This is a genomic window from Pyxidicoccus sp. M6 (genome assembly GCF_055568925.1).
In genome coordinates, this window is record NZ_CM145714.1 from 8,795,172 (window position 1) to 8,851,028 (window position 55,857).

A 55,857-nucleotide genomic window follows, 5' to 3' on the forward strand; every position below is an offset into this window, starting at 1 on the left:
GGAACGGACCTCACGGACACCCGGGACAGTCACCTCCACATTCTGGAGGTTGCCCTGCCCCTGGGCGTTGTAGGCCGGGGAGGAAGAGGCCGAACAGCTTCTCCGCCACGTGCCGTCGCGGACAACACACTGCGCCAGGGAAGCGAGCCGGCGCTGGCCGGCCAGGACACGCACAGCGTCAAGAGCCGCGCGAGCAACCACGGCGACGATGAAGGTAGACTCGGATGGCGCACGCCCGCGAAGCGCGCGCTCGGGGCACGGGGGACGGGCATCAGGGTTTCTCCGGGGGGGCGTGACGTACGCCCTTCTGCCGTCGGAAAGCCCTGGTGGGCCTGGTGACTCGCGCCCTACCAGGTGGGTGGGTCAGCCGCGCCTCCATGTATCAGCATGGCACATGTATCACTGGCAGCAGAGATTTCCCCTCTGTCTGCACTGGCAGGCAAGTTCTTGAAATCCGATATGTCCGTTGACTCCGAAGCGTTCAGCCAGGGACGATTCAAGTCCACGGCATCCTTCAGGGGGGGCCGTTTCAAACGCAGGGACGTGAGGAACCGAATGACGCTGAGAAGGGCGTTGATCCCGGGGTGCGTAATCGCACTCTTCTCGTTGGAAACCCTGGCGCAGGAGGCAAGCCCGGCGCCGGCTCCCGAATCGCAGGCACCCGCGGCACAGGCACCGGCAACGCCGGCGCCCGACGCCGCAGGTCCGGCGGCACCGGCGGCGCAGCCAGCCGCGGCGGCTCCGGTAGCGGGGCGCACCATCAAGGGCCGTGTGGCGGACCGCTTGACGAACGAGGGCCTGCCCCTGGTGCGTGTCATCATCAAGGGCACCACCCAGGGCGTGGAGACGGAGCTGGACGGCACCTTCTCCCTGCCCAACGTGCCGCAGGGGCCGGTGACGCTGCTCTTCTCCAGCCAGGACTACGGCGAGCGCGAGGTGAAGGTCGGCGCCAACCAGCGCGAAGTCCTCAACGTCCTGCTCGACAACGTCTTCTCCGAGGAGATGGTCGTCGTGGGCCGAGCCTCCGAGGTGGCCCGTAAGAACCTGGCCAACTCGGTGGCCTCCGTGAATGCCGAGGAGCTCAACCGCTCTCCCTCGCAGACGGTGGACCAGGCCCTCCAGGGCAAGGTGGCCGGCGCCAACATCCAGAGCAACTCTGGCGCGCCGGGCGGCGGCATGCAGATGCGCCTGCGCGGCGTGTCCACCATCAACGGCTCCACGCAGCCGCTGTACGTCATCGACGGCGTGCTCGTCAGCGACGTGGCGATTGCGTCCGGTGTCTACACCGTGACGGACTCGGTGTCGGGCTCCAACCCGTCCCCCACGCAGGACAACCAGGTCAACCGCATCGCGGACATCAACCCCAACGACATCGAGAGCATCGAGGTCCTCAAGGGTGCGTCCGCGGCCGCCATCTACGGCTCCAAGGCGGCCAACGGCGTGGTCATCATCAACACCAAGCGCGGCCGCGAGGGTGCGCCGAAGATCGACATCACCCAGCGCCTCGGCTTCTACGCGCTGGCCAACAAGCTGGGCACCCGCCGCTTCGAGACGGTGGACGAGGTCATCGAGACCTTCGGCGAGGACGCGGCCCAGTACTACGTGCCCGGCCGCACCTATGACCAGGAGTCCCTGCTCGCGGGCCGCCGCAGCCTGTCCTCGGAGACGCTGGCCAGCATCAGCGGCGCGGCGGGCAGCACGAAGTACTTCGCCTCGGCGCTGGTGAAGAACGACGAAGGCATCATCGCCAACACCGGCTACGAGAAGGAGTCGTTCCGGCTCAACCTGGGTCAGAACATTGGCGAGGGCGTGGAGCTCAACGTCTCCACCAACCTGATCCACACGCTGGGACAGCGCGGCCTCACCAACAACGACAACCAGACCATCACGTATTACATGACGATGCCGTCGTCGCCGGAGTTCCTGAACCTCCAGGCCGATGGCAACGGCGTGTACCCGAAGAACCCCTTCCTGGGGAACGGGGCCAACCCGCTGCAGACGGCCGCGCTCGTGAAGAACGACGAGGACGTGTGGCGCTTCATCGGCGCGGGTGATGCCACCGTCCACCTGTGGAAGTCGGAGGAGAACCACCTGCGCTTCCTCGCCAACGCCGGCGTGGACCGCTTCCAGCAGGAGAACACCCTCGTCTTCCCGCCCGAGCTCAACTTCGAGCCGGTGGATGACACCTTCCCGGGCACGTCGCTGTTCGGCACCAGCCAGGTGCGCAACCTGAACGGCGGCCTCAACCTGGTGCACACGTACCGGCCCGCCTCGAAGGCCCTCGTCTCCACCACCTCCGGTGGTGCCCAGTTCGAGGAGCGCAGCGTCAACTCGGTGTACGTGGTCAGCGAGAACCTGAACGCCGGCCAGTCCAACGTGGACTCGGGCACGGTGGTGGGCGTGCGGCAGGACCGCCAGCTCATCCGCGACCGTGGCTACTACGTGCAGGAGGAGATGCTCATGCTCGACGAGCGCCTCACCCTGGTGGGCGCCGTCCGCGGTGAGCAGAGCAGCGCCAACGGCAACGAGAACAAGCTGTACTTCTATCCGAAGCTGTCCACCGCGTACCGGCTCCCCTCGTTCCACCCCGCGGTGAACGAGTTCAAGCTGCGCGCGGCCTACGGAGAGACGGGCAACCTGCCCCGCTACGGCATGAAGTTCAACAGCCTGCCCACCATCAACAACGTCCAGGGCACCCCGGGCCTCATCGGCTCCGGCATCGCCGGCGACCCGAACATCAAGCCCGAGCGGCAGCGTGAAATCGAGGCCGGTGTCGACGCGCTCTTCTTCGGCGGCGACCTGGTGGCGGAGCTGACGCTGTACCAGCGCACCATCAGCGACCTCATCCTGCAGCGCAACCTGCCTCCCTCCACGGGCTTCACCACGCAGATCTTCAACGGCGGCTCGCTGCGCAACCGCGGCGTGGAGGCCATGCTGCAGGTGACGCCGGTGCGCGGCGCCTTCGAGTGGACGAGCTCCGCCACCTTCGCGCTCAACCGCAGCAAGGTGACGGACCTGCCCGTGCCCGCCTTCCTCACCGGCGGCTTCGGCACCGGCCTGGGCGCCTTCCGCATCGAGCAGGGCTCCTCGGCGACGCAGATTGTCGGCAACGTGCGCGACGCGGACGGCAACCTGCAGGTGAAGAAGATTGGCGACACCGAGCCGGACTTCATCGTCGGCTTCGCCAACACCCTGAAGTACTCGGACTTCACCCTGTCGTTCATGTTCCACTGGCAGCAGGGCAGCGACATCATCAACCTGACCCGCTTCCTGTATGACGCCTCGGGCACGTCCGAGGACTTCGAGACGGGCGGCCGCCAGCGCCTGACGGACCGCCGCAACAACGCGGGCGTCTACGTGGAGGACGCCACCTTCGTGAAGCTGCGCGAGGTGACGCTCACCTACAACATCCCGAAGCAGTGGGTGTCGGCGATTCCGAAGGTGCAGTCGGCCCGGCTCAGCCTGAGCGGCCGCAACCTGCTCACCTTCACGAGCTACTCGGGTCTGGACCCGGAGGTGAGCAACTTCGGCAACCAGGCCATCGCTCGCAACATCGACGTCGCCCCGTTCCCCCCCAGCCGCAGCTTCTGGACGTCCCTCGACGTCGGGTTCTAAGGCCATGAAGACCATGTATTCGACGAAGAAGGCAGTGGTGATGCTGGCCGCGGTACTGGGCCTGGGCGGGTGCGGTGGCCTCGACGTCACCGACCTGGACAACGTCAGCCTGGACGACTTCCGCAACAACCCGACTCCGTCGCGCGTCAACAGCGCGGCGACGGGTCTGCTCATCGGGAACCGGATTGGCCTGGCGGCGCAGAACGGCTACGTCGCGGAGCTGGGCGTCATCGGCCGTGAGGCGTTGGTCTTCGACCCCGCGGAGCCTCGCACCGTCGAGGAGCTGCTGGGCCCCGACCTGGACCCGGGCGGTCCGGCCTTCGGCGGCAACTTCTGGACGAGCCCGTACGCCAACATCCGCAACGCCAGCACGCTGCTGGCGGCGGTGGACAAGGTGGCGGGCCCGACGGACGCCGAGAAGGAGGCCATCCGCGGCTTCACGAAGACCCTGATGGCGCTGGACTTCCTGGTGATCATCAACACCCACGACACCAACGGCGCGCCCATCGCCGTGGACCTGCCGCTGGGTGAGCTGGCCCCCATCGAGAGCAAGGAGCGGGTGTTCCAGCACATCTCCACGCTGCTCGACGAGGGCGCTGACCACCTGAAGGCCGCGGGCGAGGCGGACTTCCCGTTCGCGCTCACCACCGGCTTCAACATGAACGCCGGTGAGACGCAGGACGACTTCAACACGCCCGCGACGTTCCTGAAGTTCAACCGCGCGCTCAAGGCTCGCGTGGCCGTGTATCAGGGCAACTACCAGGACGCGCTGACGGCCATCAGCCAGTCGTTCATCGACACCAGCATCCCCGCGGATGACGGTGCGAAGGGCGCGGCCCTGGCTTCGCTCAACCGCGGCGTGTTCCAGACGTTCCGCGCGGCCTCGGGCGACCTGGACAACAACCTGCTCAGCCAGACCATCTACGCGCACCCGTCCATCGTCACGGACGCGGAGAACCAGGCGAACGGGCAGGTTGACGACCGCGTGTCGCGCAAGACGCGCAAGCTGGCCGAGCCCGTGAAGGCCGCGGACGGCAAGCTGTCCACGGACCTGAAGTTCACGCTGTACCCGAGCGCGGACTCGCCGGTGCCCCTCATCCGCAACGAGGAGCTCATCCTCCTGCGCGCGGAGGCCAACCTCGGCCTGGGCCAGATTGGTCCGGCGGCGGATGACATCAACTACATCCGCACCCGCTCCGGCCGCCTGCCGGCGAAGGCGGACATCACCGCGGAGAACGCCCTGGACGAGCTGCTGAAGCAGAAGCGGTACTCGCTCCTGTTCGAGGGCGGCCACCGCTGGATTGACCTGCGCCGCTACAACAAGCTGGACACGCTCCCCCGCGAGCTGGACCCCAGCTTCGCGCCGCACGAGCGCTTCCCCATCCCCACGCTGGAGACGGACGGCCGCAAGTAGGCCGCCCGGCTACTGAGTGGTGAGCTCCAGGCGCACGTTCTCCATGTGCGCCTGGAGCGCGCGGAAGGTGAGGCTCCTGTCATCCCCCAGGAGCAGCGCGGCCACACCTTCCCGCTGCCAGCGCTCCGCCTCGTCAGGCAGGCGGGGCGTGGCGCAGTAGGACACCCCGTTGCTGCGGCAGGCCTGCGCCACCTTGCGGATGGCCGCCTGCACCTCCGGGTGGTCCAGCTTCCCCGGCACGCCGTACGACTGCGACAGGGCCACGGCTCCCTCCAACACCAGGTCGACGCCCTCGACGGTGACGATGGAGTCCGCCGCCTCCACGCCCGCGCGGTCGTCGATGCTCAGCACCACCAGGGTTTGACGGTTGGCGCGCGTCGCGTACTCCGGCAGCGGCAGCCGGCCGTAGCCGGTGGGCCGTCCGTCGCTCAGGCTCCGGTCTCCCTTCGGGTGGAAGCGCGAGGCGCGCACCACGGCCTCCGCCTCTGCCCGGCTGCGCACGCGCGGCACCACGACGCCCAGCGCGCCCGCGTCCAGCGCGCGGGTGATGGCGTCCGGCGCGGACGAGGGCACGCGCACCAGCGGAGTGATGTTGGCGCACTCGGCGGCCCGGATGAGGTGCTCCAGCAGCTCCGGCCCGACGGGGGTGTGCTCCTGGTCGAGGATGATGAAGTCGTAGCCCGCGTACCCCACCAGCTCCACCAGCGCCGGCAGTGGCAGCGTGCTCACCAGTCCCAGCGCGAGCGCGCCCCCGTGGATGGACTTCCTGAGTCGGTTCTCCGTCAGCATCGCTCCCCTTGCCCGAGGCTCCAGCGGATGAACACCAGCAGGGGCCCGGATGCGCCGCAGGCCCCTCGTGTCCCAGCAGAACACGAGGGGCTCGCGTGAGCGCAATACGCCGGATGATGTCCCGCGCTCGGGGACGTCCTCGGGATTACAGAGGCGGGGCCGCGAGTACCCGGGTCAGCGCTTCTTCAGCCCGGCGCGCTCCGCCACCAGCATGCCGATGGCGGACCAGTCGAGGTCGCCATGACCCTGTGCGACGCCGCCGAGGTACGTATCTTTCAAGAGGCTGGCCAGGGGCATGGGCACCTCGGCGCCTCGGCCCGCGTCCAGCACGAGCCCCACGTCCTTGAGGCCCAGCTTCATGGTGAAGCCCGGGGGCGAGTACTTCTCCTCGGCGATGAGCTGCGCGTAGCGCTCGAAGATGGGGGCGCGCGCGAAGACGGACTGGAACACCTCGAAGAATTGCTTCGGCTCGATGCCGGACTTGCGCGTGAGGGCGAAGGCCTCGCTGAGCGCCTCCATCATGGACGCGATGAGGAAGTTGCCGGACAGCTTCACCACGTTGGCGGCGGAGGGCTTCTCACCCAGCACGGTGAGGCCGCGGCCCAGGGCCTCCAGCAGCGGCCGGACGCGCTCCACGTCCGCCTTCGGCCCGGAGGTGATGACCCAGAGCTGCTTTGCGTCCGCGGCCTCGGGACGGCCGAACACCGGCGCGGAGACGTAGCCCTGCCCGGCGCTCGCGTGGGCCTCCGTCAGCTTCTCGGAGAGGGCCACGGAGATGGTGCTGGAGGAGACGTGCACGGCGCCCTTCCCCAGCCCCGCGTGCACACCGTCCTTCCCGAGGACGGCGTCCTCCACGGCGCGGTCATCCGCGAGCATGCTGAAGACGACGTCCGCGCCGCGCGCGGCCTCCGCGGGGGTGTTGGCCACGCGCGCGCCCTTCTCGCGCAGCTGGCCGGCCTTGGCCTGCGTGCGGTTCCACACCGTCAGCTCGTGCCCCGCGGCGAGCAGGTTCTTCGCCATGGGCAGGCCCATGTTCCCCAGTCCGACGAATCCGACCTTCATGCGAGTGTCCTCCCGAGGCGCGCTGGGATAATCGGCGCGCGCGGCGGACGCATGATGAAAGCGCGCGAGCGTCCACGAGCGGACCGTGGCGGGCGCCTACTCCGGCCGCTCCTCGGACACGTCCAGACTCTCGAAGACCCGGCCCAGGGCCACCACGCCCAGGGCCACCTCCCCCACCAGCACGCCCGCCGCGCCGAGCGCCGCCAGCGGTGCGGTCCAGTTCTCCAACACCGGGTACAGCGGCAGGCCCATGAGCAGCGCCACCATCGCCGCCGGAATCAGTCCCGCGAGCATCACCACGAGCGTGCCCAGCATCGTGAGCAACCGCTGGCCCATGGCCTCCAGGCCGCGCACCCGGTTGCCCGCGTCCGCCGGCACCCACGCGGGGAACAGCACCACCGCCGCGTTCTGTACGAAGAGCCCCGCCAGCGACAGCGAGGGCAGCAGCACCGCGAGCGCCAGCCCGCCCGGCCACCACCACTCGCCCAGTTGGGACTCCTCCGTGCCGGGCCCCATCAGCAGCGCCACCGTCAGCAGCGTGAGCTGGAGGCCGGCCACCGACAGCGCGGACGCCGCCAGCTCCGCGCCCACCACCTGTCGCCCCGTCAGTGGCAACGCTCGCAGCAGGTCCAGCTTCGGCAAGTCCATCCGCAGGTCCATGCGGAAGGCGCTCGGGCCCACCACCGTCAGCATCACCGCCAGCGTCAACGCCAGCGGGCCCACCACGCGCCGCGTGTCCGTGAAGAGGCGCGCGTCCCCCATCAGCGCGGCGATGGCCCCGCCGAACACGACGAAGAGGGCGAACACGGCGAGGCCTCCCGCCATGCGCTTGCGGGCGATGAGGTTCTTCCAGATGAGCGCCACCTCCGGCCGCCCTCGCGCCGCCAGCCGGAAGGGCGGCTTGCGCAGCGTGTACGTCCCGGCCCGCTGCCCCGACGCGCGCAGCGCCCGCTCTCGCGCGCGGGACTCGGCGCGCACCACCGCCGTCTCCTCGAAGGGCACCTCCACCAGCACCACCCACGCGTAGTGCGCCGCCGCCAGGGCCAGCACCGGCGGCAGTGCGCGCAAGAAGCCGCTCACGCTGCCCGCGAGTGACGGCTCCACCAGGACGCGGCCCGGCCACAGCACCGCGCCCAGGCCCGGCGACTCCATCACCGCTTGCAGCCAGGCGCGCAGCTCGCGCGACGAGGACACCTCCTCGGGGAAGGGGTGCGCGCGGAGGGCGGAGAGCACCGCCGCCGACACCGCCACGAGCACCAGCGCCACACCGCCCCAGCGCAGCATATGGCCCCAGACACCTCGGGCCGCCAGGCGCGTGCGAGTGAAGGCCGCCGCCGTCGTGTGCAGATACAGCGTGCCCAGTGCGAGGCTCGCGCCCAGGAAGAAGAGCACCGGCGTGGCGCTCACCACCCGGCCGATGAACAGCGTGGCGAACAGCGCGCCCGCCGTCGCGCCCATGAGGCCACGCACCAGTTTGTAGTGCAGCAGCGCGCGCCGCGTGACGGGCGCGGGGAAGAGCTGCACCACCTCCGTCTCGGTGAAGGTGAGCGAGGGTTGGTCCCTGCCCAGCACCCACGCGGCGAACACCGTCCCCAGCACCGAGCCCACCAGAGACAGCTCCGCGAACACCCTCGGGCCTCCGCCCAGGCCGCCCAGCCCCCGCGAGCCCACCGTGCGGGTAATTGCCGAGTACAGGTACACGAGCGCTACGATCACGCCGACCAGGTAGCGCGGGTGCCGCAGTCGCGAGAGCTGCCGCCACACGCGGTTGCGCAGCGATGCGACCCAGAGGAAAAGCACCGCCCGAGGGAAGCTCATGCGGACGACGCTCCGCGCCTCGTCACCGCACGGTGGGGACGACTGGAGAGGTCCTCCATCGAAGTGCGTCCCGCGCGAGGGACGCTCACGGTGACGGCATCCCGGGCTCCGCCGCCGCGCTGGTGATGCGGATGAAGAGCTCCTCCAGCGACACGCCCTCCGACTCCGCACCGGTGAGCCGCGCACGAATCTCCGGCAACGTACCCAGCGCCACCGCGCGGCCTCCCGCAATCACCAGCAGCCGGTGGCACAGCTCCTCCACCAGCGGCAGCAGGTGCGAGGACAACACCAGCGCCGCGCCCTCCTCCGCCCGTCGCCGCAGCGAGGCCTTCATCCGCCGGATGCCAATGGGGTCCAGCCCCGTGAGCGGCTCGTCCAGGAGGATGAGCCTCGGTGAGTGCAGGAAGCCGCAGGCAATGGACAGCTTCTGCTTCATGCCGCGAGACAGCTCACCCGGCAGCGCCTTCTCCTTGCCGGACAGCTCCATCTCCTCCAGCAGCGCACGGCCCCTCGCCTCCCAGTCCTCCACGCCATAGAGGCGCGCGGTGAAGTTCAGGTGCTCCCACACCGTGAGGTAGTCGAAGAAGCGCGGCTCATCCGGAAGGAAGGCCAGCGCGCGCTTCGCCTCCACCGTCCGCTGCTTCAAGTCATTGCCCGCCACCGCGATGCGCCCCGCGCTGGGCGGAAGGATTCCCGCGAGACACCGCAGCGTGGACGTCTTCCCCGCGCCGTTGGGCCCGACGAGGCCCAGAATCTCCCCCGGCGCCACCGCGAAGGAGAGCCCTCGCACGGCCTTCACGTCACCGTAGACCTTCTCCAGCCCGTCGACTTCCAGGACAGCATCCATGCGTGGGGCGGCCCTCAGTCCAGCTTCAGCACGTCCCGAACGGTATCCATCACCACCTTCGCCTGCACGGGTTTCACGAGGTACGCGCTGGCGCCCAGCCTCATGGCGCGATCGCGGTCCGCCGCCGCGCTCTCCGTGGTGATGACGACGATGGGCACGTGCCGGTGGTCCGTTGCCTGACGGATGTGGCTGATGAGCTTGAGCCCGTCCATCAACGGCATGTTGATGTCCGTCAGCACCACGTCGAACCGGCCCTGCGTCAGCTTCTTCAGCCCGTCGGCCCCGTCCTGGGCCTCGGTGCAGACCATGCCGCTGATGCGCTGCAGGGCGTACATGATGCTGCGCCGCATCGCCTGCGAGTCATCCACCACCAGCGCTCGGATCTGCTGCGTCATAGCCTTCAAAGACTACCACCCGGGCCGTTCGGCCACTGAAGGGAAGCACCGGCCCCGCGGGGAGCCCTGTCCTCCGGACGCACCTTCCACGCGGTTCCGGACTTCCGGGTGACACTCCGGGCGTCAGGACTTCCGCCACTCCGTTGAAAAAGCAGCGACAGCCGCTACCGCTTGCGCCGGGCCAGGGTCGCCAGCGCGGGGCCCATCTCCCCCAGCCGCAACACCCGCTTCACCGCGCCGGTGGCAATGGCCTCGCCCGGCATGCCGAACACCACCGCCGTCTCCTCGGACTCGGCCCAGACCTCGCCGCCCACGCGGGCCACCTCGCGCGCGCCCTCCGCGCCGTCCGCGCCCATGCCCGTCAGCACCACCGCCAAAGCGCGCGGCCCCAGCACCTGTGCCACGCTGCAGAAGAGCCGGTCCACGCTGGGCGCGTACTTGTCCAGCGGCGTGGGCGGCGGCGTGTGCAACTCCAGCTTCGTGCCCCGCTCTGCCACCACCATGTGCCGTCCACCCGGAGCGATGTACACATGCCCCGGCTGCACCACGTCCCCGTCGCACGCCTCCGTCACCGTGAACGGGCCGATACGGTCCAGACGCTCGGCGAAGGCGCGTGTGAATTGCGAGGGCATGTGCTGGCTCACCAGCACGCAAGGCGTCGGCTCCGCGGCCAGGCCCTCCAACAACCGCTGCACCGCCGGAGGGCCACCCGTGGACGCGCCCACCGCCACCACCAGTGGCAATTCGCCCGCCACCGCCATGGCCCGTGCCCCCGGCGCCGCGTGACGTTGTCCGGGCCGCACGTGCCGGGCCGCGCGCACCTTGTCCAGCAGCTCGTTGCGCAGCTCGTCCAGCGCCTCGCGCGTGCCTCGCGGCGGCTTGGCGATGAAGTCGAACGCGCCCAACTCCAGCGCCTTGAACACGTCCGACTTGTGCGAGTAGCTGGAGATGACGATGACGGGCGTGGGCACCGTGCGCATCAGCAGCCGGAGGAAGGTGTAGCCCCCCAGCTTCGGCATCTCCAAGTCGAGCGTCACCACGTCCGGCTTCAGCTCGAGGACCTTCTTCAGGCCCTCCTCGCCGTCGGCCGCGCGCTCCACCACGCGCACGTCGGGCGCGGACTCCAGCAGCGTGGTGAGCGTGTGGCGGTTGTGCGCCGAGTCGTCGATGACGAGCACGTTGATGGCGTCCTGCGCGCTCATCGTCCCTCCCCGCCCGTCAGGCCCGGCAGCTCCGGCCGGCGATACACGAGGTCCCCTCGCAGGTGGACCAGCTCGAAGTCGGCGCCCAGGTTCAAGAGGTTCTCCGAGTGCCCCAGGAGGAGGTAGCCCCCGGGCACCAGCCTGTCGCGGACGATGCGCAGCACCCGGCGGCGCGCTGCGAGGTCGAAGTAGATCATCACGTTGCGGCAGAACACCACGTCCATGCGCGGCACCAGCTGGCTGCCCGTCTCGTCCAGCAGGTTGTGGTGACCGAAGGACACCCAGGACCGCACCTCGTCGCGCACGCGTACGCGGTTGTTGCCCGCCGGCTGGAAGTGGCGCTCCAGCAGGTCCGCCGACGTGGCGCGCAGCGCGGACGCCCCGTACTCCGCGCGCCGTGCCATCGCGAGCACGCGCCGGGAGATGTCCGTGCCGTACACCTCCACGTCCCAGTCGTCGAAGCGGCGGCTGTCCTTGAGGAGCATGGCCAGCGTGTAGGCCTCCTCTCCGGACGAGCACCCCGCCGACCACAGCCGCAGCCGCTTCGTGCGGCCGTTGCGCTTCTCCAGCAGCGGTAGCAATTCCTCGCAGAAGGCCTTGAGCTGCGAGGGCTCGCGGAAGAAGTACGTCTCGTGCGTGGTGAGCGACTCGACGGCCGCCTCCAGCTCCGCGTGTCTCTGCGCGTCGTAGCGCAGGTAGCGGTGGTAGGCGCCGAAGTCCGGCAGGCCGAGCGCCTCCAGCCGGGTCCACAGCCGGCGCTCCATGACGAACTTCATGTCCTCGTGCACGAGGATGCCGCAGTGCGAGTACACGTGGTCCCGGAGGAGGCGGAACTCCTCCGGCGTCATCTCCGGACGGCTGTCGTCGAAGCGGGCCACGCGGTCTCTCCTCAGCGCCGGGACAGGCGCTCCACCGCGTCGGAGAGGGTCTGCCGCGCCAGGGCGTCCGGTTCCGCCTCCAACGCCCGGCGCGCCGCGTCCAGTCGCTCCGGCCCGCCCGAATCTCCCAACACCCGTGCCGCCGCCGCGCGCACGTCCCAGCGCGGGTGCCCCAAGAGCGCCACCGCCAGCTCGACGCCCTCCGCGCTCAGGGCTCCTGCGGACAGCGCCGCCTTCACCACCTCCGCGTCGGGGTGCGCCGCCGCCTCCATCAGCACGCCAGGGCTCGCCATGCCCAGCCGCGCCAGCGCGCGCACCGCCGCGACGGCCAGCGCTCCATCCGGGTGGCGCACCAGGGCCTCCACGTCCGCGGCCCGGTCCGCCGCGCCGCACTCGCCCACCGCCTCCACCGCGGCCAGGCGCACGGACGGGTCTTCATCGTGCAGCGCGGGCCGCAGCAGCGCTCCCGCCTCAGGTCCACCCAGCCGGCCCATGGCGCGCACTCCGGCGGCGCGCACCTGCACCGCCTCGTCCGCCAGCGCGGCGCGCGCCAGCTCGCGGCCCACCGCGCCGTCCACCTCGCCCGCGGCCTCCACCGCCGCCGCGCGCCAGGTGGGCTCCGCGTCCCGAGCCAGTTGCCGCAACGCGGGCAGCGCGGGTGCACCGCCCACCCGGGCCAGCGCCGCCACCGCCGCCGACGTCGCCCGGCGCGAGACAGCCTGCTCCAGCGCGTCCAGCACCGCCGCCCGGTTGCTGTCCGCCAGCACGCCCAGGGCCCGCGTCGCCGCGCCCGCGAGGGACGGGTCCACCAGCAGGTCCACCAGCGGCGGCACCGCCTCCGGCGAGCGCGTGCGCCCCAGCGCCCGCACCACCACCGCGCGCAGGTCGTCCTCCGCCCACTCCAGCAGCGCGCACAGCGCCGTCACCGAGTCGGGGGCCACCAGGTCGGCCAGCGCCTCGGCCGCCGCTGCACGGGCCGGCGAGGACAGGTCCGCCATGTGCACGAGCAGCGCGCGCCCACCCTCCGGCCCCAGGCGGACCAGCGTATTCAGCACCTCGCGCAGCAGCCGATCCTCCCGCGCGGCCTCCGCCACCGGCAGCGCCAAAGACGCCTCGCCCAGCGCCGCCGCGGACACCAGCGCGCCCGCGCGCACCGTCACGTCCTCGGCCTCCAGCGCCTGAGTCAGCCGCTGCGCCGCGTCCGGCAACCGGCGCAGCGCCGCGCGCACCACCGACTCGATTTCGCCGCGCAGCACCGGCTCCACCAGCGCCACCTGCGTGCCCAGCGCGCCCAGCGCCGCCTCGCGCACCGAGCGCACCGGCGACGCCAGCCCCTGGCAGATGCGCTCCGTGGCCACCACCTCCGGCACCAGCCCCAGCACGCGGAAGGCGCTGCGCTGCAGGCGCGGGTCCTCCAGCATCACCAGCACCACGGACAGGGGGGGCGGCCGGCGCAGCAGCGCGAGCCCCTCCAACGCGGACAGCCGCAACAGCGGCTCCGCATCCTTCAGCAGGCCCTCCAGCGCGCGCGCCGAGTGCTCACCGCCCACGCGCCCCAGCGCCTCCGACACGGCCACCCGCACGTTGAGGTCCGGGTCCTCCAGCGCCTGCACCAGCGGCAGTTCCGCGGCGCGCTGCCCGAGCTGCCCGAGGATGTCCGCCGCGAACTTGCGCTGGTCCGGGTCCGGGTGTCCCAGCAGCGACACCAGCGGCCCCAGTGCCGCGCCGCCCAGGCCGGCCAGCGCCTCCGCCGCCGCGTTGCGTGCGCCCGTCTCGCCTCGCTCGCCCAGCACGCGGATGAGGCGCTCGGCCACCTCGCGCGAGGACGGCAGCCGCTTGAGGGCGTCCGCCGCCACGTGGCGCACGCGCCAGCTCGCGTCATGGAGGCCGGTGACGAGCACCTCCAGCGCTCCCGCCGCCCGAGGGTCCAGCTCCTGGAGCGCGCGGTAGCGGGCTTCCTCCGCGGGGAACTCGGGCAGCGGGTTCATTCGAAGACCTGGTCTGAGCCCGCCTGCGAGTAGAACCAGATGGTGTAGATGCCCAGGGCCGTCCCCAGCGGGATGTTGGCGATGCCGAGGATGCCCATCACCAGCGCCAGCACGCGGGACCAGGGCCGGCGCTTCAAGAGGCCGATGCCGGTGATGAGCCCCGGCAGCCCCAACAGGAAGAGGCAGCCGGTGGAGCCCAGGAGGACGGCCGTCATCATCGCCTTCTCATCGGCGCTCGAGTGCCGCATCCCCTCCAGCTGGCCCACCAGGACGGCCGAGAAGAAGCCGAACGCCACCGCAATCAGGAGCGTCAGCACGCTCAGCGCGATGAAGATGATGCCGAGGATGCGCCGATGCCCTTCGAGCGACTCCAAGTCCGCGCGCGCCATGTCCTGCATGCTCATTCGGGTCTCCGGGTCGACTCGCGCTCCAGCTCGGCGCGAAGCAATGCCTTCAAATCCAACAACAGCCGGAGCCGGTCCGGCGGCCCGCACACGCCCACCACGAAGGGCGAGCGCCCCGCCACCACCAACGCGGGCGCGGGCTTGATGTCTCCCCTGCGCACCCGCAACACCTCCGCCACCCGGTCCACGCGCACCGCCACCCGCCGCGTCCCCAGCTTGCACACCAGCAGCCGAGTCTTCGGCGTCTCCGATGTCGCCTGCCCCAACAGCCGGCGGCGCAGGTCCACCACCGGGAGGATGATTCCTCTCAAGTGCAGCACGCCGTCCACGAAAGAGGGCGCATGCGGAATGGGAGTGATTCGCTGGGGCGGGAGGATTTCCTCCACGCGCATGATGTCCAGCACGTACTCCTCGTTGCCCACGAAGAAGGCGCAGAGCTGCACGAGCGTGTCCGCCGCGTCGGCGGGAGCGTCCAGCACCGCGCGCGGCCGGCGCGCCAGGAGGTTGACCGGGTCCTTCATGAGGCGAGCGCCTGTTCCGGGTCGAGGAGGATGTAGAGCGTGGGCCCTCGCCGGCCAATGCCCACCACGCAGTCCCTTTCGCCCGTGCGCAGCCCCGGAGGCGCCGGTTCCAGCATGGAGGGCTTCAGCCGCACCACGCCGGTGACGCCGTCCACCCATACCCCGGCCGGCCCGGACTCCGTGCGCAGCACGAGGATGCGCGCGTCGCGAGGAGGCGGAGGGGCCTCGGGGCCCGCGACGACGGGGGCCTTCTCCGTCAGGCGCAGCCGCACCTTGATGTCGTAGGCGGGCAGCAGTTCGCCGCGCAGGTTCATGACGCCGAGCAACTGCGGCTCCGCGCGCGGAATCTCCGTCAACGGAGGCACCTTGGAGATTTCGCGCACGGCGCGGATGGGCACCGCGTAGCACTCACCCTCCAGGTGGAACGCGAGGTACTCCTCCGGCACCTCCTCCGGTGCGGAGGCCTGCGCTCCGTCGCTTCCCGCGGCGAAGTCCTGCAGTCCGGCGACGTCCTCGTCCGGGCGGTAGAAGAAGTCGTCGAGTAGCTCTGCGAACCTGGACACAGCCGCGAAGGATAGCAGCCGGCCGCCGCGCACGTCAGGCCCGGCGGCGCTCCATGGCCAGGCCCTCTTCCAGCAGCGCCGCCACGTCCAGCACCAGCACGGTGCGTCGATTGCCCAGGTCCGTGGCGCCGGAGATACCCCGGACGGACTGCAGCCGCCCGCCCAGGGGCTTGGTGACGATGTCCTGCTGGCCGTGAAGCTCGTCCACGGCGATTCCCAGCCGCTCCTGCGCCAGCCCCACCACCACCACGAAGTAGCGGCTCACCGGCCGCTCCGGCAGGGCGAACATCCGCGCCAGCCGCATGAAGGGCAGCGTCTGGCCACGCAGGTCCAGCACCTCGCGCCGCTCCACCGTGCGGATGTCCTTCGGCTGTACGGAGAGGATTTCGAGCACGCTGTTGAGCGGCACCGCGTAGGTGCGGCCGCTGACACCCACCACCAGCGCGCGGATGATGGCCAGCGTGACGGGCAGCGTCAGGTGGAAGGCGGTGCCCTTCCCGCGCTCGCTCCACACGTCGATGATGCCGGACAGGTTGCCCAGGTTGTTCTTCACCACGTCCAGGCCCACGCCGCGGCCGGACAGCTCGGACACGCTGCGCGCGGTGGAGAAGCCGGGCAGGAAGATGAGGTTGAGCAGCTCGCGGCGGCTCATCTCCTGCGCCTGCGAGAAGGTGATGAGGCCCCGGGTGAGGGCCACCTCGCGCACGCGCAGCTCGTCGATTCCGGCGCCGTCGTCAGACACCTCGATGACGACGTGGTTGCCCTTCTGCTCGGCGCGCAGCGCCACCACCGCGCGCCGGGGCTTGCCAGCGGCCAGGCGCGTCTCGGGAGACTCCACGCCGTGGTCGATGGCGTTGCGGATGAGGTGCATCAGCGGGTCGCTCAGCTCCTCGACGATGAGCTTGTCGAGCTCCACCTCGCCGCCGCCGATGACGAACTCGATTTCCTTCCCCGCCTCGCGGGTGATGCGGCGCACCAGCCGGGCCAGCTTGTCGAACACCTGGCCCACGGGGACCATGCGCGCCTCGAGCAGCCCCTCCTGCAGGGCCTCCAGCTTGCGCTCGAGGCCGCGCGTCTCGCGCGCCAGTTCCTGGCCGAAGAGCTTCGACAGCGCCACCGCGCCGTCCTGTCGCGCGGACTCCGCGAGGCGCTGGAGGTTGGCCTTGATGAGCAGCAGCTCGCCCACCATGTTGATGAGGCCGTCCAGCTTGCTGATGTCCACGCGCACCGTCTGCGTCAGCGAGCGCAGTGACGTGCCGTCGCCCTCCGGGCGCGCGGAGGAGGCCGTGCCCGCGCTGGACGTCTCCGTCACCACCGCGCGCTGCGCTGTGCTGGCCGCTCGCAGGTACGCCACCGAGGCCCCGGGGGCGCCTGGGGATGTCTGGAGCGCGGAGGGCGTCACCGGCACCAGAGCATTGCCTGTCCCCTGCGAATGTCCGGACGCCGCTGACGGCACCCGCGCGTCGCCCTCGGCCGAGGAGTCAGCGCCGCCGGTCCGCGACGGCTCCGCGACCCACGCGTCGCCAGGGCCCGCACCGTCAGCCCCCTCCACCTCGGATGCTGGCAGCAGGGGCTGCTGGGCCGCGGCTCCGGTGGACGCAGTGCCCGCCTTGGCGCCCTTCTTCTTCCCACCTCGCTTCGCCGGAGCAGCGGGCGCATCCACTCGGGACAGCGTCGCGCGTGACGACGGAGGCGGCTCCACGGCGCGAGCCAGGGCCTGCGCGGCGGCCTGCGTGGCCCCGGCCGCCGGGCGCACCGCCAGCGGGGACAGCTCCGCGGGCGTGCCCTTCAGCCCGGCCTCCAGCTCCTCGCCGGACGCCTGCGCGCCGAAGATGAGGTCGAAGGCGATGCCGTGCGTCCCGCCGGGGCGCGCGGAGGGCAGCGTGCTGATGACCTCGCCCAGCGGCTTGAGGCGCGCGTTGAGCTCCGCCAGCCCCTTGTCGAAGTCGGACAAATCAAAGGCGGCCCGCACGCGCCACAGCGACACGCCGCGCCGCACATTCTCGCGGAGCCGGTGCTCCTCGTACTCGGTGAAGACGGAGCGCACCTGCGGGTCCAGCTCCAGCCGGTCCAGCGGGTCCTCGTCCACCGACACGGGCGGCGAGCCCAGCCCCGCCAGCCGCTCCGTCATCGCCTCCACGCGCCGGGAGAGGGGCTCCGTCTCCGCGCCCCGTGCCGCCTCGGCCAGGAGCGCCTGGAACGCGTCCAGCGCCTCGATCAGCGCGTCCAGCGCCGTGTCGTCCAGCCGCAGCCGGCCCAGGCGCAGCCGGTCGAGCAGCTCCTCCGTCCCGTGCGCCAGCCGGGAGATGCGCTCCTGGCCGAACAGCCCGGACAGCCCCTTGAGCGAGTGCGCCGCGCGGAAGATGCCGTTGACCAGCTCCGGGTCCGCCTCCTGCCCGCGCCGCTCGTCGAGGACGAGCAGGTCCTTCCCCAGCGCATCGAGGATTTCGGTCGCCTCGGCCACGAACTCGGCCAGGGCCTTGGAGCCGGGATTCACGGCAGCTTGAGGTACCGCCGCAGGAGCTCTTCGAGGCTCCCGGGCAGGAAGGGTTTGACCAGGTACTCCGTCGCCCCCAGCGCCATGCCGCGGTCGCGGTCCTGCTCGCGCCCCTCGGTGGTGATGATGAAGAGGGGCACGTCCTTGTAGTTGGGGTTCTTCTTGACGAAGTTGATGAGCTCCAGCCCGTTGATGTCGGGCATGTTGATGTCGGTGATGATGAGCTCGAACCGGTGGCGGGGCAGCAGCTTCAGCGCCTCGAAGCCACTCGAGGTGACAATCGCCTCGATGCCCTCCACGGCCTCCACCATCGCGGCGATGTACTCGCGCGACGCCTTGGAGTCCTCGACAATCAAGACCTTGACACGCATGTGCGCTCGCCCCGGACGGCCCATGCTAACAGAACGCCCGGACGGCCGCTGCGCGTCACCCCTTGCGTCCTGGTAGGAGCCGGACGAGCCCCTTGTCCACCAGGAGCGCCACCCGTCCACCCTTGAACGCCGGGAGGAAGCCCTTCTGGTAGGCGTCCGCCCTCGCGGCGTCCTCCGCCCGGCCCCCGAAGGGCACCTCCAGGGCCACCGAGTCCACCTTCGCCCGGCTCAGCACCTTCCCCGCGTTGGCCAGGGCCTCGCTCAGCGCCCCCGCGTCCAGCTTCTGCCGGGAGCCCAGCCCCACCACGAAGATGCGCGGCACGGACAGCTTCCCGTCCGACGGCAACAGGAGCCAGTCATCCTTGGCCCCGGTGAAGAAGCCATTCTTCAACACCCGGGACAGGGTGCCGCACAGGCGCCAGTCCACGTAGCCGGCGGAGGTCGGCAGGGGCCGGTCATCCTCGGCCACGAAGAGGCACAGGGCGTCCACCCCGCCGAGCGAATCCAGCCCCTCCAACCCGATGTCGTGCGTCGTCGTCTGGCTCACGCGGACGTCCCTCGCTTGCGACTCCAGGGCCTCAGGGCTTGTTCAGCGCCACGGCCACGCGGTCCAGCAGGCCGTTGACGAAGGCACTGGACTCCTCCGTGCCGAAGTTCTTCCCCAGCTCCACCGCCTCGTTGATGGTGACTTTACGAGGGATGTCCGGGCGGTACTTCAGCTCGAAGATGCCCAGGCGCAGCACGTTGCGGTCGATGCGGGACATGCGGTCCAGGCGCCAGTTGTGGCTGTGCCGTTCAATCAACTGGTCGATTTCCTCGCGGTGGCCCTGCACGCCCTCCACCAGCTCGCGGGCGAACTTCACCGCGTCCGGGTCGCGCCTGGCCTCCTCGGAGGCGGTCCAGGCGGACTCCAGGGCCTCGGACACCGTCGCCGGGGCCATCTCCAGCTGGTAGAGCGCCTGCAGCGCCCGCTCGCGTCCCGTTCTCCGCGCGCCCATGGCTACGCCTTCCTTCCGTCCGTCGCCGCCATCTTCGCGTACATGTTGACCATCTCGATGCAGGCCATCGTGGCCTCGGCGCCCTTGTTGCCCGCCTTCACGCCCGCCCGGTCGATGGCCTGCTCCACGGTATCGCACGTCAGCACGCCAAAGGTGACGGCCGTGGCCGGAGTGCCCGCCGCCGCACTGAAGGCCACCTGACCGATACCCTTGGCGCACTCGCCCGCCACGTAGTCGAAGTGGGGGGTGCCGCCGCGGATGACGGCGCCGAGCGTAATCACACCGACGTACTGGCGGGACTCCGTCACGCGGCGCACGAGGCCGGGCAGCTCATAGGTGCCGGGGCAGCGGTACACGTCGATGTCCGCGTCCGCGACGCCATGGCGCACCAGCGTGTCCACGGCGCCCTTGGCCAGCTCCTCGGTGATGAAGCCGTTGAAGCGGGCCACGCAAATGGCGAAACGCCCCTTGGGCGGGAGGAAGTCACCTTCGAAATAGCGAGGCATGCGGCGCTTCCTACACCAGCCGCGTCCCGGCGTCGCGGCCTACGGCGTGCCGAAGCCCGCCGCCCGGACGGCCGCCGCCGTCAGCCCACCGCCCCCGGGTGCTCCCTGCCCCCGCTGGAGGGCGAAGAGCCGGGCCACGTACTTCCCAATCTGGTCCGCCTCCAGGTTCACCCGGGTGCCCACCGCCTTGCCCCGCAGGGTGGTGCGCTCCTGCGTCTCCGGAATGAGCTGCACGCTGAAGCGGTCCGCCTCCACCGAGTTCACGGTGAGGCTGATGCCGTCGATGGCCACCGAGCCCTTCTCGATGAAGTACGGGGCCAGTTCTTGGGGCAGGCGGAACACCATCACCCAGGAGCCGCCCTCGGGGAACGTCTCCAGGACCTCACTGACGGCGTCCACATGGCCGGAGACCAGGTGGCCGCCCAGCCGGTCGCCCAGCGCGAGGGCGCGCTCCAGATTCACGCGGTCGCCCGGCCGCACGGCGCCCAGGGTGGTGCGGCGGAGCGTCTCCGGCGCGGCCTGCACCTTGAAGGTGTCCCCGCTGCGCTCCACCACCGTGAGGCACGCGCCGTCGACGGCAATGGACTCGCCCAGGTCGAACTTCTCCGCGCCGAGCGAGGTGCGAATCCAGAGGTCCGTCATCCCGCCGGGGATGACGCGCTCCACCCTGCCAAGGTCCTGAATGAGCCCGGTGAACATGAGCGCCCTTATAACCGGCGCGCAGACGGGTTGCCCGCGGGCCTACAGCAGCGCCTGCAGCAGCATGTCGTTGCCGATGCGCTCGAAGGTGAGGTCGCTCACGGACACGGCCTGGGCCATCTCCTTCACGCCCAAATCTCCGGCCCACGACAGCCCCGGGCTGCCAATCAGCTTCGGCGCGAGGAACAGCGCCAGCGAGTCCGCCAGGTGCTCGCGCAGGAAGGAGCCGTACATCTCCGCCCCACCCTCCACCAGCACGTGGTTGAGCCCGCTCTTGGCGATGCGCTTCAGCAGGGCCTTCAGGTCCACCCGGCCCGCCTTCTGGCGCATCTGCCACACCTCCACGCCCTGGGCGAGGAAGCGCCGAGCCTTGCGGCCCTCCGGGTCCTCCAGCGTGGCAATCACCGTGCGCGCGGGGCTGCGCTGCGTGAAGACGGTGTAGCCCGGGGACAGGCGCAGGTGGCTGTCCACCACCACGCGCAGCGGGTCCTTGCCCCCGCCTCCTGGGAGCCGCGTCGTCAGCTTGGGGTCGTCCTTCCGGACCGTGTTGGCGCCCACGAGGATGACGTCCACCGCGTCGCGCAGCCGGTGCACCCACGCGCGCGCCGGCTCGCCCGTCACCCAGCGCGAGTCACCCGTCGCCGTGGCCAGCTTCCCGTCCAGCGTCACCGCCGCCTTCAGCGTCACCCAGGGCATGCCGGTGCGCATGACCTTGAAGAAGGGCCGGTTGAGCGTGTCCGCCTCGTCCGCGAGGACGCCCGTGAGCACCTGCACCCCGCCGCGCCGCAGCCGGGCCACGCCCCTGCCGCTCACCTGCGGGTTGGGGTCCGAGGACGCGCTGATGACCCGCCGGACCCCGGCCTCCAGAATCGCCAGGCTGCACGGCGGCGTGCGCCCGTAATGGTCGCACGGCTCCAGCGTCGTGTAGAGGTCCGCGCCCCTCGCCTTCGAGCCCGCCGCCTCCAGCGCGACGACTTCCGCGTGCGCCGTGCCCGCCTTCTTGTGGTAGCCGCGGGCGATGATGCGCCCGCCCTTCACCAGCACCGCGCCCACCACCGGATTCGGACTGGTGCGGCCCAGCCCCTTGGCCGCCTCCTCCAGGGCGATGCGCATGAAGAACTCGGCCACGGCGCGGTCGAAGTCCGCCGCCCGTTTCGCCCGGGGCGCCCTCGTTGCCTCCAACCGTGCCCGCGTCAGCAGCCGCATGTTCCCTCTTTAACCGTCCGTGCCCGGCGGCGCCTTCGCCTTGCGCTCCCGCTCCTCGGACTCGAGCAGCGGCTTCAGCTCGTCCATGAACTCCGCGATGTCGCGGAAGCTCCTGTAGACGGACGCGAAGCGTACGTACGCCACCTCGTCCAACTGCCGCAGGCGGCGCATGACCTCCTCGCCGATGACGGACGAGGGGACCTCCTTCTCGCCCATCCCCTGCAGCTGCCGCTCGATTGCCACCACCGTCTCCTCCAACTGGTCGGCGGAGACGGGCCGCTTCTCGCATGCCTTCTTCAGGCCGCTGACAATCTTCTCGCGGTCGAACACCTCGCGCCGCCCGTCCTTCTTCACGATGAGCGGGTAGAGCTCCTCCACCCGCTCGTACGTGGTGAAGCGGCGCTTGCACGCCAGGCACTCGCGGCGCCGGCGGATGACCGAGCCCTCATGCGACTCGCGCGAGTCGATGACCTTGTTCTCGGCATCCTGACAGAAGGGGCAGCGCATGGCGTGGCGGGACTTCTCCCGAAGAGCCTCCTACTTCAGCCGCGAGGCGTACAGGGGGAAGCCCTGGGACAGCTCCTTCACCTTGCCCTTGATGCGCGTGAGGGCCGCGTCGTCCTGCGCCGCGTCCAGCGCCTCGCCGATGAGCCGCCCCACCACCGCCATCTCCGCCTCGCGCATGCCGCGCGTCGTAATGGCCGGCGTGCCCACCCGGATGCCGGACGTGGTCATCGGCTTCTCCGGGTCGAACGGAATCATGTTCTTGTTCACGGTGATGCCGGCCTTGCCGAGCACCTCCTCGGCCACCTTGCCCGTGAGCTTCTTGGGCCGCAGGTCCACCAGCATCAGGTGGTTGTCCGTGCCGCCCGAGGTCAGCCGCAGGCCCGCGCCCTTCAGCGCCTCCGCAAGCGCCTTGGCGTTGGAGACAATCTGCTTCTGGTACGCCTTGAACTCCGGCGACAGCGCCTCCTTGAAGGCCACCGCCTTGCCCGCGATGACGTGCATCAGCGGGCCGCCCTGGATGCCGGGGAAGATCTGGCTGTTGATGGTCTTCGCGAACGGCTCCTTGCACAGCACCAGGCCACCGCGCGGGCCGCGCAGCGTCTTGTGCGTGGTGCTGGTGACAATCTCCGCGAAGGGCACCGGCGACGGGTGCACGCCCGCGGCCACGAGGCCGGCGATGTGCGCCATGTCCACCAGCATCGCCGCGCCCACGCTGTCCGCAATCTCGCGGAACTTCGCGAAGTCGAGCGTGCGCGGGTAGGCGCTCGCGCCCACGACGATGACCTTGGGCTTGTGCTCCTTGGCCAGCGACTCCACCTGCGCGAAGTCGATGGTCTCCGTGTCGCGCGTCAGGCCGTAGTGGACGACCTTGTAGAGCTTGCCGGAGAAGTTGAAGGCCGCGCCGTGCGTGAGGTGGCCGCCGGAGTTGAGGTCCAGCGACAGCATGGTGTCGCCCGGCTTCATCAGCGCCATGAAGGCGCCCATGTTGGCCTGGCTGCCGGAGTGCGCCTGCACGTTGGCCGAGTCCGCGCCGAACAGCTCCTTCACGCGCGAGAGGGCGAGGTTCTCCGCGACGTCCACCACCTCGCAGCCGCCGTAGTAGCGCTTGCCGGGGTAGCCCTCCGCGTACTTGTTGGTGAGCACCGAGCCCACCGCCTCCATCACCGCCGGAGAGACGAAGTTCTCCGAGGCGATGAGCTCCAGCCCCTCCTCCTGACGCTGCGTCTCCTCACGAAGGACGCGGGCAATCTCCGGGTCCACGTCGGACAGCGTGCGGGTGTTCTCCATGGCGGATTCCCTTCGGACAACGGGTACGGCGGGGCCGCTAGCCCTGGGACTCGGCCTCGCGAATCTTCTGGACGCGCCGCTCGTGGCGGCCGCCCTCGAATGGGGTGCTGAGGAACGCCTCGAGGATGGCGCGGCCCACGCCGGCCCCCACCACGCGCTGGCCCAGGCACAGCACGTTGGCGTCGTTGTGAGCCCGGGCCATGCGGGCCTCGAACTCGGTGGTGCACAGGGCCGCGCGCACGCCCCTGTGCTTGTTGGCGACGATGCTCATGCCGATGCCGGTGCCACACACCAGCACGCCATGCGTGTACTCCCCGGCCGCCACCGCGCGCGACACGCGCGAGGCGAAGTCCGGGTAGTCCACCGAGTCACGCGTGACGGGGCCCACGTCGTCGTGGGACACGCCACGCTCCTTCAGCGCGGCGACCAGCTCCTGGCGCAGCTCCAGGCCCGCGTGGTCGGAAGCGAGAATGACTTTCACGCGAGTCTCCTGGAGCCGGCCTCGAAGAGGCGCCGGACTAGAACCGCTTGAACAGCAGCACCGCGTTGGTGCCGCCGAAGCCGAACGAGTTGCTCATCACCGCGTTCACCCGGGCCTCGCGCGCCGTGTTGGGCACGTAGTCCAGGTCGCAGTCCGGGTCGGGCGTCTGCTGGTTGATGGTGGGCGGCAGCACGTTGCGCGACAGCACCAGCGCGCTCACCACGCCCTCCGCGCCACCCGCCGCGCCGAGCATGTGGCCCGTCATGGACTTGGTGGACGACACCGCGACCTTGCGCGCGTGGTCGCCGAACACCGCCTTGATGGCCTTCGTCTCGTTGGCGTCGTTGAACGGGGTGGAGGTGCCGTGGGCGTTGATGTAGCCCACCTCCTCCGGGTTCATCCCCGCGGAGTTGAGCGCCAGCCGCATGCAGCGCGCCGCGCCCTCGCCCTCCGGGGCCGGCTGCGTCACGTGGTACGCGTCCGAGTTGGCGCCGTAGCCCACCAGCTCGGCGAGAATCTTCGCGCCGCGCTTCTTCGCGTGCTCCAGTTCCTCGAGCACCAGCATGCCCGCGCCCTCGCCCATGACGAAGCCGTCACGGTCCTTGTCGAAGGGCCGGCTGGCACCCGCCGGGTCGTCGTTGCGCGTGGACAGCGCCTTCATCACCGAGAAGCCGCCCAGCCCCAGCGGCGTAATCGCCGCCTCGGCGCCACCGGCGATGGCCGCGTCCGTCTCACCCAGCTTGATGGACTTCCAGGCTTCGCCAATGGCGTGGGCGCTGGTGGCGCACGCGGACACCGGAGCCCAGTTGGGGCCCTTGCAGTTGTACCGCATGGAGATGAGACCGGGCGCCATGTTGACGATCATCTGGATGATGAAGAAGGGCGACAGCCGGTCGAACCCCTTCTCCAGGCCCTTGCGGTGCTGCTCCTCGAGGGAGGAGATGCCGCCGATGCCCGAGCCGACGATGACGCCGACCTTCTCCGGCGCGTAGCCGTTCGGCTGATCCGCGCCGATGGGGATGCCCGACTCCTTCACCGCCATGTCCGCCGCGGCCATGGCGTACTGGGCGTAGAGGTCCATCCGGCGCACTTCGCGCCTGTCGATGAACTGCTCCGGCTCGAAGTCCTTCACCTCGCCGGCGATGCGCGCGTCGATTTTCCCCGGGTCGAAGCGGGTAACCAGGCCAATACCCGACTTGCCGGCGAGCATCGCCTGCCAGTTCTTCTCGGTTCCAGTGCCCAGTGCCGAGATGAGCCCGGTACCGGTGACGACGACTCGACGGTGTGACACGGTCCTCTCCAATGGCGATCAGGGACACCGGGGACGCCACGCCTCACACGGGCGTCTCCCGCACCCCGGCACGCCCTGGTGTGCGGCCTACTTCTTGTGGGTATTGATGTAGTTGATGGCGTCGCCGACGGTCTTGATGTTCTCGGCCTCCTCGTCGGGAATCTCGACCTCGAACTCCTCCTCCATCGCCATCACCAACTCCACGATGTCGAGGCTGTCCGCGCCAAGGTCCTCGATGAAGGACGACTCGGGCTTGATCTCGTCCTCTCCCACCCCGAGCTGGTCGGCGATGATGTTCTTGACCTTGGTCTCAATGGTTGACGTCGACATATGTGTTGAATCCTCCAGGAACCAGATGGCGGCCCGGAGGCTTCCCGGGCCCAGACTCGAAAGCGGGCGCGGTATATCCCACGCCCGGCGGCAATCCAACCTTGGGTTACATGTACATGCCGCCGTTGACCTTCAGGACCTCACCCGTGATGTAGGACGCGGCGTCTCCTGCCAGGAACACGACGGCTCCGGCGACCTCCTCCGCGTTGCCCAGCCGGCCGAGGGGGATGCCGTCCGTCATCTTCTGGCGCAGCTCGTCGCTCAGGTAGGAGGTCATGTCCGTCCCGATGAAGCCGGGGGACACGGCGTTGACGCGGATGTTCCGGCTGGCCAGCTCCCGGGCCACGGACTTGGTCAGGCCGATGAGTCCTGCTTTGGACGCCGAGTAGGCCGCCTGCCCGCCGTTCCCCATCTCCCCCACCACGGAGGTGATGTTGATGATGGCCCCGCCGCGCTGCTTCATCATGGGCCGGCTGACGGCGCGGATGAGCGCGAAGGCGCCCTTGAGGTTGGTGTCGAGCTGCTTGTCCCAGTCCTCGTCCTTCGCGCGCATGACGAGGCCGTCCACGGCCACGCCCGCGTTGTTGACGAGCACGTCCAGCCGCCCGTGCGTCTTGACGAGGGTGTCGATGGCGCTGGCGCCCGCGGCGGTGTCCGCCACGTCGAACTTCACCGCCTCGGCCTTGGCGCCGGCCGCCTGGATGAGGCCCACCGTCTCGTTGGCCGCCGCCTCGTTGCCCGCGTAGCTGATGACCACGGTGGAGGCGCCCGCCTTGGCGAACGCCACCGCGCACGCCCGGCCGATGCCGCGCGAGCCCCCCGTCACCAGCACCACCTTGTCCTTGAAGCCGCTCATTCCGTTCACCCCAGCGCCGCGAGGACCTTCTCCAGGCTCGCGGCGTCCTCCACGTTGAACGTCTCGATGTCCTTGGTGATGCGCTTGACCAGGCCGCACAGCACCTTGCCCGGCCCCAGCTCCACCACGCGGGTGACGCCCTCGGCCTTCAGCGCCTCAATGCACTCAATCCAGCGCACCGGCGAGCTCACCTGCTCCAGGAGCAGCGGCACCACGCGCGAGGCGTCCGCGTTGGGCCGCGCCTCCACGTTCGTCACCACCGGCACCGAAGGGGCATGGACCTGTACCCTGCTCAACACTTCGGCCAGGCGCGGCTTCACCGGGTCCATCAGGCCGCAATGGAAGGGGGCGGACACGGGCAGCGGCATGACGCGCTTGGCGCCGGCCTCCTTGCACTTCGCCCCGGCGCGCTCCACCGCCTGCGCGTGGCCGGCGATGACGGTCTGCTCGGGCGAGTTGTAGTTGGCGGGGGCCACCACCTGCCCCTCGGCCGCGGCGTCGCAGGCGGCCTTCACCTTCTGCGGCTCCAGGCCCAGCACCGCGGCCATGGCGCCCACGCCCGCGGGCACGGCGTCCTGCATGAAGGTGCCGCGCGAGCGCACGGCCTTCGCCGCGTCACCGAGCCCCAGGGCGCCCGCGGCCACCAGCGCGGAGTACTCGCCCAGCGAGTGGCCCGCCACGAAGGCCGGCGCGGGGCCGCGCTTCGCGAAGACGGCGTGGGCCGCCACGGAGACGGTGAGGATGGCCGGCTGGGTGTTGGCCGTCAGCTTCAGCGCGTCCTCCGGCCCCTCGAAGCACAGGGTGGAGAGCTTCTCGCCCAGCGCCTCGTCCACGGCCTCGAAGACGGCCCGGGCCTCGGGGAACTTCTCGTAGAGGTCCTTGCCCATCCCCACGGCCTGGCTGCCCTGCCCGGGGAACACGAACGCGACCTTCGCCATGTGCGGTCTCCGCCTCCTGCTTCCTGAGTTCTTCGTTGCCCTACTACCAGCGAACTTCCAGCGCGCTACCAGCGAAGGACGGCGCTGCCCCACGTCATGCCCGAGCCGATGGCCATCATCGCGATGACATCCCCCCGCTGGAGCCTGCCGGCGCGGTGCGCCTCGTCCAGCGTCATGGGCAGCGAGGCCGACGACGTGTTGCCGTACTTGTGCAGGTTCAGCCAGCACTTGTCTCGCGGAATCTCCAGCCGCTCCAGCGTGGCGTCCAGGATGCGGGCGTTGGCCTGGTGCGCAATGACGTGGTCCACCTGCGCCGTCGTCAGCCCATTCGCCGCCAGCGCCTCCTGCGTGGAGTCCACGAGGGCGCGCACCGCGAACTTGAAGACCTCGCGCCCGTTCATGTGGAGCGTGTTCAACTTCTGACGAACGCCCTCCTCCGTCATGGGCGTGCGGGAGCCGCCCCCGGGGATGGTGAGGAGCTCCGCCATCTCCCCGTCCGTGTGCAGGTGCGTGGAGAGGATGCCGCGCCCGTCCTCGTCCGACGGCGACAGCACCATGGCGCCCGCCCCGTCCCCGAAGAGGACGCACGTGTTGCGGTCCTCCCAGTTCACCACGCGCGTGAGCATCTCCGCGCCGATGACGAGCGCGCGCCGTACCTGCCCCGAGCGCACGAATTGATCCGCCACGCTCATCGCGTACAGCGAGCCCGCGCACGCCGCGCCCACGTCGAAGGCGAAGGCCCGCCGCGCGCCCAGCTTCGCCTGCACGAAGGCCGCGCACGAGGGCATGGGCATGTCGGCGGTAATCGTGCCGACGACGATGAGGTCCAGCTCCTCGGGCTTCACACCCGCCATGTCCAGCGCGCGCCGCGAGGCCGCGACGGCCATGTCACTGGTGGCCTCGTCGGGCGCCGCCATCCGCCGCTCCTGGATGCCGGTGCGCTCGCGAATCCAGGTGTCCGAGGTGTCGACGCGCTGCTCCAGCTCCCGATTGGTGATGACCCGGGAGGGGGCGTAGGAGCCGGTTCCGATGATTTGCGTGCATGCCACGAGGGTTCTCCAGAGGGAGATTCGTCCGTCGGAACCCAACGCCCGGGGCACGCTCTCTAATCGGAAACGACCTCGTCTGTCGCTTTTTTTCCCTTCTGGTGGGTAGGAAGCCAGACACTGGCTCGCTCAATGCAACGCGTCAGCTCTTCCTGGAGGCCGCCCTCGGCCATGGCGAGTGCGGCGCCGAGTGCGTTGTAGAGTGCACGGGGCGTCGAGCGGCCGTGCGCGACGATGCCCACGCCTTGAATGCCCAGCAGTGGAGCGCCGCCGTACTCCGCGTAGTCCACTACGCGACGAAGTCCCGCCAGCGCGGGCTGGAGCAGGAGCGCGCCGAGCTTCTCCGGCAGGCCGCCCCGCTTCTCGATGGCCTGGCGCAAGAGGCCGATGACGCCCATTCCCACGCCCTCGGACGTCTTGAGGACGATGTTGCCGGTGAAGCCGTCGGTGACGACGACCTGCACGTCGCCGGAGAAGAGGTCCTTGCCCTCGACGTAGCCCACGAAGTCCAGGTCGGAGCGGCGCAGCAGCTCGCTGGCCTCGCGGGTGAGGGGCGTGCCCTTGGAGGCCTCCTCTCCGTTGGAGAGCACGCCCACGCGGGGCCGGGCCACGCCCAGGCGGGCGCGCACGTAGGCCTCCCCCATGACGGCGAACTGCGCGAGGTGCGACGGGCGGCAGTCCACGTTGGCGCCCGCGTCCAGCAGCAGGCAGCGCCCCCCGCCCTTGAGGGCCGGGAAGAGCGCGGCGATGGCCGGTCGCTCCACCCCGGGCAGCCGCCCCAGCGTCAGCAGTCCGCCCGCCATGACGGCGCCGGAGTTGCCCGCGGACACCAGCGCGTCCGCCCTGCCCTCACGCACCATTTCGAAGCCCACGCGCAGGGAGGAGTCGCGCTTCTTCCGGAAGGCGGCGGAGGCGTGGTCGTCCATCTCCACGACTTCGGAGGCGTGGTGGAACGAGAGGTTGGCCGGCGGCCGGCCCTTCGAGAGCAGCGGGGCCACCCGTGTCTGGTCGCCCACCAGGATGACGTGGTGGCCGGGGTGGGCCCTGGCGAAGAGGAGCGCTCCCTCCACCGGGGCGGCCGGAGCGTGATCGCCGCCCATGGCATCCAGCACCAGCCTCATGCCCGCCACCCGCGTGTGTGCCTGTGCGCCATAAGGGGTTCCCGGCCGCGCTGCTTCAATGGGGGGACGCGGCGGGCGCGCAGCACACCAGGAAGGCCCCAGGGGGGCAACGACTGGCTGCCCTGTCCGGCAGGGTCCCCTCCAGGGACGGCCATCCGTGTCAGAAGCCGGAGAAATGGGCCCGCCCGGCCGGGCGTTGTCACCGCGCCAGGGAGATGCCGCGTGTGGTATCCCCCCCGCGGGGACATCCGGCCGGTATCTCTGGAAGGTATCTCCGAGGTATATCGCTGGCGCATTGACTCGGGGGCGCCGAGCCGCTAGGGTCCGCCGCCTTCCGAAGCCGGACATGGAGTACGGGAGCCTTCGAGCAACCGCCTCCGACCGGTGTGGTTCAGAGAGTGTTGCGCAGGACGCCGGGGACCCCGGCACAGCGCTTGAGACATTTTGACTCAACCGGTCCGGCCGGCTCCAACCCCGGGTCGGCGTCGATATAGAGGTGAGCCGTGGGTGTCCCCAAGAAGCGTACTTCCAAGATGCGTCGCGACCGCCGCCGCGCGGCCAACAGCAACCTGCGCGTCGCCGTGCAGGTGACCAAGTGCCCCAACTGCAAGGAGCCGGTGATGCCTCACCGCGCCTGCAGCGCCTGCGGCCAGTACAAGGGCCGTGAAGTGGTTCCCCAGGCTCAGGGCTGAAGTCCCGCGCCAGGACGGCGCCTCACCGGCGCCGGAAGCAACAAGGGCCGCGCCTCCACTTCCGGAGGTCGCGGCCCTCGCTTTTTGAAGCTCGGCGCCCCTGCCCTCCAGCTCCGCGGGTCGACGTGCTCGCCCTTTCGGGCTCGAGGGGCCCCGCTCCACTCACGGAGCGCGGCCGGCCCCGGTTCAGCCTCAGTTGTTCAGCTTGATGTTCTTCAGCGGCGCCAGGCGTGGATCCACGGGCTTCGTCTCGCACGAGCACGTCGCCTCGTTGCGGTTGATGCCGCACTGGGGGCACAGGCCCTTGCAGTCCTCGCGGCAGACCGCGTTCATCGGCAGCGCCAGCAGGAGCTGCTCCCGGACGATGGGGTCCAGGTCGATGGTCTTCCCGTCGAACACCTCCTCGTCCGCGTCGTCCAGCTCGAAGGAGCCGCCCGACTCGTTGCCCTGGTTGCGCTCCTTCTTCTCCATGAGGGACTCGTCGTCCTTCAGGTAGTCGTCGCCGTGGACGAGCGACTCGGGCACCAGGTTGAGGGTGAAGGACACCGGCACCTTCAGCGTCACGTCCGTCAGGCAGCGCTTGCACTGGCTGGCGACATTCACGGTGAACTGGCCCTCCAGCAGCACGCCGCCGCTCACCTTCTTGAGCGAGGCCTTGAGGGTGGACGGGCCCGCCGCGCGGAAGCCGGTGTCCTCACCAGAGTCACCGCCGCCCAGCGCCTCGCCGAGCAGCTCGACACCGATGGGCTCGTTGAGCTGAAACCCCGTCTCCTTGATTTGTTCAATCTTTACGCGCATTTACGACTTCCAGGCAAAATGGGGCGGGCAACATAGAGGGCGGCCCCTCCCCGGTCAACACGCCCCTGTCCAACTCCGCCACGAAGATGTCACGCCACCGTCACCCCTGGTGGCGGCCCCTTCGTGGATCCTCCAAATAACGTTTTGATGGAGCCGATTTGATGCATGGGCGGGAAGGTGGTCGCGCGGGAGTTTTTCCCCTGGGGACACAGGCCCATGCAGGCCTCCCGAGGGGAATGCGTCCCCGCCGCCGCCCGGCCGCTCGCTCGCGGCTCGCTGGATACTTCGAGAGGATTCCATGACGCGCATCCTGATCATCGAGGACGAGCAGGACCTTGCCGGACTCGTTGAGTACAACCTCCGGGCCGCCGGCTTCGAGACGGACACGGCGAACACCGGCGCGGGCGGCCTGTCGCGGGCGCGCGCCCAGCCGCCGGACCTGGTGCTGCTGGACATGATGCTGCCGGACATCGCCGGCAGCGAGGTGCTGCGCATGCTCAAGGGCGACACCGAGCTGCGCAAGACGAACGTCATCATCGTCAGCGCGAAGGGCCAGGAGGCGGACCGCGTGCAGGGCCTGGAGCTGGGCGCGGACGACTACGTGGTGAAGCCCTTCTCCGTGCGCGAGCTGCTCCTGCGCGTCAAGGCGGTGCTGCGGCGCGGGGACGCGGAGGAAGGACCGGCGGCGGTGCTGACGTCCGGCGACATCGTCCTGGACACCGCGCGCCACCAGGTGCGCGTGAAGGGCGAGGAGGTGGTGCTCACCGCGCTGGAGTTCCGCCTGCTGCGCACGCTGCTGGAGCGCAGCGACCGCGTGCAGACGCGCGAGGTGCTCCTGTCCGACGTCTGGGGCATCCAGGCCGAAATCCACACCCGCACCGTGGACACGCACATCAAACGGCTGCGCGAGAAGCTGGGCCCCGCCGGGGACATCATCGAGACGGTGCGCGGCGTGGGCTACAAGCTCAGCCCGCCGTGAGGGAAGGACGCCGTCGCTCATGACCTTGCGCGCCATCCTCCTCCCGCTGCTGCTGCCGGCCCTCGTGGTGGCGGTGCTCGTCGCCGCGCTGGACACGCCGGCGAGCGCGCTGGCCGCGGCGCTCGTCACGCTGGCGGGCTCGCTGATGGCCCTGGGCGTCAGCCGGGGCGCGCTGCAGCGGCAGCTCGACACGCTGGCCCTCCACACGCGGGGCCGCGCGGAGGGCGCGCTCGCCACGCACCCGTCGGACCCGGATCAGCTCGAAGAGGTCGCCAACCTGGAGGGCGCCATCGACTCGCTCCATGCTCGGCTGTCGGCGCAGAACACGCGGCTCACGCAGGAGGCCCGGACCCTCACCGCCGTGCTGGACGGCATGGCCGAGGGCATCTGGGTGACGGACGCCGAGGGCACCGTGGTGCGCCACAACGACGCGCTCCGCGACATCCTCCAGCCCACCGGAGAGCTGGTGGGCCAGCGGCCCCTGGCGCTCTTGCGCAACGACGTGCTCCACGACGCCGTCATGCGCGCGTGTGGCGAGGGTACCTCCACGCGGCTCGAGCTGGAGTTGGAGGGCCTGTTCCCTCGCACGCTGTCCGTCCGGGTGACGCCGCTCGGAAGGGATTTGCCCGGCAGCGCCGCCGTCTTCCACGACATCACCGAGCTGCGGCGCCTGGAGAAGGTGCGCAAGGACTTCGTGGCCAACGTGTCGCACGAGCTGCGCACGCCGATTACCGCCATCCGCGGCTACGCGGAGACACTGCAGGGCGGCGCGCTCAACGACGCCAAGATGGCGCCGAAGATGGTGGAAATCATCCACCGCCAGTCCGAGCGACTGTCCGAGCTGGTGGAGGATTTGCTGGAGCTGTCCCGCCTGGAGTCGCGCGAGGTGCGCCTGCAGCTCACCGAGGTGCCCCTGGCCGAGGCCGCCGCCCGCGCCGCGGACACCGTGCGCCCCAAGGCCGAGGGCAAGTCGCAGCGGGTTTCACTTCACGTCCCGGCGGAGCTGCGGGCCCTGGGGGACACGCGCGCGGTGGAGCAGGTGCTGCTCAACCTGCTCGACAATGCGGTGAAGTACACGCCGGCCGGGGGGCGTGTGGACGTTTACGGTGCGTGTGAGGACGGCAGGTGCGTGGTGCGCGTGAAGGACACCGGGCTGGGAATCGAGCCCCGGCACCTGTCCCGCATCTTCGAGCGCTTCTACCGGGTGGACAAGGGTCGCAGCCGCGACATGGGCGGCACGGGCCTGGGGCTTTCCATCGTCAAGCACCTGCTGCAGGCCATGGATGGGGAGGTCAAGGTGGAGAGCCAGCCCAATGAGGGCAGCACCTTCACCATTTTTCTGCCCCAGGCCGCTCCCTCGAAGGCGGCGACGGGGTAGGATGGGGCGACCATGCGGGTCGCCATCCTCGCGGACATCCACGGCAATCTCCCCGCCTGCGAGGCCGTCCTCGAGGACATCACGCGCTCGGTGGCGCCGGACTACATCGTCGCGGCGGGAGACCTCGCGCTTCGCGGCGCGCACCCCCGCGAAACGGTAGAGCTCCTTTTCGACCGTTGTGACTCGGTGCTGATGGGAAACACCGACTGCTACCTCGCGGGCAACTACCTCGGGGGCGCGTACCGCGAGCGGGACCACTGGAAGACGGAGCTGCTGCGCTGGACGCGAGACCAGCTGGGTGGCTCGCTTCTGCAGCAGCTGGGTGCCCTGCCCTTCTCCGTGCGCTACACGCCGCGCAAGGGGCAGGACCTCTTCGTGTGCCACGCGAATCCCCGCAACCTCGAGGAGTCGCTGGACCCGACGCTGGACGACGTGGCGGTGCGCCGCTTCTTCAACCACCTGGACGCGGCCGCGTGCGCCTTCGGGCACCTGCACTTCCCCTACCGCCGCCGCGTGGGGCGGATGCTCATCGCCGACGTGGCCAGCGCGGGCATTCCCCGCGACGGGGATTTGCGGCCGGCCTACGGCGTCTTCACCTTCACGCCCAAGGGGTGGCGGGTGCAGATCCGCCGCGTGCGCTACCCGGTGCGCAAGGCCACGCAGGCCCTCACCGCGCGGCGCGTGCCCGGCGGGCCGCTGCTCATCCACAAGCTGGTGGAGGCGCGCTACCGCCACCACAACGCGCTGCTCGAGGCCGCGCGCCGTCACTCCGGGCTGCCGCCTCCGGGGCCCGTGCTCCGGCCGCCTCCGGGCGCCGTGGCGCGCAACCTGGCCGCGCCGCTGGATGGAGGGCCTCCGCCGGAAGTGGACCCCAGCTCGCTGCCCGCGGACATGGACGGCACCGTGACGGATGCCGCGCCGCTGCCGCTGGACGTGCTCAACGACATGGAGGGCTGAGCCTCCGGCCGTACTTGTTGCCGGCCGGAGGGACACGCCCCACGCCGAGCGTTGGCCATGTGCGCGCGGCTCGCGTCGATGAGCGAGTCATTCGCTCGCTGCGTCATCGCCCTCATGGACCTGTCCGGCATCAATGCCCGGGAAGGTCGCTGAACGTGTCTCTTGGCTCCCTGCGTCGTTGCCCTCACGGACGTGTCTGGCGTCAACGTCCGGTCAGATGGCGGCGCGGTTGTCGCCGTGCCGTTGCTTGCGCGCGGACGTGGGCGGTGTGATTCACCGCGCCCACCATGTCTCCCCGAGAGCTGCCCGTATTGTTGGTCCGCCATGCCGTGGCGGAGGACTCGCACGAGCTGGGTGATGAGGCCCGCGCCCTGACCTCTGAAGGCCGCGCGGCGTTCCGTCACCATGCGCGCCGGCTCGCGCGCCTCACGCCGCTGACAGGCATCGTCACCAGCCCGCTGGTGCGCGCGGTACAGACGGCGGAGTTGCTCTGTGAGGCCTTCGGCCTGTCCAGCGTGGAGGTGCACCCCGCGCTCGTGCCCGGAAAGGGCGCGCACAAGCGCATCCTCAAGCTGGCCCGTCAGTTGGGGCCGGGCTGGGCGCTCGTGGGCCACAATCCCTCGCTGGAGCGCGCGGCCGCCCTCGCGCTCGACGGAGAGGAATTGCCAGACAAGCTGCGCAAGGGCATGGCCCTGGCGCTGCGGCCTCTCTCCGACAAGGCCTTTACCCTCACATGGTGGGCCGCGCCGGGCAGGCCCGTGAGGCGCCCCGGCGACAGGCGCTGAGCGCGTTGCCGCCATGGGCGCGCAGCCCTTCGCGGCACCACGATGCCGCGACAACAAGCGTTGAGCGAGCTCCCGCGACGGGCGCTCAGCCCTCCGCCGCGCCCAGCACGAAGGACAGGACGAGCAGCGCCAGCACCGCGGTGGTAATCGCCACGTAACGCATGTCCCGCTGCTGCCGGAAGATGAGCAGCGACAGGGCCACGCGCATCACCGGCACCGCCATCATCACCAGCAGCCCGGACATGACGAAGGACTGCCCGCGCGCGGCCATGGCCCCGGCCACCACGTCCGACAGTCCGTGCGGCACCGGGTGCGGCGCGGTGAGCCGCTGCAGCGCCTCCGCCGACACGAGGTAGTCCGGGTGGCGGAGGAACGTCACCAGCGTGCCCAGCGTCACCAGCGACAGGCTCGCCAGCACGCCGTAGCGCAGCAAGTCGCTGATGAGCAACTCGGGGACGAGCGGTACCGCCTCCGTCTCCACCTCCGCCGCGGCGGCCACGGCCTCGTCTCTCGGCCCCGGTTCCGAACCCTCGCTCATGACGCCCACCCCTTGCGCAGCATCTCGTACGCGACCCACATCAGCACGAGGACGAACAGCCCGCGCAGCCAGGTGTTGTTCACCTTGGCCATCAGGTGCCGCGAGCCCAGCCATGCGCCCAGCGTGACGCCCACACACACCGGCCCGGCGATGAACGGGTCGATGTGGCCTCGCGCGAAGTACACGCCCGCGCTCGCCGCCGCCGTCACGCCAATCATGAAGTTGCTCGTGGCCGTGGACACCTTCAGCGGCAGCCGCATCGCCAAATCCATGGCGGGCACCTTCAGCGCCCCCGAGCCGATGCCCAGGAGCCCGCTCACCGTGCCCGCCACGTACATCAGCACCAGCCCCAAGAGCGGCCGGGTGACGCGGTAGGGAATCTCGCGTCCGGTGGCCTCGTCCCAGTAGCTGCCGTGCAGCGCCAGCTTGTCCGCCAGCGCGTCCGCGGGCACCGGCACCACGCCCTCCTGCCGCATCCGCCGCAGCATGGCCAGCGCCGAGTACCCCATGACGGCACCGAAGACGAGGTACACCACGCGCCCGCTCACGAGGCCGGACAGGTACGCGCCGGTGAGCGCGCCCGCCGTGGTGGCCAACTCCAGGAACATGGCCACGCGCATGTTGGCCATCCGGTCGCGCACGTACGCCGCCGCCGCGCCGCTCGACGTGGCGATGACGGAGACGATGGACGCACCCACCGCGTAGCGGATGTCCACCTTCAGCAACAACGTGAGGACGGGAATGAGGATGAGCCCGCCGCCGATGCCCAGCAGCGAGCCCAGCAATCCCGCTCCCACGGAGAAGCAGAGCACCACCAGCATGAAGAGGAAGGGAGTCATCGAAGCGCGGAGGGCATCCTTCCTCGCTCGCGCCCTTTCCTCAACAAGAGGACGGTGCTTCCCGCACCGTCCCCCTGCCTGCCTGCTCGCTTCTGTTCAGCGCCCGTTGGCGGCGGAGAGGTACACGGGTTTTCCGGACTCCGCCCGCGCGGGCGTCTCGTCATTCAGGTTCAGCGCGTGCGCGCCGTTGCCCAGCTCGCGCAGGAGCGCCTCTCCCACCAGCTCGTCCATGGGGACGAAGCGGCCCTGCACGGGGCGCCACGCGTGCACCTGCGCATGCGCGATGTCGAACCACCACCCGTGCAGCCGGATGGTGCCCGCCGCGAGCCGCTCCTTCACCAGCGGGTACGTCTTGATGTGCTCGAGCTGCTGCAGGACGTTGAGCTGCGAGAGCCTGTCGTACTCCGGCAGCCCCTCGCCCACCGGGCTCCCCGCGCGGAGGGAGCGCAGCGCGGGCTGCCCGTGCGCGAGCCAGTGGGCCAGGTTGGGCGTCTCCGGCCCCGCGCCTCCGGCCAGCACGGCCTTCATCGCGCCGCAGCTCGAGTGGCCGCACACGACGATGTCCTCCACCGGCAGGTTCTTCAGCGAGAACTCCAGCGCCGCGGGCTCGGACTGGTCTCCCGTGGAGTGCCCATCCGCGTCCGAGGGCGGCACGAGGTTGCCCACGTTGCGCACCACGAACAGGTCTCCCGGGTCCGTGGACACCAGGAGGTTGGGCACCACGCGGCTGTCCGCGCAGGCGATGAAGAGGCAGTCGGGGTACTGGCCCAGGGCCAGCTTCGCGAAGACGTCGCGGTACCCCGGACGGGCGTTGAGCTGGAAGTCCAACAGACCACGGATGAGCTTCTTCACTGGGCACCTCCAGAAACGAGATTGTGGGACGACACGCCCGCGGCCAGTCCGGAAGCGAGCGGCTTCCGGGCGCCCTTGCGGGTCCAGATTTCCTCGAGCGACTCGACGTAGACGGTGCCACCCGTCTTGCGGTGCGTGGCGCACCAGCTCTCCAGCGCCTCGTGGCCGGAGTGGTCCAGCGTCTCCAGCGCGAGGTCCAACTCCACCTTCGCGCCGGTCGGCACCTGGGCCAGCGCCGTGGACAGCTTGGGGACGCCCACGAAGGTGAGCGCGCCGGACACGCGCACCTGGTACACGTCCTCCTGCCTGCTCACGTCCACGTGCACGCTGCCCAGGCGCCACAACAGCCGCAGCATCGCCACCAGCAGGCCCAGGCCGATGCCCGCCAGCAGGTTGATGCCGACGACGCCCGCGACGGTGACGAGGTACACGGGCAGCTCGCCGCGGTGGTTCAGCTCGCGGATGTGGTCCACGTTCACGAGCTTCACGCCCACCACCACCAGCAGGCCCGCCAGCACCGTCAGCGGCACCAGGCCCGCGACGGCGCCCAGCATCGTGACGAAGAGCAGCAGCCACACGCCGTGCAGGAAGCCCGACACGCGCGTCTTCGCGCCCGCGCCGATGTTGGCCGCGCTGCGCACGATGACGCCGGAGATGGGCAGGCCGCCCGCGAGCCCGGACACCGTGTTCGCCAGGCCCTGCGCGAAGAGCTCACGGTCCAGGTTGGCCCGAGGCCCGGAGTGCATCTTGTCCGTGGCCACCGCGCACAGCAGCGACTCCGCGCTGGCCACCAGCGCCAGCGACAGCACCGCGGTGATGACCGCGCCCCAGTTGCCCTGCGGCAGCGACGGCAGCTGGAAGTTGCCCAGGAGGTTCTCCGGCAGCTGCACGCGCGCCACGTCCGCGCCCCACACCGCCGCCACCGCCGTGGCACCCACCACCGCCACCAGCGGCCCCGGCACGGCCTTGAGCTTCTTCGACGGGAGGAACTGCCACACGACGAGGATGCCAATCGTCAGCAGGCCCAGCAGCGTCGCGGGCCCGTGCAGGTCCGCCAGCTGCCCCGGCAGCTCCTTCACGTTCTGCCACGCGCTGGACTGCGGCGAGCCGCCCAGGACGATGTGCACCTGTCCCAGGACGATGAGGATGCCGATGCCCGCCAGCATGCCGTGGATGACGGCCGGGGAGATGGCCAGCGCCGCGCGCGCCACCTTCAGCCCGCCGAGAACCATCTGCAGAACGCCCGCCGCCGCGACGACGAAGAACGTCGTCGTCAGCCCGAGCTGTTGGATGAAACCGAAGACCATCACCGCCAGGCCGGCCGCCGGGCCACTCACCTGGAGCGGTGCGCCTCCGAACAGGCCCACCACCAACCCGCCGACGACGCCGGCAATCAGCCCGGAGATGATGGGCGCGCCGGACGCCAGCGCGATGCCCATACACAGGGGCAGGGCCACCAGGAACACCACCAGGGAGGCAGGCAGGTCCGTGCCCAGCGACTTCCACGCGGACGCTCCGCCCCCAGGACTCTTCAACTTCTCCATCACACCTCCACGAGAGGGCGCCTCGAATGGCGCGCGTTGAGCTCGTGGGGCTTCGCAACATGCGTGCCGACGCATTGTCCCCTCGCGTCAGAGGGGACAGGGACGCCAGGCGGTGGACGTGAATGAAAGCTTCTTGAAGTGGCCGCCCGGGGACTGAAAGGAACTTGAATCCTCGCCCTTCAGTCCTCGCCGAGCCGCTTGAGGAAGGTGGGATACGAGAGCCCGAGCGCCCGGGCGGCCTCCATCCGCTTGCCGTCGAGCTGGTCGAGGACGTGGCGGACGTAGAGGCGCTCCACCTCGTCCAGCGGGCGGGGCGGGCCCGGCACCATGAAGGCGTTCGGGTCCGGCGCGGCGGGCGAGGCGCCCTCACGCGGCTCCAGGGCCTGCAGCTCCAGGGCGGGGCCGGCCTCGAGCACCAGCGCGCGCTCCAGCACGTTGCGCAGCTCGCGCACGTTGCCCGGGAAGGGGTAGCGCTCCAGCCGCTTCACGGCCGCGGGCGCGAAGCCCACCGGCCTGCGCCCCAGCTCCGCGGACAGCTCCGCCACCAGCGACTCCGCCAGGGGCAGCACGTCCTCGCGCCGCTCGCGCAGCGAGGGAATGTCCACGCGGAAGACGCTCAGGCGGAAGTAGAGGTCCTCGCGGAAGCGCCCCGCCGCCACCTCGCGATTCAAGTCCCTGTTGGTGGCCGCCACCACGCGCGCGGTGCTGTGCAGCTCCGCGGTGCCGCCCAGGCGGCGGAAGGCCCCCTGGTCCAGGAAGGTGAGCAGCTTGGCCTGGAGCCCGAGCGGCAGCTCGCCCACCTCGTCGAGGAAGAGCACCCCGCCGTTGGCCACCTCCACCAGGCCGCGCCGGGCCGCGCGCGCGTCGGTGAAGGCGCCGCGCTCGTGGCCGAAGAGCTCGCTCTCCACCATCGTCTCCGGCAGCGCCGCGCAGTTGATGTGCACGAAGGGCCCCTGCCCTCCTCGCAGCGCATGCAGGTGACGCGCAATCACCTCCTTGCCCACGCCCGTCTCCCCCAGGAGCAGCACCGGGCTGCGCGGCGCGGTGGCAATCCGCTCCAGCATCTGCAGCGCGGCCACCATCGCCGGCGCGCGCGGACGCAGGAGCCGGTGCCGCCCCTCCAGCTCGCTCTCCGCCTGCCGCAGCCGCTCGTGGAGTTGCAGGTCCGCGGCGGCACGGCGCGCGCGCAGCACCAGGTCATCCAGCTCCACCGGCTTGGACAGGTAGTCGCGCGCGCCCGCCTTGATGGCCTCCACCGCGCTCGCGATGTCGCCGTGCGCCGTCACCAGCAGCACCGCCGTGTCCGGGAACTGCGTGCGCAGCTCGGGGAGGAAGCTGATGCCGTCCCCGTCGGGCAGGCGCCGGTCCAGCACCACCACGTCCGGCGCCTCGCGAGCGAGCGACGCGCGGGCGTCGTGCAGCGAGTGGGCCGTCGTCACGCGAAAGCCCTCCTGGCGCAGCACGGACGCGGCCAGCGCCGCGAAGGTCCGGTCGTCGTCCACCAGCAGCAGATGGGTACTCATTCGGCACGCTCCAGGGGCAGCCGGAGGATGAAGCGGCTGCCCTGCGGACGACGGAGATACGTCAGGCTCCCCCCGTGAGCTTCCACGGAGGCCCGGGCCATGGGCAACCCCAGGCCGATTCCCTTGGCCCGCCCCGTGGCGAAGGGCTCCCACAGCCGCGGCTCCAGGTTCGGGTCCACGCCGCCCGCGTTGTCCTCCACCACCAGCACGCCCATCGTGCCGTCCCGCGTCAGGCTCACCGACACCCACGGCTCGGACCGCAACCCCGTGTCACGCGCCACCGCGCCCGCCTCCACCGCGTTGCGCACCAGGTTGTCGATGGCGGACACCAGCAGCGCCGCGTCTCCCTGCACCCACAGCCCGTTCTCCAGTGACGTCTTCAACTCCACCGCCTCCGACTCCGGCAACATGCGCACCGCCTGCAGCGCGTCCTCCACCAGGAGATTCAGCTCACAGCCGCGGCGCTGCGCCGCGCGCGGCGAGCCGAAGGACAACAGCGAGCGTGCCAGGTGCCCCAGTCGCTCGATTTGCGAGCGCAGCGCGCGCACGGGCAGCTCGCCGCCGGCCGGCGTGTGCCGCAGCACGGACAGCGCGGCCTGGATGCCGTTGAGCGCGTTCTTCACCTCGTGCGCGATGAGCGCCGCCGCCGTGCCCAGCGCGGCCATCGTCTCCTGCCGCCGCAGCCGCTCCTCGGCCGCCAGCAGCGAGCGGTAGGAGCGGCGCAGGAGCAGGATGAGCAGCACCAGCGTGCTGCTGACCAGCGCGATGTGGAAGGCGAGCTGCCGGAGCAGCCGCGCTCGCAGGCCGGCCGTGGCCGTCTCCTCCTCCAGCACCACCAGCAAGAGCCCGCTGCGCCCCACCCACGCCGCCGCGCCCACCACCCGGGTGCCGAAGAGGTCCAGCGGCGCGGGGCCATTCGCGAGGGCTCGCAGCCGCTCCGCGCTCTCCTCCACGTCCACGCCGCGCGAGGAGGGCAGGAGGAACCGCCCGCTCCCGTTCATCAGCAACTGGGTGGTACCGGCGGAGGTTCGCGTGGGCAGGGCCCCGGCCCGCACCTCGCCCACGAGCACGCCGCGCAGCCGGCCGTCCGTCACCATGGGCACCGCGACGACGAGCGGACCGCCCTCGCCTTCCAGCAGGTCGATTTCCGGAACGTGCCGCTCCGCCAGCCGGTGGAACCAGGAGCGGTTCGTCACCGGCGAGCTCCCCAGGGACATGCCGGGCGGGTCGCTCCATAGCCGCTGCCCATCCGGGCCGAGCAGCGCCACGCCCTCGGAGAAGAGGGACGAGTGGTAGAAGGCGCTGTCCAGCAGCGCCTGCTCCGCGGGCGAGGTGCCGTCCTCCGGGCGCAGCGCGGGGTGTCCCGAGACGCGGGCCAGCTCCGCCTCCAGCACGCCCAGGTGGACGCTGAGCGCGTCCGCCTGCACCCGGGCCGTGGTCGACAGGTAGGCCAGCAGCTCCTCGCGCGCGTTGCGCACATCCTCGAGGTAGCCGAGCACGGGGGTCGTCAGCGCCACCAGCCCCACCAGGGCCAGCCCGAGCAGCGCGGAGCGGCCGCCCCGCTGCTGCGCATGGGCCAGCTCTCCCGGGGTGGGCGTCAGGGTGGGGACGGGCGGCGACGACGGAAGCGGTGACGGCGGCGAGGTGGGCTCCATGGGCGGGTGCCGGAGTATCTACACGGCCCCGGCGGCCCCTTCATGCCTCATCGCCTCCGGGACCTCACGAAGTTGTTGCCGATGCGTCACGCGCGGGAAAACCGGACTGCGCACAGTTGGGACCCGCCATGTCCCACGTCCTCATCGTCGACGACGAACGCGACCTCGCTGAGCTGATTGACTTCAACCTGCGCGGCGCCGGTTTCACAACCCACCTGGCCGTCACCGGCGAGGCCGCGCTGGCCGCGGCACGCGAGCGGCCACCCGAGCTGGTGCTGCTGGACCTCATGCTCCCGGACATGTCGGGCATCGACGTGTGCCGCCACCTGCGGGCCAGCGCGCAGTCGCGCGGCGTGCTCATCGTCATGCTCACCGCCAAGGGCGAGGAGCAGGACCGCATCCGCGGCTTCGAGGCCGGCGCGGACGACTACGTGGTGAAGCCCTTCAGCGTCCGGGAGCTGGTGCTGCGCCTCAAAGCCATCCTCCGGCGCGGCGGCCCGCCGCAGGAGCGCTCGGCCCCCCTGGTGCTCGGCGCCCTCAAGCTCGACGTGGGAGCCCATCGCTTCTACGTGGACAGCAGGGAGGTGCAGCTCACCGCGCTGGAGTTCCGCCTGCTCGAGCACCTGATGACCCGCCTGGGCCGCGTCCAGACGCGCGAGCACCTGCTCGAGGAGGTCTGGGGCCTGTCCTCCTCGCTGGAGACGCGCACCATCGACACCCACGTCATGCGCCTGCGCGACAAGCTCGGCCCCGCGCGAGCCCTCCTGGAGACGGTGCGCGGTGTCGGCTACCGCATCATCGACCCGTCCAGCGCCTGACCCTCGCCTTCGATTCGCCCTTCACCGTCACGCACTTGTGACAAGCGGGCCGTCAAAAGGCCACAGAGGCCCCGTAGATCGGCGCGCGTCGTACCCAACCGGAGCCCCCCTCCTATATGCGCAATCATCTCGTTGCAGTCTTCACCCTGACCTCCAGCATGGCCCTGGCCCAGGCGGCCGAGCCCCAGCCGCAGCCCGGCACTGGTGACGCGACGACGCCCGCCGCCGAGGCGACCACGACGCCCGAGACGCCGGCGGAGCCGACCGCCGAAGAGCGGATGACCAACGCCGAGGGGAAGATTGCCTCCCTCGAAGAGCAGAACGTCGAGACGAAGAACGACCTGTCCTTCCTGAAGAAGCTGAAGATTTCGGGCTACGTCCAGGCCCGCTACCAGTACCAGGAGCCCCTCGACGACACCGGCACGGGCGGCTTCAGCAAGTTCACCGTGCGCCGCGGCCGCATCAAGACGACGTACACCACGGACTGGGCGCAGCTCATGCTGCAGATTGACGCCGCGTCCGAGGCCGGCGTGACGCTGCGCGACGCCGAGGCCACGCTCTACTTCCCCGGCACGAAGCAGACGATGGGCTTCACCCTGGGCCAGATGAAGTGGCCCTTCGGCTACGAGGCGGTGCAGTCCTCCAGCGACCGCGAGATGCCCGAGCGCAGCCGCGTGATTCGCGCCTTCCTCCCCGACGAGCGCGACCGCGGCGCCAAGCTCTTCGGCAAGTTCCTCAAGAACCGCATCAACGTCAACGTCGGCGTCTACGACGGCAACGGCATCTTCAACCAGGGCTCCGTCGGCCTCGACAACGACAAGGAGAAGGACATCATCGGCCGCGCCGGCTTCGACCTGAAGTGGCTGTCCGGCGGCATCTCCGGCTGGCACGGCCTCTCGCTGGGCCGCCGCCCCACGGACACCTACCGCGTCGCGTATGACCGCAACCGCGTCGGTCTCGACGCGCAGCTCTACCTGGACGTGTTGCCCTTCGGCGCCACCGCCATCAAGGGCGAGTACATCAACGGCAAGACGTACTCGAAGAGCTCCGGCCAGAACAAGGTGGAGCAGCTCGGCGTGCCGGCCAGCGGCTGGTACGGCCTGCTCGTGCAGAACGTGGGCCTGCACGACGCCGTCGCCGTCCGCTACGACTACTTCGACCCCGAGAACGGCCGTCCCAACGTCGAGAGCGACGGCAAGCCCGGCTCCAACAACGCCGTGGGCACGCTCGACGTCGCCCTGCTCCACTACTTCTCGGAGAACCTCAAGGCCACGCTCTCCTACGAGCTCCCGATGACGGCCGCCCCCGGCCCCTCCGAGGACCCGAAGGACAACCTCCTCACCTTCCAGCTCCAGGCCCGCTACTAGCCGCGCGTTTCCAACCGCATTCCGGAGAGAACCCTCATGAAGACCTTTTTCAAGTCGCTCGTCGCCGCGTGCTTGCTGGCGCTGCCCATGGCCGCCCAGGCCGGCACCCTCACCGTCAAGGGCTCGGACACCATGGTCATCCTCGCCCAGCGCTGGGCAGAGGACTACATGAAGAAGACGCCCGCCACGAAGGTGCAGGTCACGGGCGGCGGCTCGGGCACCGGCCTGGCCGCGCTGCAGAACGGCACCACCGACATCGCCATGTCCAGCCGAGAGATGAAGGACGCGGAGAGCGAGAAGCTGCGCACCCGCTACAACACCTCCGGCGTGGAAATCGCCGTGGCCAAGGACGGCGTCACCTTCTACGTCAACGAGTCCAACCCGGTGAACGCCCTGACGATGGAGCAGCTCAAGGGCATCTACCTGGGTGACATCACCAACTGGAAGGAAGTCGGCGGCCCGGACGCGCCCATCGTCGTCTACTCGCGCGAGAACTCCTCCGGCACCTACGTGTTCGTGAAGGACAACGTCCTCGGCGGTGAGGACTACACCTCCGCCGCCCAGACGCTGCCCGGCACCGCCGCGGTGGTGAACGCCGTCGCCAAGGAGAAGAACGGCATCGGCTACGGCGGCGCCGCGTACGCCAAGGGCATCAAGGAGCTGAAGATCAAGACCCGCGGCGGCGAGGTGGCCCCCTCCGCGGAGAACATCAAGGCCGGCAAGTACCCGCTGTCGCGCGACCTGTACTTCTACCTGCGCAACAAGCCCTCCGGCGAGGTGAAGGCCTTCATCGACTTCGCGCTGTCCGCCGAGGGCCAGGCCATCGTCACGAAGGTCGGCTACTTCCCCGTGAAGTAATACCGGGTAACCGGACCGTCACATGATTGTCACGCGAGGCCCTGGCACACATGGATAGACAGGTGGTCATGCAGCAGGGTCTCGCGGAGTCGTCCATGGCAGCAGTGCCGCGCCTGTCACCGGCCGCGCGGCGGCGGCAGCTGAAGGAGAAGGCCATCGCGGGCTTCATCACGCTGATGGCCTTCACCGGCATCGCCGCCCTCGTCCTCATCATCATCTTCGTGGCGAAGGAAGCGCTGGCCCTCTTCCTGGAGGAAGAGGCCCGCCACGAGGCCAGCCTCTCCAAGATGTTCCTGCCGCAGGTCGTGCGACAGGGGAAGCCGCCGGCCTTCGTGTGGCAGCCGGTGTCGGGCGTCCCCAAGGTCAGCATGATTCCGCTGTTCATCGGGACGCTGAAGACCACGCTCGTCTCCATGGTGGTGGCCGTGCCCGTGGGTGTCTTCGGCGCGATGTACGCCGCCGAGTTCGCCCCCCGCCGCCTGCGGGAGCTGCTCAAGCCCGTCATCGAACTGCTCGCCGGCATCCCCTCCGTGGTGCTCGGCTTCTTCGCGCTGATGGTGATGGCCACCGTGCTGCAGGACACCTTCGGCCTGCACACGCGGCTCAACGCGCTGGTGGCCGGCATCGGCCTCGCGCTGGCCATCGTCCCCGTCATCTTCACCGTGGCCGAGGACTCGCTCACCGCGGTGCCTCGCAGCTACCGCGAGGCGTCCCTCGCGCTGGGCGCCACGCCGTGGGAGACCGCCTGGAAGGTGGTGCTCCCCGCGGCGGCCCCCGGCATCCTCGCCGCGTGCGTCCTGGGCTTCGGCCGCGCCATCGGCGAGACGATGATTGTCCTCATGGCCTCCGGCAACGCGGCCATCGTCTCCGCCAGCCTGGGTGACTCGGCACGCTCGCTGTCGGCCACCATCGCCGCTGAGATGGGCGAGGTGGTGGTGGGCAGCCCCCACTACTCGCTCCTCTTCTTCATCGGCGTGCAGCTCTTCCTCTTCACCTTCGTCCTCAACATGCTCGCGTCCACCTGGACGAAGAGGGTCATCAAGCGGCTGACCGGGAGCGCGTCGTGACGTACAGCTCCCGCCGCGCCGTCGGCCTCGCCCTCACCACCCTCACCGGTCTGGCCGCCTTCCTGATGGTGGCCATGCTGGTCATCATCCTCCTGGACGTGGTCGCCAACGGCGCCAGCCACGTCACGTGGACCTTCCTCACGCAGCCGCCCAGCGAGGGCATGATGGGCGGCGGCATCTTCCCCGCCATCGTCGGCACCGCGGCGCTCACGCTGCTGATGACGCTGGCGGTGATGCCCGTGGGCGTGCTCACCGCGGTGTACCTGCACGAGTATGCCCCGCCGGGCTCGCTGCTCGCGCGCTGGGTGCGCGTGGCCATCGTCAACCTGGCCGGCGTGCCCTCCATCGTCTTCGGCCTCTTCGGCCTGGGCTTCTTCATCCTCTTCGTCGGCCGCGGAATGGACCGCATGCTGGGCTACGAGGAGATGCACTGGGCGCAGCCGGGCATCCTCTGGGCCTCGCTGACCCTGGCGGTGCTGACGCTGCCGGTGGTCATCGTCTCCACGGAGGAGGCGCTGCGCGCCGTGCCGCTGGACCACCGCACCGCGAGCCTCGCGCTGGGGGCCACCCAATCCCAGACGCTGGTGCGGGTGGTGTTGCCGGGCGCGCTGCCGGGCATCCTCACCGGCGCGGTGCTGGCCATCTCCCGCGGCGCGGGCGAGGTGGCACCCATCCTCTTCACGGGCGCGGCCTACTTCCTTCCGGATCTGCCAAGTCACCTCAACTCGCAGTTCATGCACCTGGGCTATCACACGTACGTGCTGGCCACGCAGTCACCGGACGTGGAGGCCACCCGTCCGTTGCTGTATGCGACGGTGCTGGTGCTGCTCATGCTCACCTTCGCCCTCAACCTCGTCGCGGTCATCATCCGGACGCGCACGCGCCGCAAGGCCGCCGGCGCCCACTGAGACGGTACGCCTTCCATGTCCCTCCAGTCCCAGAACCCGCGCGCGAAGATGGAAGCGCGGGAGCTCTCGCTCCGCTACGGCACCAAGACGGCCATCAACAAGGTCTCCCTGGCCATCCTCGAGCGGCGGGTGACGGCCCTCATCGGCCCCTCCGGCTGCGGCAAGTCCACCTTCCTGCGCTCGCTCAACCGGATGAACGACCTCATCCCCGGCACCAACCACACGGGGCACATCCTGCTGGATGACACGGACATCCATGACCGCAGCGTGGATGTGGTGGACCTGCGCCGCCGCGTGGGCATGGTCTTCCAGAAGTCCAATCCCTTCCCCAAGAGCATCTTCGAGAACGTCGCCTACGGCCTGCGCGTGGCCGGCATGAAGGACAAGGCGGAGTTGGCGGCGCGGGTGGAGAAGTCCCTGCGCGGCGCGGCCCTCTGGGACGAGGTGAAGGACCGCCTCAACGAGAGCGCCCTCGGCATGTCCGGCGGCCAGCAGCAGCGCCTGTGCATCGCCCGCGCCATGGCCGTGGAGCCCGAGGTGCTGCTGATGGACGAGCCCGCCAGCGCGTTGGACCCCATCGCCACCGCGAAAATCGAGGAGCTCATCCACGAGCTGAAGGCGCAGTACACCATCGCCATCGTCACCCACAACATGCAGCAGGCCGCGCGCGTGTCGGACCGGACGGCTTTCTTCTACATGGGCGAGCTGGTGGAATGCGGGGACACGGAGCAGATCTTCACCAACCCTCGTGAGAAGCGCACCGAGGACTACGTCACCGGGAAGTTCGGGTGAGCGCGCGAGCAGAAGAAGGGACACGGCAGATGGCGGCGACCCACACGGACAAGGCCTTCGAGCAGGACCTGCGAGACCTGCGCGAGAAGCTCCTCGCGATGGGGGCCAAGGTGGAGAACCTCATCGCGCAGAGCGTGAAGGCCCTCACCGAGCGCGACAGCGCGCTCGCGGAGAAGGTCGTCGCCGCGGACAAGGACGTCAACCGCCTGGAGGTGGAGATTGACGAGCTGTGCCGCCGCATCCTCGCCCTGCGCCAGCCGGCCGCGAGTGATTTGCGCCTCATCACCACCGCGCTCAAAATCGTGACGGACCTCGAGCGCATCGGTGACCTGGCCGTCAACATCGCCGAGCGCTCCATGGACCTGAACCAGGTCCCGCCGCTCGCGCCCTACGTGGACACGCCGCGCCTGGCGGAGCTGGCGCAGCAGCAGGTGAAGAAGGCCCTGGATGCCTTCGTGTCCGGCGACGTGACGAAGGCGGAGGAGGTGCTCCAGGGTGACGATTTGCTGGACGCCCTCTTCCTCAAGATTTTCAACGAGCTCCTCGCGTACATGATGGAGGACTCGAAGAACATCCGCCGGGCCACGGCGCTCATGTTCATCGCCAAGCACCTGGAGCGCATCGGTGACCACGCGATGAACGTGGCGGAGATGGTGGTCTACATGGTGCGCGGCAAGGACATCCGCCACCCGCGCAGCCGCAATCTCAGCGACTAGGGGGTGTCCCTAAACGAGGGAAGGTGTACTGCGACCGGGGGAGGCTGTCCTGCCCTCGGCCGGCTGGTGGCAGGTGGGGTTGCACTTGAGCGGAGCCGTTGCCTACCCCAGTGGATGCACCGACATGAGCTCACCGACAAGGAATGGGAGCGCATCCAGCCGCTCTTGCCTCCCCGGCGGGGACGGCACTCGCTCAAGGGCGAGCGCCTGTTCGTCAGCGCCGTGTATTGGCTCACCCGGACCGGTTGTCCCTGGCGAGACCTGCCACGTCGATATGGCAAGTGGAAGTCCGTGTACAACCGCTTCAACAATTGGTCGAAGCGGGGCGTGTGGGAGCGGCTCTTCAAAGAAGTGCAGGTGGAGTCGAATCCGCCCGTGCCTCGCGAGGAAGCGTCCATTCTCGATGGCACCACCGTCCGGGCACACCTGGACGCCGCGGGAGGAAAAGGGGGGCCCAACACAACGCTCTGGGACGCTCTCGAGGAGGTTTTTCGACCAAGGTCCATGCCCTCGTCGACGTCCGAGGACGGCCACGCCACATCGAGCTGACGCCGGGCCAGCGGCACGAGATGACCAAGGCCGACGACCTGCTGGTGCACGCGGTGGGCGAGGCATGCATCGCCGACAGCGGATACGATGCGGACTGGTTCCGCGCCCTGCTCAAGTTCTTCGGCATGAAGGCCGTCATCGCCTCCAAGCCGGAGCGCCCCAGAGCCTTTCCGAAGGACCGGAAGCTCTACGCCCTTCGTTATCTGGTCGAGAGGTTCTTCCATGGACTCAAGCGCTTCCGCCGCCTGGCAACGCGATATGAGAAGACGGCCCGTAACTACCTTGCCCTCATCCACATCGCCTGCACTCGGATGTGGCTCAATTAGGGACACCCCCTAGCCGGGCGGCTTCACCGGGGCGTCACACCGATTTGCCCCGGCCGCCGCGAGCGCTTCGCGGGTCTGACGCGAGCCGCCTCTAGCGTTTCCCCAGGTCGCGCAATCACTGCGCGCCGACTTCGGGGACTGCCCGCGAATGCTGCTCGCCTCCGGCCTCTTGCTACTCGCCGCCTGCTTCGGCCTCACCGCGCTCGTCATCCAATTCGCCCTCGTCCTGTGCCACCGGCGCGACACGCCGCGCGTGCTGCCCGAGGGCGCGCCCCGCCCCGGCATCTCCATCCTCAAGCCGCTGTGCGGCGTGGATGATGACCTGGAGGCGAACCTGGAGCAGTTCGCCCGGCTCGAGTACGCGGGGCCGTACGAGGTGGTGCTGGGCGTGAAGGACGCGCGCGACGCGGCCTTCTGCGTGGCCCGCGCGGCGGTGGCGCGGTGGCCGGGCCTCTTCCGTCTGGAATTGCAGGAGGGCGAGCCGGGGCTGAACCCCAAGGTGAATCAGCTCATCACCCTGGCGGACCGGGCGCGGTACGGTGTGCTGGTCATCAGCGACAGCAACACGCGCGTGGCGCCGGGCTACCTGGAGGAGATGGCCGCGGCCTTCGCGGACCCGAGCGTGGGCTGCGTGACGCACCCGGTGGCGGGCCTCGGTGAGAAGACGTTCGGCTCGCTGCTGGACAACCTCTACCTCGCGGCCAGCGCGGCGGCGGGGATGATTGCCGCCAAGCGCTTCGCGGACCAGGACATCGTCGTGGGCAAGTCCATGGCGCTGCGCCGCGAGGACGTGGACGCGCTGGGCGGCTTCTTCTCCGTGAAGGACGTGCTGGCGGAGGACTACGTCATCGGCCAGTGGGTGACGCGCAAGCTGGGCAAGCGCGTGGTGGTGGCGCGCACGCCGGTGTTCAACGTGTCGCTGCGCAAGAGCGTGAATGCCTTCTTCCAGCGCTACCTGCGCTGGAGCGTCATCCACCGCACCGCGGTGGCCCCGTCCACGTACCTGGCCCAGTCGCTGCTCAACCCGGCGCCGCTGGCCGTGTTGGGCGCGCTGCTCTCCCCCTCCCCCACGTCGGGCATGGTGGCCACGGCGGTGGTGCTGGGCAAGGTGGCGGTGGACCTGGCCACGTGCCGCGCCCTGCGCGAGGACGCACTGTCGTGGGACGCGGTGCCGGGCGTGCTCGTCAAGGACGCGCTCCTCTTCGCCGCGTGGTGGCACGGTGTCTTCTTCCGCACGGTGGACTGGCGCGGCACGAGGCTCCGCGTGGGCCCCGGCACCCGGCTGTTGGCGCGGCGCGCCACTCCCGCGTCTGTTCCCGAGCACACGCTTCACGCGAGCGAGGAGTTGCTGGCGGGCGAAGTCGCGAGCTGACGCGCTCCTGTTGCGCAGCACTTGCACTGGATTCACCACAAGGCCCTGATGCCGCCGCGAGGAATGCCTATCTCAAGGGCATGCCTGTCCGAACGCTGGCCCATCTGTCGGATCTCCACCTGGACCTGACCCCGGAGAGCGATGCGGCGGGACGCGCGCTCGTCGGAGCGATTCAGGCCTCCGGTGTGGACCACGTGGTGGTGACGGGGGACCTGACGCACCAGGGGATGAGCGCGGAGTACCAACGCTTCCGCGAGCTCTTCGCGCCGCTGCTCGACACCGGCCGCCTCACCTTCATCCCTGGCAACCATGACCGCCCCGGCGACGACGCGGGTGCGCGGTGGATGGAGGGCCAGAAGGTGCGCGTGGTGGAGCAGCCGGGGCTGTACTTTGTCTGTGTGGACTCCACCGGGCCCCACAACCGCAACTACTTCGCGAGCCACGGTGAATTGACGCGCGCCGAATTGGACGCGGTGGACGCGGCCCTCGCGAAGGCGCCACGCAAGACACTGACGGCGGTGCTGGTACACCACCATGTGCTGCCCCTGCCCGAGGAGAGCTTCCCGGAGCGGCTGGCCACGCTGCTGGGCTGGCCCCACGCGGCGGAGCTCCCCGTGGGCGCGGAGTGGGTGACGCGGCTCCAGGGACGGTGTGATTTGGTGCTGCACGGCCACCGCCACGTGCCCGGCGAGCATGTGCTGGAGCAGGACGGCGCCCGGCCGCTGCGCATCTACAACGCGGGCAGCTCCACGGACCTGGGACGCTTCCGCGTGTTCCGTCACAAGGTGGGCCGGCTGCTCGGCGAGCCTGCGTGGTGCCGGGCCATGCTGTCGGAGCGCCCACGCACGGCGGGCCACAACGTGCGCCCCGCGCTGCAGTACCTCGTCGGGCAGATTGGCATGGCGCTGTTCTGACGCCCGCACGCCCGCCCCTCCGGCAAGCGCCATTTCAGCGCTCGGTGTGAATGATGGACGCATTCAGCGGCGTTCATCTCCTGTCGGGAGGATGATTGGCGCGACTTGCAACGGACGAAGGCGCACGCAGGGTCCTCGTCGTCGATGACGACGCGGACTGGAGAGAGTTTCTCCGGCTCAGCCTGGAGGACCTCGGCTACGAGGCCACCGAGGCCGCGGATGGGCAGGAGGCACTGGACACGCTGAAGCGGGGGGACCGCTATGGCGTCATGCTGCTCGACTTGAACATGCCCGGCATGAGCGGGCTGGAGGTCGTGGAGCGGCTGCCGCGCAACCATCCGCGCATCGTGTTCCTCACCTCGGCGGCGGCCCAGGACGTGGGCAACGCCCTGCTGTCCGGGCCACACTACTACCTGCCGAAAGGCGCGAGCCGGGACCAACTGTCGCTCCTCTTGCAATCACTTGGAGAGTGAGCAGCCAGTCCGCGGCGGTTAGGGTAGTGGGCCCCTGAGAGGAGGGCCACCATCGTCACCGAGCTCGTCATCATCCTGCTGCTGGTCCTGGGCAACGGCATCTTCGCCGGGGCCGAGCTGGCGGTGCTCTCCATGCGGCGCACGCGGCTGCGGGAGCTGATGGACGAAGGCAGCGGCTCGGCGAAGGCCGTGGAGAAGCTGCGGGGAGACCCGGAGCGCTTCCTCGCCACGGTGCAGATTGGCATCACCGTCATCGGCGCCACCGCGGCGGCCTTCGGCGGCGCGAGCATGGCCACCCGCCTGGCCGGCGTGCTGGCGAAGCTGGGCCTTCCGGAGCAGCAGGCGGACGACGTGGCCCTGGCGGTGGTGGTGGCCTTCGTCTCGTACCTGTCCCTGGTGCTGGGCGAGCTGGTGCCCAAGTCGCTCGCCCTGCGCGCGGGCGAGCGCTACGCGTTGCTCATCGGCCGGCCCCTGTATGGGCTGTCGTGGCTGATGCGGCCGGTGGTGTGGTTCCTCACGGCCAGCTCCAACGTGGTGCTGCGCCTCTTCGGAGACCGGACGAACTTCACGGAAGGACGGCTGTCCGCGGAGGAGCTCCAGCAGTTGGTGGAGGAGGCCGCGAAGCACGGCACGTTGGACCCTCGCGCGGGCGAGATTGCGTCGCGGGCCTTCGAGATGGGCGACCTGACCCTGGGTGAGCTGATGGTGCCGCGCGAGGACATCGTCGCCCTGCGCCGTCACGCGAGCGCGGAGGAGATCCGCCAGGTGCTGCTGGAGCACGGCCACTCGCGCATGCCGGTGTACGAGGACACGGTAGACAACATCGTGGGCTACGTCATCGCGAAGGATTTGCTCGGCGTGGCGTGGGAGGGGAACCTCATCGTCCTCGAGGACGTGATGCGGCCGGCCTTCTTCCTCGTGGAGACCATGCGCGCCATGGACGCGCTGAAGGAGTTGCAGAAGCGGCGCATGCAGCTCGCGGTGGTGGTGGACGAGCGCGGCGGCGTGGCGGGCCTCGTGACGGTGGAGGACCTGGTGGAGGAGCTCGTCGGGGACATCCTCAGCGAGACGGAGACGCCGGAGGAGCTGGTGACGCGCGAGGGGCCCACGGCGGCGCTGGTGCAGGCCTCGGCGGCGCTGCGCGACGTCAACCGCGCGCTGGGGCTGGAGCTGGACGAGGACCAGGACTACTCGACGGTGGCGGGGCTGTGCATCGCGCTCTCGGGAGGCGCCATTCCCGAGCCGGGCACGCGGCTCCAGGCGGAGGGCGGGCTGGTGCTGGAGGTGCTGGATTCGTCACCGCGCCGCGTGCGCACCGTGCGCTTCCACCTGCCGCAGCCTCCGGAGCATGCGGAGGCGTGAGCGGCACGGGGACGTGGAAATGACAGAGGGCCGGAGCCCTGTGGAGGCATCCGGCCCTCTGGAATGTCAGCGGCCGCGAGGTTGGGAATGCTCGAGGCTCACGGCGCCGTCGACGTCGAGGTGGCATTCACTTCGGGACTGTTGCCCATGTGGTTGGCGCAGACGAGCGTCGCGTTGTAGGTCACCCCGCCGACACCCGTCTGGAAGATGACCTCATTTTTCGGCCAATACACCGTGTCCCACTTGTCCGGAGGATAGAAGTCATACCGGATGAGGCAGTATTCGACCGCGTCGCCGCCGTCGTTCTCCGGCAGCTCCCACGTGAAGCGGATCCGGGCGGGCTCGAAATACCCCCTGAAGTTCCGCGGAGCGGACGGGGTGGTCATGGGCTTGTTCCGAAACACAAAGGGGTTCTGCATCTCCCCCGCCGCGTTGAAGGGGACGACGGTCCACTGGTAGTAGTGTCCATTGGTCAGCCCTGTCACGCGGTGCTGGCGCACGTCGGGGCCCAGGTCAACGGACCAGCGCTCCCGGGTATCTTCCGCGTAGAAGTTGAAGCGGTAGCCCAGAATGGGACTTCCTCCGTCGTCATAGGGAGGAAGCCAATCGGCGCCCACGATTCCGTCGAAGACACGGTCCACCACGTCGGGGAAATTGCTCGGCACCGTCCTGGGAGTGGACGTGATGGGCGCCGCGGCGGGCCCCTCCCCGTCGGAGTTGGTCGCCGTGACGCTGAACGTGTACGGAGTGCCATTGGCCAGCTCCGTGAAGGTCTGCGTGGCCTCGGTGGACTGCCGCTTCGCGACCAGCATCTCTCCGGAGCGCACCGTCACCGTGTATACCGACACGGGCAGGCCGGTGGCCTCGGGAGGCGTCCAGCTCAGAACCACCTGCTGGTTGCCCGGAGTCGCCTGGACGTCGCGCGGGGCGCCCAGGGTCTTGCGCGGAACGACGGCCGCGGAAGGCTCGGAGGCGGTGGCCCCCACCTCGTTCTCGGCGGACACCGTTACGGTATAGGACACCCCGTTGGTTACGCCCGTGACGGTGGCGGACGTCGCGCCGGGGGGGGCCTTCGCCTCCACGCGCACCGTCTGCCCCTCCAGGGCCCGCACGGTGTAGCCGGAGATGTACTTGCCCCCGTTGGAGGAAGGCGCCTTCCAGGACACCGACAACTGCCCGTCTCCCGGCGTCACCACCACTTCCGTGGGAGGTCGCGGCGCCTCGAAGTTGCCACCCGGGATGTTGTTTCCCGGGGGCGGCTCCGACGCTCCGCCGCACCCCACTACGTGGGCGCTCATCAGCATGAGCCAACCCGATACGAACACTCCGACACGGCTCTTCATGTTTCTCCGCTCCAGCCCGGGAACCGGGCAGTACGGAAAAACGAAAACGGAAGGGCATAGCGGACGCCTACGCCGGGAACAAGAGCACCCCCCCTGAAGCTGCCCCCGGGACGGAACGAACGCCCGGAAGTCAGCCCCGGCTGGTGGAAATCCCCGAGGACTCAGCGGGTCGAGGCAGCCCCTGCGCGCCCGAGCGCGAAGCAGGTGGACGGCCAGCCTTACGCGAAAAGGCGAAGGGCCCGGAATCAGCCGGGGAAATCCCCAGTGACTCCGGGCCCTTCTCTCTGCGCGCGATACAGGATTCGAACCTGTGGCCTTTGGCTCCGGAGGCGAAGGGGCGCCCCGTCCAGGCGTTATCAGCCATTCACAAGCCCTCAGAATCGTTGGGGATTCGGGGCCGGGGTCCGTCCAACCATCCCAGCCGGTAGCAGGGAGTCGCAAGGGGTTTGCTGCATCTTTGCTGCAAGGTCCGGCTCCCGCGCGGCTCCGCGCGTTGCCGAGTGGGACGGAGCGCCTGCTCACCGTGCGTGAGGTGGCGGAGCGGTTGGCCATCTGCACCGCCACCGTCTACCGGCTGTGCGAGCGGGGAGAGCTGCCCCACGTCCGGGTGAGCAACGCCATCCGCGTCCGGCCAGCGGACGTGGACGCCTTCCTCACCCGAGGCCAGGGCTGACCCGGTGGTTCCCGGTTCCCGGCCCTATAGCGGGAACCGGAACCGGTTGAGTACTGCACGGCCGCACAACCGGGAACTGTGGCAGTGAAAACCCAGGGGCAGGGGACATTGACCCTAAGGAGGACGCAGCCCCATCCTCTTTCCTCGTG

Annotated in this window: 54 protein-coding genes and 1 pseudogene; 20 read left to right on the plus strand and 35 right to left on the minus strand. The window is 70.0% G+C overall.

Annotated elements, in window-relative coordinates; all coding sequences use genetic code 11:
• Nucleotides 1-771: 771 nt before the first annotated feature.
• Complete coding sequence (locus tag ACVTJA_RS34515; RefSeq protein WP_465825990.1) at nucleotides 772-3,615, plus strand: SusC/RagA family TonB-linked outer membrane protein; 2,844 nt, start codon at nucleotides 772-774, stop codon at nucleotides 3,613-3,615.
• 4 nt (nucleotides 3,616-3,619) lie between these two features.
• Nucleotides 3,620-5,029 (plus strand): RagB/SusD family nutrient uptake outer membrane protein, encoded by a 1,410-nt coding sequence (locus ACVTJA_RS34520; protein ID WP_465825992.1) that lies wholly within the window; start codon nucleotides 3,620-3,622, stop codon nucleotides 5,027-5,029.
• A 9-nt stretch (nucleotides 5,030-5,038) separates the two neighbouring features.
• Here the strand turns inward: ACVTJA_RS34520 and ACVTJA_RS34525 are convergent, their stop codons facing one another.
• From ACVTJA_RS34525 to plsX, 27 genes are all read right to left on the minus strand, one after another.
• Nucleotides 5,039-5,818: an HpcH/HpaI aldolase family protein gene (locus tag ACVTJA_RS34525; RefSeq protein WP_465825994.1), complete on the minus strand. Its 780-nt coding sequence runs from the start codon at nucleotides 5,816-5,818 to the stop codon at nucleotides 5,039-5,041.
• 174 nt (nucleotides 5,819-5,992) lie between these two features.
• Nucleotides 5,993-6,880 (minus strand): NAD(P)-dependent oxidoreductase, encoded by an 888-nt coding sequence (locus ACVTJA_RS34530; protein ID WP_465825997.1) that lies wholly within the window; start codon nucleotides 6,878-6,880, stop codon nucleotides 5,993-5,995.
• Between the two features lie 96 nt (nucleotides 6,881-6,976).
• Nucleotides 6,977-8,698 carry a putative ABC exporter domain-containing protein gene (locus tag ACVTJA_RS34535; RefSeq protein ID WP_465825999.1) on the minus strand — a complete coding sequence of 574 codons (1,722 nt, stop codon included), beginning with the start codon at nucleotides 8,696-8,698 and terminating at the stop codon, nucleotides 6,977-6,979.
• 85 nt (nucleotides 8,699-8,783) lie between these two features.
• Nucleotides 8,784-9,545 carry an ABC transporter ATP-binding protein gene (locus ACVTJA_RS34540; RefSeq protein WP_465826001.1) on the minus strand — a complete coding sequence of 254 codons (762 nt, stop codon included), beginning with the start codon at nucleotides 9,543-9,545 and terminating at the stop codon, nucleotides 8,784-8,786.
• Between the two features lie 14 nt (nucleotides 9,546-9,559).
• Nucleotides 9,560-9,940, minus strand: a complete 381-nt coding sequence (locus ACVTJA_RS34545) for a response regulator (RefSeq protein WP_465826004.1) — start codon at nucleotides 9,938-9,940, stop codon at nucleotides 9,560-9,562.
• Nucleotides 9,941-10,104: 164 nt separating this feature from the next.
• Complete coding sequence (locus ACVTJA_RS34550) at nucleotides 10,105-11,142, minus strand: protein-glutamate methylesterase/protein-glutamine glutaminase (RefSeq protein ID WP_465826007.1); 1,038 nt, start codon at nucleotides 11,140-11,142, stop codon at nucleotides 10,105-10,107.
• Nucleotides 11,139-12,020, minus strand: coding sequence for a CheR family methyltransferase (locus ACVTJA_RS34555; RefSeq protein WP_465826010.1), 882 nt, complete (start codon nucleotides 12,018-12,020; stop codon nucleotides 11,139-11,141). The genes ACVTJA_RS34550 and ACVTJA_RS34555 overlap by 4 nt, the downstream gene beginning before the upstream one ends.
• A gap of 11 nt (nucleotides 12,021-12,031) precedes the next feature.
• Complete coding sequence (locus ACVTJA_RS34560; RefSeq protein WP_465826012.1) at nucleotides 12,032-14,008, minus strand: HEAT repeat domain-containing protein; 1,977 nt, start codon at nucleotides 14,006-14,008, stop codon at nucleotides 12,032-12,034.
• The gene (locus ACVTJA_RS34565; RefSeq protein WP_465826013.1) at nucleotides 14,005-14,412 is read right to left on the minus strand and encodes a hypothetical protein; all 408 of its coding nucleotides are present in this window, start codon (nucleotides 14,410-14,412) and stop codon (nucleotides 14,005-14,007) included. The genes ACVTJA_RS34560 and ACVTJA_RS34565 overlap by 4 nt, the downstream gene beginning before the upstream one ends.
• Entirely contained in the window at nucleotides 14,409-14,933 is a 525-nt protein-coding gene (locus tag ACVTJA_RS34570; RefSeq protein ID WP_465826015.1) for a chemotaxis protein CheW, read from the minus strand. The genes ACVTJA_RS34565 and ACVTJA_RS34570 overlap by 4 nt, the downstream gene beginning before the upstream one ends.
• Nucleotides 14,930-15,496 carry a chemotaxis protein CheW gene (locus tag ACVTJA_RS34575; protein ID WP_465826018.1) on the minus strand — a complete coding sequence of 189 codons (567 nt, stop codon included), beginning with the start codon at nucleotides 15,494-15,496 and terminating at the stop codon, nucleotides 14,930-14,932. The genes ACVTJA_RS34570 and ACVTJA_RS34575 overlap by 4 nt, the downstream gene beginning before the upstream one ends.
• Nucleotides 15,497-15,530: 34 nt before the next feature.
• Nucleotides 15,531-17,993 carry a chemotaxis protein CheA gene (locus tag ACVTJA_RS34580; protein WP_465826021.1) on the minus strand — a complete coding sequence of 821 codons (2,463 nt, stop codon included), beginning with the start codon at nucleotides 17,991-17,993 and terminating at the stop codon, nucleotides 15,531-15,533.
• Nucleotides 17,990-18,364: a response regulator gene (locus ACVTJA_RS34585; RefSeq protein WP_465826024.1), complete on the minus strand. Its 375-nt coding sequence runs from the start codon at nucleotides 18,362-18,364 to the stop codon at nucleotides 17,990-17,992. The genes ACVTJA_RS34580 and ACVTJA_RS34585 overlap by 4 nt, the downstream gene beginning before the upstream one ends.
• Nucleotides 18,365-18,419: 55 nt before the next feature.
• Nucleotides 18,420-18,911, minus strand: coding sequence for a M17 family peptidase N-terminal domain-containing protein (locus tag ACVTJA_RS34590; RefSeq protein ID WP_465826027.1), 492 nt, complete (start codon nucleotides 18,909-18,911; stop codon nucleotides 18,420-18,422).
• 31 nt (nucleotides 18,912-18,942) lie between these two features.
• A complete protein-coding gene (gene nusB, locus ACVTJA_RS34595; RefSeq protein WP_465826031.1) occupies nucleotides 18,943-19,362 on the minus strand; it encodes a transcription antitermination factor NusB in 420 nt (139 codons plus the stop codon).
• A gap of 2 nt (nucleotides 19,363-19,364) precedes the next feature.
• The gene (gene ribH / locus ACVTJA_RS34600) at nucleotides 19,365-19,868 is read right to left on the minus strand and encodes a 6,7-dimethyl-8-ribityllumazine synthase (RefSeq protein WP_465826034.1); all 504 of its coding nucleotides are present in this window, start codon (nucleotides 19,866-19,868) and stop codon (nucleotides 19,365-19,367) included.
• Nucleotides 19,869-19,907: 39 nt separating this feature from the next.
• Entirely contained in the window at nucleotides 19,908-20,567 is a 660-nt protein-coding gene (locus tag ACVTJA_RS34605) for a riboflavin synthase (protein WP_465826037.1), read from the minus strand.
• Between the two features lie 42 nt (nucleotides 20,568-20,609).
• Nucleotides 20,610-21,773 (minus strand): bifunctional diaminohydroxyphosphoribosylaminopyrimidine deaminase/5-amino-6-(5-phosphoribosylamino)uracil reductase RibD, encoded by a 1,164-nt coding sequence (gene ribD / locus ACVTJA_RS34610; RefSeq protein WP_465826039.1) that lies wholly within the window; start codon nucleotides 21,771-21,773, stop codon nucleotides 20,610-20,612.
• Between the two features lie 9 nt (nucleotides 21,774-21,782).
• Entirely contained in the window at nucleotides 21,783-22,280 is a 498-nt protein-coding gene (nrdR, locus tag ACVTJA_RS34615; RefSeq protein WP_465826041.1) for a transcriptional regulator NrdR, read from the minus strand.
• 30 nt (nucleotides 22,281-22,310) lie between these two features.
• Nucleotides 22,311-23,567, minus strand: a complete 1,257-nt coding sequence (locus ACVTJA_RS34620; RefSeq protein ID WP_465826043.1) for a serine hydroxymethyltransferase — start codon at nucleotides 23,565-23,567, stop codon at nucleotides 22,311-22,313.
• A gap of 37 nt (nucleotides 23,568-23,604) precedes the next feature.
• Nucleotides 23,605-24,048: a ribose 5-phosphate isomerase B gene (rpiB, locus tag ACVTJA_RS34625; protein WP_465826045.1), complete on the minus strand. Its 444-nt coding sequence runs from the start codon at nucleotides 24,046-24,048 to the stop codon at nucleotides 23,605-23,607.
• A 37-nt stretch (nucleotides 24,049-24,085) separates the two neighbouring features.
• Nucleotides 24,086-25,339 (minus strand): beta-ketoacyl-ACP synthase II, encoded by a 1,254-nt coding sequence (fabF, locus tag ACVTJA_RS34630; protein ID WP_465826047.1) that lies wholly within the window; start codon nucleotides 25,337-25,339, stop codon nucleotides 24,086-24,088.
• 87 nt (nucleotides 25,340-25,426) lie between these two features.
• A complete protein-coding gene (gene acpP, locus ACVTJA_RS34635; RefSeq protein WP_206726481.1) occupies nucleotides 25,427-25,669 on the minus strand; it encodes an acyl carrier protein in 243 nt (80 codons plus the stop codon).
• A gap of 106 nt (nucleotides 25,670-25,775) precedes the next feature.
• A complete protein-coding gene (gene fabG, locus ACVTJA_RS34640) occupies nucleotides 25,776-26,525 on the minus strand; it encodes a 3-oxoacyl-[acyl-carrier-protein] reductase (protein ID WP_465826049.1) in 750 nt (249 codons plus the stop codon).
• Nucleotides 26,526-26,530: 5 nt separating this feature from the next.
• The gene (fabD, locus tag ACVTJA_RS34645) at nucleotides 26,531-27,463 is read right to left on the minus strand and encodes an ACP S-malonyltransferase (RefSeq protein WP_465826053.1); all 933 of its coding nucleotides are present in this window, start codon (nucleotides 27,461-27,463) and stop codon (nucleotides 26,531-26,533) included.
• 65 nt (nucleotides 27,464-27,528) lie between these two features.
• Complete coding sequence (locus ACVTJA_RS34650) at nucleotides 27,529-28,512, minus strand: beta-ketoacyl-ACP synthase III (RefSeq protein WP_465826054.1); 984 nt, start codon at nucleotides 28,510-28,512, stop codon at nucleotides 27,529-27,531.
• A 56-nt stretch (nucleotides 28,513-28,568) separates the two neighbouring features.
• Nucleotides 28,569-29,630 carry a phosphate acyltransferase PlsX gene (gene plsX, locus ACVTJA_RS34655; protein WP_465826056.1) on the minus strand — a complete coding sequence of 354 codons (1,062 nt, stop codon included), beginning with the start codon at nucleotides 29,628-29,630 and terminating at the stop codon, nucleotides 28,569-28,571.
• A 503-nt stretch (nucleotides 29,631-30,133) separates the two neighbouring features.
• Here plsX and rpmF point away from each other — a divergent pair.
• Nucleotides 30,134-30,322 carry a 50S ribosomal protein L32 gene (rpmF, locus tag ACVTJA_RS34660; protein ID WP_206726476.1) on the plus strand — a complete coding sequence of 63 codons (189 nt, stop codon included), beginning with the start codon at nucleotides 30,134-30,136 and terminating at the stop codon, nucleotides 30,320-30,322.
• Between the two features lie 192 nt (nucleotides 30,323-30,514).
• Here the strand turns inward: rpmF and ACVTJA_RS34665 are convergent, their stop codons facing one another.
• Nucleotides 30,515-31,120: a YceD family protein gene (locus ACVTJA_RS34665; protein ID WP_465826059.1), complete on the minus strand. Its 606-nt coding sequence runs from the start codon at nucleotides 31,118-31,120 to the stop codon at nucleotides 30,515-30,517.
• A 298-nt stretch (nucleotides 31,121-31,418) separates the two neighbouring features.
• On the opposite strand from ACVTJA_RS34665, the gene ACVTJA_RS34670 reads away from it, so the two are divergent.
• The 4 genes from ACVTJA_RS34670 (at nucleotide 31,419) to ACVTJA_RS34685 (ending at nucleotide 35,219) form a co-directional block, all read left to right on the plus strand.
• Nucleotides 31,419-32,099 carry a response regulator gene (locus tag ACVTJA_RS34670; RefSeq protein WP_465826062.1) on the plus strand — a complete coding sequence of 227 codons (681 nt, stop codon included), beginning with the start codon at nucleotides 31,419-31,421 and terminating at the stop codon, nucleotides 32,097-32,099.
• A 19-nt stretch (nucleotides 32,100-32,118) separates the two neighbouring features.
• A complete protein-coding gene (locus ACVTJA_RS34675; protein ID WP_465826065.1) occupies nucleotides 32,119-33,477 on the plus strand; it encodes a sensor histidine kinase in 1,359 nt (452 codons plus the stop codon).
• A gap of 12 nt (nucleotides 33,478-33,489) precedes the next feature.
• Nucleotides 33,490-34,434, plus strand: coding sequence for a metallophosphoesterase family protein (locus ACVTJA_RS34680; protein ID WP_465826067.1), 945 nt, complete (start codon nucleotides 33,490-33,492; stop codon nucleotides 34,432-34,434).
• A gap of 287 nt (nucleotides 34,435-34,721) precedes the next feature.
• On the plus strand, nucleotides 34,722-35,219 hold the full coding sequence (locus ACVTJA_RS34685; protein WP_465826069.1) for a SixA phosphatase family protein: 498 nt from the start codon (nucleotides 34,722-34,724) through the stop codon (nucleotides 35,217-35,219).
• 85 nt (nucleotides 35,220-35,304) lie between these two features.
• Here ACVTJA_RS34685 and ACVTJA_RS34690 read toward each other — a convergent pair whose 3' ends face one another.
• From ACVTJA_RS34690 to ACVTJA_RS34715, 6 genes are all read right to left on the minus strand, one after another.
• Nucleotides 35,305-35,757, minus strand: coding sequence for a DUF1634 domain-containing protein (locus ACVTJA_RS34690; RefSeq protein ID WP_465826071.1), 453 nt, complete (start codon nucleotides 35,755-35,757; stop codon nucleotides 35,305-35,307).
• The gene (locus ACVTJA_RS34695) at nucleotides 35,754-36,596 is read right to left on the minus strand and encodes a sulfite exporter TauE/SafE family protein (protein ID WP_465826073.1); all 843 of its coding nucleotides are present in this window, start codon (nucleotides 36,594-36,596) and stop codon (nucleotides 35,754-35,756) included. Before ACVTJA_RS34695 ends, ACVTJA_RS34690 begins: the two co-directional genes overlap by 4 nt.
• Before the next feature lie 96 nt (nucleotides 36,597-36,692).
• Nucleotides 36,693-37,448, minus strand: coding sequence for a carbonic anhydrase (locus tag ACVTJA_RS34700; protein WP_465826075.1), 756 nt, complete (start codon nucleotides 37,446-37,448; stop codon nucleotides 36,693-36,695).
• Nucleotides 37,445-38,992: a SulP family inorganic anion transporter gene (locus tag ACVTJA_RS34705; RefSeq protein WP_465826077.1), complete on the minus strand. Its 1,548-nt coding sequence runs from the start codon at nucleotides 38,990-38,992 to the stop codon at nucleotides 37,445-37,447. Before ACVTJA_RS34705 ends, ACVTJA_RS34700 begins: the two co-directional genes overlap by 4 nt.
• Before the next feature lie 179 nt (nucleotides 38,993-39,171).
• Nucleotides 39,172-40,515 (minus strand): sigma-54-dependent transcriptional regulator, encoded by a 1,344-nt coding sequence (locus ACVTJA_RS34710; protein ID WP_465826079.1) that lies wholly within the window; start codon nucleotides 40,513-40,515, stop codon nucleotides 39,172-39,174.
• Nucleotides 40,512-42,170 carry a sensor histidine kinase gene (locus ACVTJA_RS34715; RefSeq protein ID WP_465826081.1) on the minus strand — a complete coding sequence of 553 codons (1,659 nt, stop codon included), beginning with the start codon at nucleotides 42,168-42,170 and terminating at the stop codon, nucleotides 40,512-40,514. Before ACVTJA_RS34715 ends, ACVTJA_RS34710 begins: the two co-directional genes overlap by 4 nt.
• 128 nt (nucleotides 42,171-42,298) lie before the next feature.
• On the opposite strand from ACVTJA_RS34715, the gene ACVTJA_RS34720 reads away from it, so the two are divergent.
• From ACVTJA_RS34720 to ACVTJA_RS34775, 12 genes and pseudogenes are all read left to right on the plus strand, one after another.
• Nucleotides 42,299-42,988, plus strand: coding sequence for a response regulator (locus ACVTJA_RS34720; protein WP_465826083.1), 690 nt, complete (start codon nucleotides 42,299-42,301; stop codon nucleotides 42,986-42,988).
• Between the two features lie 116 nt (nucleotides 42,989-43,104).
• Nucleotides 43,105-44,355: a porin gene (locus ACVTJA_RS34725; RefSeq protein ID WP_465826085.1), complete on the plus strand. Its 1,251-nt coding sequence runs from the start codon at nucleotides 43,105-43,107 to the stop codon at nucleotides 44,353-44,355.
• 36 nt (nucleotides 44,356-44,391) lie between these two features.
• Nucleotides 44,392-45,213, plus strand: a complete 822-nt coding sequence (locus ACVTJA_RS34730; RefSeq protein WP_465826087.1) for a phosphate ABC transporter substrate-binding protein — start codon at nucleotides 44,392-44,394, stop codon at nucleotides 45,211-45,213.
• 68 nt (nucleotides 45,214-45,281) lie between these two features.
• Nucleotides 45,282-46,280: a phosphate ABC transporter permease subunit PstC gene (gene pstC / locus ACVTJA_RS34735; protein WP_465840585.1), complete on the plus strand. Its 999-nt coding sequence runs from the start codon at nucleotides 45,282-45,284 to the stop codon at nucleotides 46,278-46,280.
• On the plus strand, nucleotides 46,277-47,188 hold the full coding sequence (gene pstA, locus ACVTJA_RS34740; RefSeq protein ID WP_465826089.1) for a phosphate ABC transporter permease PstA: 912 nt from the start codon (nucleotides 46,277-46,279) through the stop codon (nucleotides 47,186-47,188). The genes pstC and pstA overlap by 4 nt, the downstream gene beginning before the upstream one ends.
• Nucleotides 47,189-47,236: 48 nt before the next feature.
• Nucleotides 47,237-47,980, plus strand: coding sequence for a phosphate ABC transporter ATP-binding protein PstB (gene pstB, locus ACVTJA_RS34745; protein WP_465840587.1), 744 nt, complete (start codon nucleotides 47,237-47,239; stop codon nucleotides 47,978-47,980).
• A 29-nt stretch (nucleotides 47,981-48,009) separates the two neighbouring features.
• A complete protein-coding gene (phoU, locus tag ACVTJA_RS34750; protein ID WP_465826091.1) occupies nucleotides 48,010-48,696 on the plus strand; it encodes a phosphate signaling complex protein PhoU in 687 nt (228 codons plus the stop codon).
• Between the two features lie 114 nt (nucleotides 48,697-48,810).
• A pseudogene (locus tag ACVTJA_RS34755) lies at nucleotides 48,811-49,571 on the plus strand (IS5 family transposase).
• 148 nt (nucleotides 49,572-49,719) lie between these two features.
• Nucleotides 49,720-50,943 carry a ceramide glucosyltransferase gene (locus tag ACVTJA_RS34760; protein WP_465826095.1) on the plus strand — a complete coding sequence of 408 codons (1,224 nt, stop codon included), beginning with the start codon at nucleotides 49,720-49,722 and terminating at the stop codon, nucleotides 50,941-50,943.
• An 80-nt stretch (nucleotides 50,944-51,023) separates the two neighbouring features.
• Nucleotides 51,024-51,857, plus strand: a complete 834-nt coding sequence (locus ACVTJA_RS34765; RefSeq protein ID WP_465826097.1) for a metallophosphoesterase family protein — start codon at nucleotides 51,024-51,026, stop codon at nucleotides 51,855-51,857.
• Between the two features lie 95 nt (nucleotides 51,858-51,952).
• Nucleotides 51,953-52,330: a response regulator gene (locus tag ACVTJA_RS34770; RefSeq protein ID WP_465826101.1), complete on the plus strand. Its 378-nt coding sequence runs from the start codon at nucleotides 51,953-51,955 to the stop codon at nucleotides 52,328-52,330.
• Nucleotides 52,331-52,408: 78 nt separating this feature from the next.
• On the plus strand, nucleotides 52,409-53,692 hold the full coding sequence (locus ACVTJA_RS34775; protein ID WP_465840589.1) for a hemolysin family protein: 1,284 nt from the start codon (nucleotides 52,409-52,411) through the stop codon (nucleotides 53,690-53,692).
• 98 nt (nucleotides 53,693-53,790) lie between these two features.
• Here the strand turns inward: ACVTJA_RS34775 and ACVTJA_RS34780 are convergent, their stop codons facing one another.
• Nucleotides 53,791-55,035 (minus strand): fibronectin type III domain-containing protein, encoded by a 1,245-nt coding sequence (locus tag ACVTJA_RS34780; RefSeq protein ID WP_465826104.1) that lies wholly within the window; start codon nucleotides 55,033-55,035, stop codon nucleotides 53,791-53,793.
• Between the two features lie 523 nt (nucleotides 55,036-55,558).
• Between ACVTJA_RS34780 and ACVTJA_RS34785 the strand changes: the two genes are divergently transcribed.
• Nucleotides 55,559-55,708, plus strand: a complete 150-nt coding sequence (locus ACVTJA_RS34785; RefSeq protein WP_465826107.1) for a helix-turn-helix domain-containing protein — start codon at nucleotides 55,559-55,561, stop codon at nucleotides 55,706-55,708.
• Nucleotides 55,709-55,857: the final 149 nt, after the last annotated feature.

Bases quoted from the DNA above. Each gene is read 5' to 3' on its own strand.
- ACVTJA_RS34520 (WP_465825992.1), top strand. From the start codon at position 3,620: ATGAAGACCATGTATTCGACGAAGAAGGCAGTGGTGATGCTGGCCGCG.
- ACVTJA_RS34525 (WP_465825994.1), bottom strand. From the start codon at position 5,818: ATGCTGACGGAGAACCGACTCAGGAAGTCCATCCACGGGGGCGCGCTC.
- ACVTJA_RS34530 (WP_465825997.1), bottom strand. From the start codon at position 6,880: ATGAAGGTCGGATTCGTCGGACTGGGGAACATGGGCCTGCCCATGGCG.
- ACVTJA_RS34535 (WP_465825999.1), bottom strand. From the start codon at position 8,698: ATGAGCTTCCCTCGGGCGGTGCTTTTCCTCTGGGTCGCATCGCTGCGC.
- ACVTJA_RS34540 (WP_465826001.1), bottom strand. From the start codon at position 9,545: ATGGATGCTGTCCTGGAAGTCGACGGGCTGGAGAAGGTCTACGGTGAC.
- ACVTJA_RS34545 (WP_465826004.1), bottom strand. From the start codon at position 9,940: ATGACGCAGCAGATCCGAGCGCTGGTGGTGGATGACTCGCAGGCGATG.
- ACVTJA_RS34550 (WP_465826007.1), bottom strand. From the start codon at position 11,142: ATGAGCGCGCAGGACGCCATCAACGTGCTCGTCATCGACGACTCGGCG.
- ACVTJA_RS34560 (WP_465826012.1), bottom strand. From the start codon at position 14,008: ATGAACCCGCTGCCCGAGTTCCCCGCGGAGGAAGCCCGCTACCGCGCG.
- ACVTJA_RS34565 (WP_465826013.1), bottom strand. From the start codon at position 14,412: ATGAGCATGCAGGACATGGCGCGCGCGGACTTGGAGTCGCTCGAAGGG.
- ACVTJA_RS34570 (WP_465826015.1), bottom strand. From the start codon at position 14,933: ATGAAGGACCCGGTCAACCTCCTGGCGCGCCGGCCGCGCGCGGTGCTG.
- ACVTJA_RS34585 (WP_465826024.1), bottom strand. From the start codon at position 18,364: ATGCGTGTCAAGGTCTTGATTGTCGAGGACTCCAAGGCGTCGCGCGAG.
- nusB (WP_465826031.1), bottom strand. From the start codon at position 19,362: ATGGGCGCGCGGAGAACGGGACGCGAGCGGGCGCTGCAGGCGCTCTAC.
- ribH (WP_465826034.1), bottom strand. From the start codon at position 19,868: ATGCCTCGCTATTTCGAAGGTGACTTCCTCCCGCCCAAGGGGCGTTTC.
- ACVTJA_RS34605 (WP_465826037.1), bottom strand. From the start codon at position 20,567: ATGTTCACCGGGCTCATTCAGGACCTTGGCAGGGTGGAGCGCGTCATC.
- ribD (WP_465826039.1), bottom strand. From the start codon at position 21,773: ATGCGGCTGCTGACGCGGGCACGGTTGGAGGCAACGAGGGCGCCCCGG.
- nrdR (WP_465826041.1), bottom strand. From the start codon at position 22,280: ATGCGCTGCCCCTTCTGTCAGGATGCCGAGAACAAGGTCATCGACTCG.
- ACVTJA_RS34620 (WP_465826043.1), bottom strand. From the start codon at position 23,567: ATGGAGAACACCCGCACGCTGTCCGACGTGGACCCGGAGATTGCCCGC.
- acpP (WP_206726481.1), bottom strand. From the start codon at position 25,669: ATGTCGACGTCAACCATTGAGACCAAGGTCAAGAACATCATCGCCGAC.
- fabG (WP_465826049.1), bottom strand. From the start codon at position 26,525: ATGAGCGGCTTCAAGGACAAGGTGGTGCTGGTGACGGGGGGCTCGCGC.
- fabD (WP_465826053.1), bottom strand. From the start codon at position 27,463: ATGGCGAAGGTCGCGTTCGTGTTCCCCGGGCAGGGCAGCCAGGCCGTG.
- plsX (WP_465826056.1), bottom strand. From the start codon at position 29,630: ATGAGGCTGGTGCTGGATGCCATGGGCGGCGATCACGCTCCGGCCGCC.
- ACVTJA_RS34665 (WP_465826059.1), bottom strand. From the start codon at position 31,120: ATGCGCGTAAAGATTGAACAAATCAAGGAGACGGGGTTTCAGCTCAAC.
- ACVTJA_RS34670 (WP_465826062.1), top strand. From the start codon at position 31,419: ATGACGCGCATCCTGATCATCGAGGACGAGCAGGACCTTGCCGGACTC.
- ACVTJA_RS34675 (WP_465826065.1), top strand. From the start codon at position 32,119: ATGACCTTGCGCGCCATCCTCCTCCCGCTGCTGCTGCCGGCCCTCGTG.
- ACVTJA_RS34680 (WP_465826067.1), top strand. From the start codon at position 33,490: ATGCGGGTCGCCATCCTCGCGGACATCCACGGCAATCTCCCCGCCTGC.
- ACVTJA_RS34685 (WP_465826069.1), top strand. From the start codon at position 34,722: ATGTCTCCCCGAGAGCTGCCCGTATTGTTGGTCCGCCATGCCGTGGCG.
- ACVTJA_RS34690 (WP_465826071.1), bottom strand. From the start codon at position 35,757: ATGAGCGAGGGTTCGGAACCGGGGCCGAGAGACGAGGCCGTGGCCGCC.
- ACVTJA_RS34695 (WP_465826073.1), bottom strand. From the start codon at position 36,596: ATGACTCCCTTCCTCTTCATGCTGGTGGTGCTCTGCTTCTCCGTGGGA.
- ACVTJA_RS34705 (WP_465826077.1), bottom strand. From the start codon at position 38,992: ATGGAGAAGTTGAAGAGTCCTGGGGGCGGAGCGTCCGCGTGGAAGTCG.
- ACVTJA_RS34710 (WP_465826079.1), bottom strand. From the start codon at position 40,515: ATGAGTACCCATCTGCTGCTGGTGGACGACGACCGGACCTTCGCGGCG.
- ACVTJA_RS34715 (WP_465826081.1), bottom strand. From the start codon at position 42,170: ATGGAGCCCACCTCGCCGCCGTCACCGCTTCCGTCGTCGCCGCCCGTC.
- ACVTJA_RS34720 (WP_465826083.1), top strand. From the start codon at position 42,299: ATGTCCCACGTCCTCATCGTCGACGACGAACGCGACCTCGCTGAGCTG.
- ACVTJA_RS34725 (WP_465826085.1), top strand. From the start codon at position 43,105: ATGCGCAATCATCTCGTTGCAGTCTTCACCCTGACCTCCAGCATGGCC.
- ACVTJA_RS34730 (WP_465826087.1), top strand. From the start codon at position 44,392: ATGAAGACCTTTTTCAAGTCGCTCGTCGCCGCGTGCTTGCTGGCGCTG.
- pstC (WP_465840585.1), top strand. From the start codon at position 45,282: ATGCAGCAGGGTCTCGCGGAGTCGTCCATGGCAGCAGTGCCGCGCCTG.
- pstB (WP_465840587.1), top strand. From the start codon at position 47,237: ATGGAAGCGCGGGAGCTCTCGCTCCGCTACGGCACCAAGACGGCCATC.
- phoU (WP_465826091.1), top strand. From the start codon at position 48,010: ATGGCGGCGACCCACACGGACAAGGCCTTCGAGCAGGACCTGCGAGAC.
- ACVTJA_RS34760 (WP_465826095.1), top strand. From the start codon at position 49,720: ATGCTGCTCGCCTCCGGCCTCTTGCTACTCGCCGCCTGCTTCGGCCTC.
- ACVTJA_RS34765 (WP_465826097.1), top strand. From the start codon at position 51,024: ATGCCTGTCCGAACGCTGGCCCATCTGTCGGATCTCCACCTGGACCTG.
- ACVTJA_RS34780 (WP_465826104.1), bottom strand. From the start codon at position 55,035: ATGAAGAGCCGTGTCGGAGTGTTCGTATCGGGTTGGCTCATGCTGATG.